This is a genomic window from Sphingomonas sp. M1A8_2b, assembly GCF_053345535.1.
Window position 1 is genome coordinate 1 of record NZ_JBKFAH010000002.1, and the last position, 57,671, is coordinate 57,671.

At 64.0% G+C, this 57,671-nt stretch carries 45 protein-coding genes and 2 pseudogenes (1 of these 47 running past the window's edge); 23 read left to right on the top strand and 24 right to left on the bottom strand.

Going from position 1 to position 57,671, the window contains the following annotated elements:
- The 13 genes and pseudogenes from ACLBWL_RS08425 to ACLBWL_RS08485 form a co-directional block, all read right to left on the bottom strand.
- A pseudogene (locus ACLBWL_RS08425) lies at positions 1–307 on the bottom strand (integrase); the annotation flags it as partial.
- Positions 308–484: 177 nt separating this feature from the next.
- The gene (locus tag ACLBWL_RS08430) at positions 485–1,528 is read right to left on the bottom strand and encodes an NAD(P)/FAD-dependent oxidoreductase (RefSeq protein WP_447792081.1); all 1,044 of its coding nucleotides are present in this window, start codon (positions 1,526–1,528) and stop codon (positions 485–487) included.
- Positions 1,501–2,106, bottom strand: coding sequence for a Crp/Fnr family transcriptional regulator (locus ACLBWL_RS08435; protein WP_447792083.1), 606 nt, complete (start codon positions 2,104–2,106; stop codon positions 1,501–1,503). Before ACLBWL_RS08435 ends, ACLBWL_RS08430 begins: the two co-directional genes overlap by 28 nt.
- 198 nt (positions 2,107–2,304) lie before the next feature.
- Positions 2,305–2,943, bottom strand: a complete 639-nt coding sequence (locus ACLBWL_RS08440; protein WP_447792085.1) for a YoaK family protein — start codon at positions 2,941–2,943, stop codon at positions 2,305–2,307.
- Positions 2,944–3,001: 58 nt separating this feature from the next.
- Complete coding sequence (locus tag ACLBWL_RS08445) at positions 3,002–4,381, bottom strand: alginate export family protein (RefSeq protein WP_447792087.1); 1,380 nt, start codon at positions 4,379–4,381, stop codon at positions 3,002–3,004.
- A complete protein-coding gene (locus tag ACLBWL_RS08450) occupies positions 4,374–4,793 on the bottom strand; it encodes a DoxX family protein (protein WP_447792089.1) in 420 nt (139 codons plus the stop codon). Before ACLBWL_RS08450 ends, ACLBWL_RS08445 begins: the two co-directional genes overlap by 8 nt.
- 4 nt (positions 4,794–4,797) lie before the next feature.
- On the bottom strand, positions 4,798–5,694 hold the full coding sequence (locus tag ACLBWL_RS08455) for a glyoxalase (RefSeq protein ID WP_447792091.1): 897 nt from the start codon (positions 5,692–5,694) through the stop codon (positions 4,798–4,800).
- A gap of 20 nt (positions 5,695–5,714) precedes the next feature.
- On the bottom strand, positions 5,715–7,559 hold the full coding sequence (locus ACLBWL_RS08460; protein WP_447793447.1) for an amidohydrolase: 1,845 nt from the start codon (positions 7,557–7,559) through the stop codon (positions 5,715–5,717).
- A 77-nt stretch (positions 7,560–7,636) separates the two neighbouring features.
- The gene (locus ACLBWL_RS08465) at positions 7,637–7,888 is read right to left on the bottom strand and encodes a XapX domain-containing protein (protein WP_447792093.1); all 252 of its coding nucleotides are present in this window, start codon (positions 7,886–7,888) and stop codon (positions 7,637–7,639) included.
- Positions 7,889–7,892: 4 nt separating this feature from the next.
- Positions 7,893–8,552 carry a hydrolase gene (locus ACLBWL_RS08470; RefSeq protein WP_447792095.1) on the bottom strand — a complete coding sequence of 220 codons (660 nt, stop codon included), beginning with the start codon at positions 8,550–8,552 and terminating at the stop codon, positions 7,893–7,895.
- Between the two features lie 27 nt (positions 8,553–8,579).
- Positions 8,580–9,116 (bottom strand): helix-turn-helix domain-containing protein, encoded by a 537-nt coding sequence (locus tag ACLBWL_RS08475; protein WP_447792097.1) that lies wholly within the window; start codon positions 9,114–9,116, stop codon positions 8,580–8,582.
- 117 nt (positions 9,117–9,233) lie between these two features.
- Entirely contained in the window at positions 9,234–9,836 is a 603-nt protein-coding gene (locus ACLBWL_RS08480) for a response regulator (protein WP_447792098.1), read from the bottom strand.
- Positions 9,837–9,940: 104 nt separating this feature from the next.
- Positions 9,941–10,534, bottom strand: coding sequence for a M17 family peptidase N-terminal domain-containing protein (locus ACLBWL_RS08485; protein WP_447792100.1), 594 nt, complete (start codon positions 10,532–10,534; stop codon positions 9,941–9,943).
- Positions 10,535–10,775: 241 nt separating this feature from the next.
- On the opposite strand from ACLBWL_RS08485, the gene ACLBWL_RS08490 reads away from it, so the two are divergent.
- Positions 10,776–13,769, top strand: a complete 2,994-nt coding sequence (locus ACLBWL_RS08490; RefSeq protein ID WP_447792102.1) for a sensor histidine kinase — start codon at positions 10,776–10,778, stop codon at positions 13,767–13,769.
- A 6-nt stretch (positions 13,770–13,775) separates the two neighbouring features.
- Here ACLBWL_RS08490 and ACLBWL_RS08495 read toward each other — a convergent pair whose 3' ends face one another.
- Together ACLBWL_RS08495 and ACLBWL_RS08500 are read right to left on the bottom strand one after the other, a co-directional pair.
- On the bottom strand, positions 13,776–14,618 hold the full coding sequence (locus ACLBWL_RS08495; RefSeq protein WP_447793449.1) for an alpha/beta fold hydrolase: 843 nt from the start codon (positions 14,616–14,618) through the stop codon (positions 13,776–13,778).
- Between the two features lie 166 nt (positions 14,619–14,784).
- The gene (locus ACLBWL_RS08500; protein WP_447792104.1) at positions 14,785–15,567 is read right to left on the bottom strand and encodes an alpha/beta fold hydrolase; all 783 of its coding nucleotides are present in this window, start codon (positions 15,565–15,567) and stop codon (positions 14,785–14,787) included.
- Positions 15,568–15,827: 260 nt separating this feature from the next.
- On the opposite strand from ACLBWL_RS08500, the gene ACLBWL_RS08505 reads away from it, so the two are divergent.
- The 3 genes from ACLBWL_RS08505 to ACLBWL_RS08515 all read left to right on the top strand — a co-directional run bounded on the left by ACLBWL_RS08505 (position 15,828) and on the right by ACLBWL_RS08515 (position 17,749).
- Positions 15,828–16,241, top strand: coding sequence for an SDR family NAD(P)-dependent oxidoreductase (locus tag ACLBWL_RS08505; RefSeq protein WP_447792106.1), 414 nt, complete (start codon positions 15,828–15,830; stop codon positions 16,239–16,241).
- 322 nt (positions 16,242–16,563) lie between these two features.
- Entirely contained in the window at positions 16,564–16,905 is a 342-nt protein-coding gene (locus ACLBWL_RS08510; protein ID WP_447792108.1) for a hypothetical protein, read from the top strand.
- Positions 16,906–17,299: 394 nt separating this feature from the next.
- Positions 17,300–17,749 (top strand): hypothetical protein, encoded by a 450-nt coding sequence (locus tag ACLBWL_RS08515; RefSeq protein ID WP_447792110.1) that lies wholly within the window; start codon positions 17,300–17,302, stop codon positions 17,747–17,749.
- 185 nt (positions 17,750–17,934) lie between these two features.
- Here the strand turns inward: ACLBWL_RS08515 and ACLBWL_RS08520 are convergent, their stop codons facing one another.
- Positions 17,935–18,669, bottom strand: a complete 735-nt coding sequence (locus tag ACLBWL_RS08520) for an SDR family oxidoreductase (RefSeq protein ID WP_447792112.1) — start codon at positions 18,667–18,669, stop codon at positions 17,935–17,937.
- Between the two features lie 97 nt (positions 18,670–18,766).
- On the opposite strand from ACLBWL_RS08520, the gene ACLBWL_RS08525 reads away from it, so the two are divergent.
- Positions 18,767–19,660, top strand: a complete 894-nt coding sequence (locus ACLBWL_RS08525; RefSeq protein WP_447792114.1) for a LysR family transcriptional regulator — start codon at positions 18,767–18,769, stop codon at positions 19,658–19,660.
- 285 nt (positions 19,661–19,945) lie between these two features.
- Here ACLBWL_RS08525 and ACLBWL_RS08530 read toward each other — a convergent pair whose 3' ends face one another.
- Positions 19,946–20,635, bottom strand: coding sequence for a hypothetical protein (locus ACLBWL_RS08530; protein WP_447792116.1), 690 nt, complete (start codon positions 20,633–20,635; stop codon positions 19,946–19,948).
- Positions 20,636–21,219: 584 nt separating this feature from the next.
- Here ACLBWL_RS08530 and ACLBWL_RS08535 point away from each other — a divergent pair.
- Complete coding sequence (locus ACLBWL_RS08535; RefSeq protein WP_447792117.1) at positions 21,220–21,366, top strand: hypothetical protein; 147 nt, start codon at positions 21,220–21,222, stop codon at positions 21,364–21,366.
- The gene (locus tag ACLBWL_RS08540; RefSeq protein WP_447792119.1) at positions 21,363–21,833 is read left to right on the top strand and encodes a hypothetical protein; all 471 of its coding nucleotides are present in this window, start codon (positions 21,363–21,365) and stop codon (positions 21,831–21,833) included. Before ACLBWL_RS08535 ends, ACLBWL_RS08540 begins: the two co-directional genes overlap by 4 nt.
- A gap of 886 nt (positions 21,834–22,719) precedes the next feature.
- On the opposite strand, the gene ACLBWL_RS08545 is transcribed toward ACLBWL_RS08540, so the two are convergent.
- Entirely contained in the window at positions 22,720–22,866 is a 147-nt protein-coding gene (locus tag ACLBWL_RS08545; RefSeq protein ID WP_447792121.1) for a hypothetical protein, read from the bottom strand.
- 126 nt (positions 22,867–22,992) lie between these two features.
- Between ACLBWL_RS08545 and ACLBWL_RS08550 the strand changes: the two genes are divergently transcribed.
- Together ACLBWL_RS08550 and ACLBWL_RS08555 are read left to right on the top strand one after the other, a co-directional pair.
- Complete coding sequence (locus ACLBWL_RS08550) at positions 22,993–23,385, top strand: hypothetical protein (RefSeq protein ID WP_447792123.1); 393 nt, start codon at positions 22,993–22,995, stop codon at positions 23,383–23,385.
- A 66-nt stretch (positions 23,386–23,451) separates the two neighbouring features.
- On the top strand, positions 23,452–27,189 hold the full coding sequence (locus ACLBWL_RS08555) for a family 43 glycosylhydrolase (protein WP_447792125.1): 3,738 nt from the start codon (positions 23,452–23,454) through the stop codon (positions 27,187–27,189).
- A gap of 186 nt (positions 27,190–27,375) precedes the next feature.
- Here ACLBWL_RS08555 and ACLBWL_RS08560 read toward each other — a convergent pair whose 3' ends face one another.
- Positions 27,376–27,861 (bottom strand): aldo/keto reductase, encoded by a 486-nt coding sequence (locus tag ACLBWL_RS08560; protein WP_447792126.1) that lies wholly within the window; start codon positions 27,859–27,861, stop codon positions 27,376–27,378.
- A gap of 94 nt (positions 27,862–27,955) precedes the next feature.
- On the opposite strand from ACLBWL_RS08560, the gene ACLBWL_RS08565 reads away from it, so the two are divergent.
- The 5 genes from ACLBWL_RS08565 to ACLBWL_RS08585 all read left to right on the top strand — a co-directional run bounded on the left by ACLBWL_RS08565 (position 27,956) and on the right by ACLBWL_RS08585 (position 41,752).
- Complete coding sequence (locus ACLBWL_RS08565) at positions 27,956–28,843, top strand: LysR family transcriptional regulator (RefSeq protein WP_121884518.1); 888 nt, start codon at positions 27,956–27,958, stop codon at positions 28,841–28,843.
- 452 nt (positions 28,844–29,295) lie between these two features.
- Positions 29,296–30,990: a ShlB/FhaC/HecB family hemolysin secretion/activation protein gene (locus ACLBWL_RS08570; RefSeq protein ID WP_447792128.1), complete on the top strand. Its 1,695-nt coding sequence runs from the start codon at positions 29,296–29,298 to the stop codon at positions 30,988–30,990.
- Between the two features lie 2 nt (positions 30,991–30,992).
- Positions 30,993–40,661, top strand: coding sequence for a two-partner secretion domain-containing protein (locus tag ACLBWL_RS08575; RefSeq protein ID WP_447792130.1), 9,669 nt, complete (start codon positions 30,993–30,995; stop codon positions 40,659–40,661).
- 1 nt (position 40,662) lies between these two features.
- Positions 40,663–41,466 carry a hypothetical protein gene (locus ACLBWL_RS08580; protein ID WP_447792132.1) on the top strand — a complete coding sequence of 268 codons (804 nt, stop codon included), beginning with the start codon at positions 40,663–40,665 and terminating at the stop codon, positions 41,464–41,466.
- Between the two features lie 139 nt (positions 41,467–41,605).
- Positions 41,606–41,752, top strand: coding sequence for a hypothetical protein (locus ACLBWL_RS08585; protein ID WP_447792134.1), 147 nt, complete (start codon positions 41,606–41,608; stop codon positions 41,750–41,752).
- Between the two features lie 100 nt (positions 41,753–41,852).
- On the opposite strand, the pseudogene ACLBWL_RS08590 reads toward ACLBWL_RS08585, so the two are convergent.
- A pseudogene (locus ACLBWL_RS08590) lies at positions 41,853–42,260 on the bottom strand (IS481 family transposase); the annotation flags it as partial.
- Between the two features lie 127 nt (positions 42,261–42,387).
- On the opposite strand from ACLBWL_RS08590, the gene ACLBWL_RS08595 reads away from it, so the two are divergent.
- Entirely contained in the window at positions 42,388–42,705 is a 318-nt protein-coding gene (locus tag ACLBWL_RS08595; protein ID WP_447792136.1) for a hypothetical protein, read from the top strand.
- A 143-nt stretch (positions 42,706–42,848) separates the two neighbouring features.
- Here ACLBWL_RS08595 and ACLBWL_RS08600 read toward each other — a convergent pair whose 3' ends face one another.
- Both ACLBWL_RS08600 and ACLBWL_RS08605 read right to left on the bottom strand, forming a co-directional pair.
- Positions 42,849–43,631, bottom strand: a complete 783-nt coding sequence (locus tag ACLBWL_RS08600) for a hypothetical protein (RefSeq protein WP_447792138.1) — start codon at positions 43,629–43,631, stop codon at positions 42,849–42,851.
- Positions 43,632–44,000: 369 nt separating this feature from the next.
- Entirely contained in the window at positions 44,001–44,216 is a 216-nt protein-coding gene (locus ACLBWL_RS08605; RefSeq protein ID WP_447792140.1) for a hypothetical protein, read from the bottom strand.
- Positions 44,217–44,531: 315 nt separating this feature from the next.
- Here ACLBWL_RS08605 and ACLBWL_RS08610 point away from each other — a divergent pair, with 315 nt between their 5' ends.
- The 8 genes from ACLBWL_RS08610 to ACLBWL_RS08645 all read left to right on the top strand — a co-directional run bounded on the left by ACLBWL_RS08610 (position 44,532) and on the right by ACLBWL_RS08645 (position 55,411).
- Positions 44,532–45,725 (top strand): hypothetical protein, encoded by a 1,194-nt coding sequence (locus tag ACLBWL_RS08610; RefSeq protein ID WP_447792142.1) that lies wholly within the window; start codon positions 44,532–44,534, stop codon positions 45,723–45,725.
- 12 nt (positions 45,726–45,737) lie between these two features.
- Entirely contained in the window at positions 45,738–46,367 is a 630-nt protein-coding gene (locus tag ACLBWL_RS08615) for a hypothetical protein (protein WP_447792144.1), read from the top strand.
- 489 nt (positions 46,368–46,856) lie between these two features.
- Positions 46,857–48,857, top strand: coding sequence for a hypothetical protein (locus ACLBWL_RS08620; protein ID WP_447792146.1), 2,001 nt, complete (start codon positions 46,857–46,859; stop codon positions 48,855–48,857).
- Positions 48,858–49,180: 323 nt separating this feature from the next.
- Complete coding sequence (locus tag ACLBWL_RS08625) at positions 49,181–49,696, top strand: amidohydrolase family protein (protein WP_447792148.1); 516 nt, start codon at positions 49,181–49,183, stop codon at positions 49,694–49,696.
- Positions 49,693–50,838 (top strand): hypothetical protein, encoded by a 1,146-nt coding sequence (locus ACLBWL_RS08630; protein WP_447792150.1) that lies wholly within the window; start codon positions 49,693–49,695, stop codon positions 50,836–50,838. Before ACLBWL_RS08625 ends, ACLBWL_RS08630 begins: the two co-directional genes overlap by 4 nt.
- 903 nt (positions 50,839–51,741) lie before the next feature.
- Complete coding sequence (locus tag ACLBWL_RS08635; RefSeq protein ID WP_447792152.1) at positions 51,742–52,551, top strand: hypothetical protein; 810 nt, start codon at positions 51,742–51,744, stop codon at positions 52,549–52,551.
- Positions 52,552–52,705: 154 nt separating this feature from the next.
- Complete coding sequence (locus ACLBWL_RS08640; protein ID WP_447792154.1) at positions 52,706–53,575, top strand: hypothetical protein; 870 nt, start codon at positions 52,706–52,708, stop codon at positions 53,573–53,575.
- Positions 53,576–54,370: 795 nt separating this feature from the next.
- On the top strand, positions 54,371–55,411 hold the full coding sequence (locus tag ACLBWL_RS08645; protein ID WP_447792156.1) for a cupin-like domain-containing protein: 1,041 nt from the start codon (positions 54,371–54,373) through the stop codon (positions 55,409–55,411).
- A 15-nt stretch (positions 55,412–55,426) separates the two neighbouring features.
- On the opposite strand, the gene ACLBWL_RS08650 is transcribed toward ACLBWL_RS08645, so the two are convergent.
- Both ACLBWL_RS08650 and ACLBWL_RS08655 read right to left on the bottom strand, forming a co-directional pair.
- Complete coding sequence (locus tag ACLBWL_RS08650; RefSeq protein WP_447792157.1) at positions 55,427–56,446, bottom strand: cupin-like domain-containing protein; 1,020 nt, start codon at positions 56,444–56,446, stop codon at positions 55,427–55,429.
- 52 nt (positions 56,447–56,498) lie between these two features.
- Positions 56,499–57,671, bottom strand: the 3' portion of a protein-coding gene (locus ACLBWL_RS08655) for a tryptophan halogenase family protein (protein ID WP_447792159.1). 453 nt of this gene lie beyond the right edge of the window; only the last 1,173 of its 1,626 coding nucleotides appear in the window; the start codon falls outside the window, past its right edge; its stop codon occupies positions 56,499–56,501.

Consider the following 57,671-nt stretch of genomic DNA (forward strand, 5'->3'; position numbering starts at 1 on the left):
GCGCCGTGTCCATTATCTCGAACTGAACCGGTCGTTTGGTTTTCTGCTGAACCACGACGGCGCGGTCACGGACGCGCCCGCCGGAAACTACATCGCCGATCCGCACCCTGACCACGTCACAGCCGCGCAGCTTGCTATCGATGGCGAAGTCGAACAGCGCTCGGTCGCGCAGTCGCCTATGCTGATCGAGCCAGAAGCGAATGGCCCAGACCTGTTGCTGTTTCAGCGCCCGCTTCGCACCGATCAGCCGGCCTTCGTTCCAAGGCCGAAGTTCGTGAAAGGCGGGGTCCATTGACGAGTGACCCATCGATCATCTCCATTGGCCCAGATCGGTCAATCGAGTGTATGCAGGCGCAGTAAACCGGCGGTTTGGAAATGTGGTTGATCAGCCGTCGATGATGCTGAACGAGCTGTCGGTTTCGGGCGGCGGCTCGCAGTCTGTGTGCAGCCGGAAGTGGTTCAGAACCGCGGAGGCTGCTCCCGATCAAGAACGATCCAAGCGGTGCACATGCTGCCACACGTTGGAGATGACGACCGATCCTTCTCCGACCGAGGACGCCACACGTTTCACCGATCCGGCGCGGACGTCGCCGACGGCGAAGATGCCTGCGCAGGACGTGGCGAAAGGCGACAACGCGCCAGCCGCTTCGCCGGTGAGCACGAAGCCCTTGTCGTCGAGAGCGACCAGTTCGGAGAGCCAGCCCGTATTCGGTGCCGCGCCGACCATCACGAAGACGGCGCAGCTTGCCACGGTTCGATCGCCGTCTCCATTACGGATCGTCACCGCCTCGAGACTGTCCCCGCCATGCAATTCGACGGCATGGGCACCGTATTCGATGGTGATCGCGGGGTCTGCCTCAAGTCTGCTCGATAGATAATGGGACATGGACGAGGCCAGAGTCTCACCGCGCACCAGCAGGCGAACGTGCCGCGCCGTCCGGCTTAGGAACATCGCCGCCTGCCCGGCAGAATTACCACCGCCGATGACCAACACCTCCGTATCCCTGCAGAAGCGTGCCTCATTCTCGGTCGCTGCATAATAGACGCCGGTGCCCTCGAACTCGGCGAGGCGCGCGATCGGCAGGCGTCTGTACTGGACCCCGGTGGCTACCACCACGGAAGCGGCGCGAACGCGCCGGCCGTTGGCGAAGGTCGCACAGAAGGTGCCGTCGTCAAGCTTATCGAGGGTCTCGATGCGACGGGGCATAACGAAGCGCGTTCCGAATTTCATTGCCTGCACCTCGCCGCGCCACACGAGATCAGCACCTGAGATGCCGGTGGGGAAGCCCATATAATTCTCTATCCGGCTGGACGTGCCTGCCTGGCCACCGATCGCGGTCTCGTCGACCACCAGCGCGCGCAACCCTTCGGCTCCCGCATAGACGCCGGCTGACACGCCGGCGGGGCCGGCTCCGACGATGAGCACGTCGAAAGCCTCGTCTTCGGGAACGTCCTGATCGAGTCCGAGCAGCCGTGCTACCTTTTCCGGCGTTGGATCGCTCACCACCAGGTCGCGGCCGAACACCACGACGGGCTCTTGTGGCGCAGTTCCGCAACTGCTGGCGACGTGGGCGGCCTCAGCGCTGCCGAGCGGGTAGAAACGGTAGGCAGGCGGTTGCGCGCGGCGAACTCGGCGACCTTTCTGACGGCCTTGTCCTCCTCTTCGCCAACCAGCACCAGCATGCCGTCGCCCGCATCCAACTGCCGCCGACGGCGTGCCGCCAAGACGGTGATGACTATGTCCGACATCTCCGGTATGGCCGCCATCAGACGAAGCATATCGGATCGCGGGACTTCAACGACGGTCGTATCGCTCGCTGCTCGCATCGGTAGCGACCATGTGCCGCCCGACAGGAGCGATATCTCGCTCATGAATTGGGTGGGCCGCAGCGTTGAAGGCACCAGTCGATCGCCCGTGAACGGGTTGACGACCTCGATCTCCCCTCCTTCTAAATAAAAAAAGCGGTCGGCCGGAGCGCCGATCTCGGCCAGCATCGTTCCCTTACGATAGGTTTTGCGTGTCCCCGCGGCCCGGATCGCGGCAATATGCGCAGGCTGCAGCGGAACCCTCTGCATTTCCCGCAGATCACGGCCGATCGTTTCCATGAGCGCTGTCCCCTCTACGCAGCAACACTAGCCCGGCGAACGCTTTGACGGCAATCGCCAGGCGAACGGCCCCGGTCGGCATCTGATAGGCGTCCGCCATCGCGATCGCCAAATGAACAGATGTCCGCCTCTGGGAGCCGCCAATAGGGCCGCGAGCGACCGGATATGGGGCCCCTTGACCAAGTCGGCGCCATGCGACTAACTGAAGCGAAAAGTGTACGCGAGCGTGGCGGACAGCACCAGTGCGCCCGCGAGGGCCAGCGGGGCAAACAGGCCGATGTGCGACAGCAGATATGCGCCGATCGCGGCGCCGGCTAAGACCGCTGTGACCGCTCCTGTCCGTCGCTGCCAGTTCGGGTCATTTCCTCCCGCAATGCGGGAATCGGCACCGAGCCCGGTCAGCGTCAGTGTGAGCACGGTGGTTGTCAGATCGGCGACCTTCAACTGACGGATGGTCGCGTTGCGATAGCCCATGGCGAGGCCAGTCAGCGCAATGATCGCGAACAGCCGGGGCTCTGGCGATTGCGTCGCGACGTCGAAGCCGATCGCGACGGCGGCGGCGAGCCAGAGTAAGATCGTCTCGATGATCGCCGAGGTGATCAGCCAGAGCCGCTCCGTTGTGTGCGTGGCGCGTTGGCCGATCCGTCCGGCGATGGTGGCACCGATCATGAAGCTGGCGAGCGCCACCACGAACGGTGCGACCTTGAATCCCGGCGCGCCCGACGCAGCGAAACCGAGGAACACGATGTTGCCGGTCATGTTCGCGGTGAACACCTTGCCGAGGCCGAGCACGCTGGCTGCATCGACAAGACCGGTCGTGGCGGACAGCAGCAGCATCAAGGGCACGCGGGGATCGCGGGGTGGGGGTGGATCGGTTGCCATCGGGGGGAGTCCTTCAGAAACGGAAATTGGCTTCGGTGCCGAACATCGCGATCGTTCGCGCCATGCCCGTGTCGCTGATGAACCGGCCCGCCGCGAAGGCGGAGAGTGAGGTCGAGAGTTCGAGGTCTGGCGTCGCCTGCCAGGCCAGCGTCGCTTCCGCTTCCTTGCCGATGAAGCGCGCGCGGGAGGTGCCGGCCGCGCGGATCAGCGTGCCGGGGATGTCGTACACGCCGTCGCTGCGGGAATAGCGCCAATAGGCCATTGCCGCGAGGCTGGCGGACACGGTCTTACCGAGTGCCGCCGCGACGCGCGGGTTGACGCTGATGATGTTGTAGGGGCCGACCGGGGACAGTTCGCCGAAATACTTGCCCTTGGGGAACAGCGCGTTGAACGTGCCGAGCCGGTTGTTGCGCGGATGCGAATCGCCGCTGACGATGTTGACGCGCAGCACCGCATCGGGTGCGAGTTTTGCGTTCGGGAAACGATGGCCGAGTTCGGTGCCGAGCGTCCAGGCCGCGATCGATCCGCCAGCGAAGCGGCCGAACTGCGCGACGCCCTCGACGTTCCAATGCCAGTCGGCCGCCGTGCCAAACGTGCGTGCGCCTATGCTGTGGCGACGTTCACGACCGGTGCGCGTGCCGAACCGCGCGGCGCTGTTGCTATAGCCGAGGTAATACAAGTCGAGACCGGGCCGCGTCGCATACACGCCCCAAAGCGATTTTGTTCGCGACGGGCGATCGTCGAGCGTGCCGAGACCGGGCTGAACCGGCCTGACCGCGAGCAGGCTGACGGTGGCGCCTTTGACGGTTGCGAGCGCGCGAAACCCGTCGAACGCGAGCGGGACGTTAGGGCCGTAACGTGTGCCGACCAGCCGCTCGGTGCCGAGCGACAGCATCTGGCGACCGGCGCGGACGGTGACGCCGGTGCCGTCGAACGGTCCTGTTTCGGCATCGCCCAGCCGTACGTCGATGAACCCCTGGAGCAGGTCGACGCGGGTCTGGTCGATCGGTCCCGCGGACGGCGCGACCCCGACGGCATAGGCGGCGATCGGCTGGACGAAACCGCGGAGGCGGCCGACATGGAGATGGGCATAGGGCATCGCCCGCATCCACAGATAGCCGTCGTCGGGCGCATCGCCGCCGCCCCACAAATTCGCGCGATACGCCTCGTTGCGCAGGCGGACTTCCATTCCGGTGGTAAGATAGTCGTCGCCACCGAACGTGATGTATTTGAACGGCTCGGTCCAGCGGCTGGTGCGCGTGGCCGGATCGGCGAGCGTCGACCAGTCCTCGTCGTAGCGCGTGGTGGTGAGCGTCGGCGGCTGCCACGCCTCACGCTCCTGCGCCGCCGCCGGGGTGGCGGTCAGCACGAGGAACAGACTCCATTTAAGCACGTCGCGCCCGGTCGAGCAGTGCGACGAGCACAAAGCCGCCGATCAGCCCGAGATGCTCGAAGAACGCGTTGGTCGCCATGAACCGGGCGGGACCGGCGGGCATTACCCAGAACGCATTCGCAGTGATCGCCGCTAGCAGCGTGAAGGCGCCCAGCATTCCCGCGCCCAGCCAGACGAACCTGCCCGTCAGGATCAGGATCGGACCGATCAGCTCGACCGCGATCGTCAGCGCCGCCCAGACCGCAGCCGGATGCAGCCCGAAATGCGCCTGCTCCACGACCGCCGCCGGCCAGTCGTCGAGCTTGACGATCCCGCCGAGGAGATAGGCGCTGACCAGCGCGAGGCGGGCAAGTGGAGCTGTCCAGCGCCAGTCGAGGATCGCGTCGACGAAACGGGGGGCGGGGGTCTGCATCGGCCTAGCGCGCCGCGCCGCCGTGGATCTCGGCGATATAGCCGCCGGGGAAGCGCACGATCGCAGCCTGCCGATCGCTATCGGTCTGCGCTGGGACGAGGACCTCCGCACCGACGGCGGTCGCCTTGACTAGGGTCGCGCCGAGGTCGGCGACCTCGTAGCCGGTGGTGTCGCGGCCATAGGGCCAGGGGAGCTGGCCGTCCGAGACGATGACGACCATCTTGCCGTAGCCCGATGTGATGCGGATGCGGCGATAGGTCTTGCCGGGCTGGCCAATCGCGGCGCCCGGTGCGGCCTTGTGGTCGGACACGATCCGGCCTTTCGAGAAGCCGAGCCAGCTCTTCACGAACGCATCGGCGGCGTCCGCAGTGAGATAGATGCGGTTCTCCGGCACCGTCGCGAGCGCGGCATAATGCGGTGTGGCGGTATGCCAATAGAGCTGCATGGTCACGCCGCCCGGCCACTGCACCAGCGCATCGCGGCCGATCGGATCGGGAAATGTCGTCACCAGCCGGGTCGCTCCATGCCCCACTGCGGCAGCTACGGCGGCATCCAGATCGCGCACCAGATAGCCGGTGCGCTCCTGCCCGAACGGGTAGGGAATGGGTGTCTTGAAGCCGAACACCGACACCGTACCGGCGGGCGTCAGGATCAGTTGCGACATCGTCTGGCTGTTCGTCGGCGTGACCTGGAACACGCCCTGCTTGCTGGTCGTACCGCCGAACGTCGCGACGAAGCTCGCGACGAACCGGTCGAAATCCTCCGACGCGACATAGACATGCGTGGTGTCGTATTGCGCGCCGACCGCGTACCCGGCAGCGGGCGCGTCCCGGGCGAGCGATGGTATCGACGGCGCCGCACCGATCAGCGCGGCGGCGAACAGCATGGCGAAACGCTTCATCGTCTTTCTCCCCTTCATGATCAGACCGCCCAGCAGCCGCAGCCGAACGCACCCCAGAAGCTCTGCACGTCGGCGACCGGCAGCTCGCGGCCGAGGGCTGCGGCATGGTCGTGGCCGTGAACCGAGCACCCGCTCGCGCAACCGCACGCGGCGGCGAGCTTGGCGGAGGCCTCGGGCGTGCGGTGGTAGCCGCCGAACGTCGCGACCGGGGACCAATCCGGCATCGGTTTGGGCAGCGATGGCGCGAGCGGGGCATAGTCGCCCTCGCCGAACACCACTTTGCCGCCGAGCAACGTCAGGACCGAGCGGAGATGCGGGATGTCGCTTTCGGGGACGGTCAGATAATCGCCCGACAGCACCGCGAGATCGGCGAGCTGCCCCGCCTTAATCCGCCCCTTCTTGCCGACCTCGTTCGAGAACCAGGTGTTCTCGTGAGTCCACATCGCCAGCGCCTTCTCGCGGCTGACGCGGTTGGGGCCCGGATACAGGCTGAGCCCGCCGACGGTCCGCCCGGTCACCAGCCAGTTGAGCGACACCCACGGATTGTAGCTCGCGACGCGCGTCGCATCGGTACCCGCGCCGACGTGAATCCCGGCCGCGAGCATCTTGGCGATCGGCGGCGTGCGCTCGGCTGCCTTGGCGCCGTGGCGTTCGACGAAAAACTCGCCCTGATATGCCATGCGATGCTGCACCGCTATGCCGCCACCGAGCGCTGCGATCCGGTCGATGTTGCGATCGCTGATCGTCTCGGCGTGATCGAAGAACCAGTTGATTCCGTCGAACGGAATATCCTTGGCGACTTTCTCGTACACGTCGAGCGCGCGGCCGATCGTCTGGTCGTAGGTCGCGTGCAGCCGCCACGGCCATTTATGCTCCGCAAGCAACCGGATGACGGGTTCGAGATCGCCTTCCATGCTTGGCGGCATGTCGGGGCGCTCGACGCGAAAATCCTCGAAGTCGGCGGCAGAATAGACCAGCATCTCGCCCGCGCCGTTGTGGCGATAGGTGTCGTCGCCCTGGCCTGGCGTGACCTGCTTCACCCAGCCCTTGAAGTCGGCGAGTTCCTCCTTCGGCTTCTGTGTGAAGAGGTTGTAGCTGATGCGCAGCGTAAGCTGGTCGTCGGCATGCAGCTTCTCGATGATCTCGTAATCGTCGGGATAGTTCTGGAACCCGCCGCCTGCATCGATCACGCCGGTGACGCCGAGCGAATTCATCTCGCGCATGAAGTGGCGGGTGGAGTTCAGCTGGTATTCGGGCGGGAGCTTGGGCCCCTTGGCGAGCGTCGAATACAGGATAGTCGCGTTGGGATGCGCGAGCAGCAGCCCGGTCGGGTTGCCCGCGGCATCGCGGACGATCTCGCCGCCCGGCGGGTTCGGCGTGTCCTTGCCGTAGCCGACAACGCGCAACGCCGCCGCATTAAGCAGCGCGCGGTCGTACAGGTGCAGGATGAACACCGGCGTATCGGGCGCGACCGCGTTCAGTTCGGCGATCGTCGGCAGGCGCTTTTCGGCGAACTGGTGCTCGGTGAAGCCACCGACGACGCGCACCCATTGCGGGGCGGGGGTGTTGTCGACCTGCCGCTTGAGCATCGCCATCGCGTCGGCGAGGCTCGGCACGCCGTCCCAGCGGAGTTCGAGGTTATAGTTCAGGCCGCCGCGGATGATGTGCATGTGGCTGTCGATCAGGCCGGGAATGATCCGCCGTCCGCCCGCGTCGATCACGGTCGCGTGCGGCGCGGCGGCGCGCACCTCCTGCTCGGAACCCACCGCGAGGAACGTGCCGTCGCGGATCGCCACGGCCTCCGCCTCGGGGTTCTCGCGGTCGAGCGTCGTCACCTTCGCGTTGACGAGGATCAGGTCGGACATGGTCGGTCTCCGGTTGCCGGCTAGCAGCGGGGCCAGCGTCGACGCTGCCCCGCCGAGGATGGTCGTGCGGCGGTCAATCACGCCGCATCGTCGTGATCGTGGCCGGGCAGCATCCCGAACACGTGGTCGGTGCAGGCCGCCCGGATCGCGGCGGCCTTGTCACGGCTCGCCCACAGGCTTTTCGCGAGCGGCACCGCCTGCTCGCCGAGCAATATCCCGGCGAGCCCGATCAGCGCGATCGTCGGCGGGGCCGGCGACCGGACCTTCAGCAGCGCATAGATCACGCCGACGAACAGGCCGGCGGCGAGCGAGATCAGGTACGGCCGCACGCGATCAATGCCCGCCTTCGAATGCGCCGAACATCGTCTTCGCGTAGGTGATGCCGAGCCCGTACGCGCCCGCATATTTCCGCGCGACGCCGGTGACCGCATCGTAGGTTTCGGTCCGCGCCCAGTCGCGCTGCAACTCGAGCAGATACTGGACCGACGTCATCGGCACCGCGCCCAGCTGGATCATCCGCTGCACCGCGCGCTCATGCGCCTCGACCGAGACATCGCCGCACGCATCGCTGATGAAATAGGCCTCGAAGCCCTGGTCGATCGCGGACGCGACGGGGCCGACGATGCAGACGCCGGTCCACAGCCCCGCGAACACGATCCGGGTCTTGCCGATGCGGTTGACCTCCTCGATCACCGAAGCGTCTTCCCAGGTATTCATCGAGGAGCGGTCGAGCAGCGGCTCGCCGGGCAACGCGTCGGTGATCTCGCTGAACATCGGCCCTGAAAAGCTGTCGACCGCGACCGTCGTCAGGATCGTCGGCACGTCGAACACCGCCGCGGCATGGCTGATGAGCGCGGCATTGTTGCGCAGCAATTCGGTCGCGATCGACTTCGTCGCGAACGCCATCTGCGATTGGAAATCGATCAGCACGAGCGTGTGATCGGTCGGCGAGATCAGCGATGCGCCGGGCGCAGCGGTGGCGGTGATGGTCATGATAGTCTCCCGTTGGAAAAAGGTCGGTCAGCGCGCCTGCCAAGTGCGGCGCCAGATCAGCGGGGTCGTACCGACCACGCGGCGGAACAGCCGGGTCAGGTGCGCCTGGTCGGTGAGCCCGCAGGCGTAGGCGATGTGGCTGAGCGTATCGTCGGTGTGCAGCATCAGCGTCTGCGCGCGGCGGATGCGCTGGCGGATCAGGAACGCGTGCGGCGTCTCGCCCGTTGTCACCTTGAACGCGCGACAGAAATGCCCGGTGCTGAGCCGGGCGACATCGGCAAGCGCAGCCACGCCGATCGTCGAGCCGAGATACGCATCGATATGCTGGACGACGTTGCGCAACTGCCACGCGGCAAGCCCGCCCTTGACCGTCTTGGCCTTCGCAAGCGCGCCGCTGGTGGTCGCGGCGTCGTCGGCGAATAAAGCTGCGAGCCGCTCCAGATAATGCCGCGCGACCTGCGGATTGTGATCGAGCGTGCTGACCGCGTTCGCGACCAGGCTGGCCGCCACCGTCGGCACGAACCCGCGCGGCAGTGCGGTCGCGGGAGGAAGAGTTTGCAGCATCGCCTGAGTCTCCGTCGCAGTCTGTACGAAGGAGCATAAGCGAGGCGGATCGATCGCCTGCGCCCCGGCCGGGGTGGCATGTGCCCCCTCTTTAGGGGCGGGTGAGGTTGCCCCGAATCAGAGCGTTATGATCCCGCGCTTGGCGGCGATCGTCACCGCGTGCGTGCGATCCGACGCGCCGAGTTTCGCGAAGATCAGCTTCATATGGCCTTTCACCGTCTCCTCCGAGACAGCCAGTTTGGCGGCGATCTGCTTGTTCGAATTGCCCGACGCCGCGAGCGACAGCACTCCAATCTCACGCTCGGTCAGCGCATCCTCGATGACGTGGAAGGCGATGCTCGACGCCACCTGCGCGCTCAGATGCTTGCCGCCCGCGTGGACCGAGCGGATCGTGTCGAGCAGTTCCTTGCGCAGCGTGTTCTTCAGCAGATAGCCCGCCGCCCCCGCGCGCAAAGCCCGCAACGCCTGCGCATCGCCCGAATAGGTGGTCAACACGACGATCCGCGCGTGCGGCCAGTTGCTCCGCATCGCCGCGATCGTGTCGACGCCGCCGATCCCCGGCATCTGCAGATCCATGAGGACGATGTCGGGCAGGTGCGTCGGGTACAGCGCCAGCGCCTGTTCGCCGGACTCGGCCTCCGCGACGACCGCCAGATCCTCCTGCGTCTCGATCACCGCCTTCACGCCTTCGCGGAGGAAAGGATGATCGTCGACGATCATGATCCGGATCCGGGGGGAAGGCGGCAAGGGTGACTCTTGGGCAGGCGGGGGAGAGAGTGTGGACCCTGCGCCGCGACTGGTGGAGATGGCAAGCGGCGGCTGCATCAGCGCGCGGCAAGCCGGTCGAAGCCGGCGCGGAAAACCTCGACCACCGTCTCGAACCGCCCCGCGCCGACGCAGAACACCCAGCGCGACAGCGTGCCGGTTGCGCTGTCAGGCAGCGCATCGAACAGCCCAGCGAGCATCGCGTCGGGCGTGCCGGCCAGGCCGTCCGGATCGAGGCCGCTATCGAGCAGGCTCGGCGCGAACGCCGCCGAGACCGCCTCGATCCGGATCGCCTCGCGCGCCGCGCTTGCCACCGCCTGCCGCATTGCCGCGGGCGCCCAGGCCGCGGGATCGCCGAGTCCGATCGCGAGCACGGTGTTCGCGTGGATCGGTCGCGCGGGGGCGGACAAGGTCAGCACGTCGCCGCTCTCCGCGCGGAAGAGTCCGTCGGCGCGCAACCGGGTGATCGCGCCGCCCAGGGCCGCGTCGAGATTGCCCAATCCGCCGCCGGGGCGTGTCCGGCCGATCTCATGCGTGAAGACGCCGGCGCTGGCGACCATCGCCTCGACGCTCACTGCATCACGCGGCGCGACGTCGATGCGGACTCCCCGCCACACGCCTATCGTCGCCGCGTCGTCGCTCCGACCGTCCATCGGCGGCATCCTGTTCTCCCGTCGATCCGGTGCGGACCTATGTCATTGATATCACGAGGGTGGTGCAGGATCATGGACAGGGCTGACCCGATTTGGACAATCGTGACATTTGCGTCCGTGCGTCTCGGTCAGTACAACGACCAAACATCGCATGACCTGAGGCGGTGCAATCAAGCCTTGCATTTGTTCGTTCCGCTAGCGCAACGTTGATCATCATCAGCTCTGCTTGGGTATCTTCCGCGTGATCGCGCAAACCATCCTTCTACGCTTCGCGCGCGGCAGAGCGATTGCCCGTAACCTGTGGCGCATCCTGTTCGGCATCCTGTGCTGCTTCATGGTGACTGGCAGCGCCGCCGCGCTCGATCCGACGCGGAGCATCGCGCAGATGCGACATTCGCGCTGGACGCTGGGCGACGGCGCGCCCGGCAACATCCGCGCGATCGCGCAAGGCCGCGACGGCTATCTCTGGCTCGGCACCGCGACCGGTGTCTACCGGTTCGACGGGATCGTCTTCGAGCGAATCGTGCCGGTCGATCAGGATCCCCGTCGCTCGCCCCAGGTCACGGCATTGCTTGCGGCGCGCAACGGCGACATCTGGGTCGGCTACGATTTCGGCGGCGTCGCGGTGTTTCGCGGTGGCGTCCTCAAAGGCGCGAACCCGGCGCCGGCCGTTGGTGGCGTCAATCGTATCGTCGAAGGGCGCGACGGCGCGATCTGGGTCGCGGTGGAATCGAAGGGCCAACTCCTCCTCAGCCGAGTGTCGCAAGGGCTCTGGTCGCGGTTCGGCCCCGGGCAGGGCGTGCCGGACACGGCCGCCGCCGATATCGTGAGCACGTCCGACGGCATCTATCTATCGACGCATCCGACCATGCTGCGGCTGAAGCCCGGCGACACGCGGTTTACGGACGCCGGCATACCCGCCGACAGCTACACCGCGCTCGCAGAAAGTCCCGGCGGGCGCCTCTGGCTATGGGCCAGCGGGCAGGTCCGGCCGGTGACGAATACGGGGCCCCGGTATCGCACCGGACCCGTCACAACGCCCTATGTGTTTCCCAGGCCCGCGTTCGATCATGACGGCAATCTCTGGCTGCTGGGTCAGGATGCAGGGCTGGGACGGCTGTCGGCCGGATTACTTGGACGGCCCGATCACCTCGGCGCCGTCGAGATGTTTACTGAGCGGCAGGGCCTGACGGCATCACTGACGCTGTCGATGCTGGAGGACCGCGAGGGCAATATCTGGGTCGGGACTGAGTCCGGCCTCGACCGCTTCTCGCCGAGCAACATCGTCCAGCCGGTGCGGAACGAGGCACTCGTTTCGGGTTTCGCGGGACGTCCCGGCGGGAGCATCTTCATCGCCGGGCTGTCGGGCGTGTACCGGATCGGCGGCGACGGCAAACCCGTGCTGATCTTCCCGAAGGCGGACATCGGCGTGCTGTGCGGGGATGGTCGTCGCGAGCTGGTTGTCAGCATGCAGGGCAAATGGATGCTCGACATCGACCGATCGGGAAAGCTCGCCAAGGCCACGCCGATCCGCGGCCCGTTGTCCACGACCTGTGCGATCGACGCGAAGGGCGACTTCTGGACCGGGATGGACCGGGTCTACCGCGTCGTCGGCGATAGTTTGGAGCACATCGGGGGCGCTGCGGGTACGACCGGCCCCACCGTGACCCGCATCCGCAGCGATGGCGCGGGCGGGGTCGTGTTCGCGCGCGTGGGGAAGGGCTATTCGCGTCTGAGCGGCGGCGTCGAGACCTCGCTGTGGCGGAGCGCGGATCATGTCATCGGCAGCACGCGGACGATGGTGCCCAGCCGCGGCGGCCTGCTGATCGTCGCCAACCAGGGGCTGGCGCGCTATTACGGTCGCCGGCTGGAATCGCTGACCGACCGATCCTACCCATTTCTGGCGGGCCTGACCGGACTGCTCCAGACGCCCGACGGCTCGACCTGGGTGATCGGGGCGAGCGGGATCGTCCGGATGGCGACCGCCGGGCTCGACGCGGCGTTCGCGCATCCCGGTACGTCGATCCCGTTCGAGCGGTTTGGCTATCAGGAGGATTTCCGCGGCCGCTCGAATTTGGTCGAGGCCAACGACATCGCGCAGGATGCCGCGGGGCGGCTGTGGTTCGCGACCAACAAGGGGTTGGCAATGATCGACCCGCATCATCTGTCGCGAAACCGATTGCCGCCGACCGTCCAGATCCGCTCGCTCGATGCCGGCGGTGCGGCGCAAACCCCCGGTAACCAGCCGATCGCGTTTGCCGCCGGCACCGATCATGTCCGGATCGCCTACACCGCGCTCAGCCTCACCAACGCGACCGCCAACCGCTTCCGCTACCGGATCGAGGGGGTCGATCGCGACTGGATCGACGCCGGTGATGCGCGCGAGGCGCTGTACACCAACCTCGGCCCGGGTTCGTATCGGTTCCAGGTGATCGCCGCCAACAATGACGGGGTCTGGAACCGCGAGGGCGCCGCGCTGACGTTCACGATCGCACCGCACTTCTACCAGACGTATGCGTTCATGGCGCTGTGCGTCGCGGTCGTGCTGCTCCTGATATGGCTGCTCTATCGCCGTCGCGTTCGCGCTATCGCCGAGCGTACGCGGGGGCGGTTCGAGGTGCAGCTGGCGGAGCGCGAGCGGATCGCCCGCGAGTTGCACGACACGCTGCTGCAAGGGTTCCAGGGGCTGATGCTGCGCTTCCAGTCGGTGGTCGAACTGCTGCCGCGTGGCGATCGCGCGCGCACAAGCCTCGAGACCGTATTGGAGCGCGCCGACGACGTCCTGCTCGACGGCCGCGACCGGGTCCGATCGTTGCGCGAAAACATGGAGCCGGTAGCGTTGCCCGCGCTGCTGACCGCGATCGCCGAGGACATCGTCGCGCCGCCGCTGACCTGGAGCGTCGAGACGGACGGCGTCCAGCAACCGGTGTGCGCGCCGGTCGCGGACGAGATCGCGCAGATCGTCCGCGAAGCGCTTGCCAACGCCGTGCGTCACGCCGGCGCGAACCGCCTGGTCGTCGCGATCCGATCGACTGCCGACAAGCTCGTCGTCAGCGTGTCGGACGACGGTATCGGCTTGCCGTCGGACGTCCGCGAGGCGGGGCACCGACCCGGCCATTACGGGCTGGTCGGCATGCGCGAACGCGCCGTTTCGATGGGTGGGACGCTGGCGATGCACGCCGACACCGGGACCGAGGTAAAAGTCACGATCCCGGCGCGCGTCGCCTATCGCTGAGCGCGATCAGCCCTTCACGAATGCGAGCAGGTCCGGGTTGATGACGTCGGCGTGCGTCGTCAGCATGCCGTGCGGATAGCCCTTGTATACCTTCAGCGTGGCGTCCTTCAGCAGCTTGGCCTGCAGCACCGCGGCGTTTTCGTACGGCACGATCTGGTCGTCGTCGCCCTGCAGGACGAGCGTCGGCACGGTGATCGCCTTCAGGTCCGCAGTCTGGTCGGTTTCCGAGAACGCCTTGATGCCCTCGTAATGCGCTAGCGCGCTGCCCATCATGCCCTGGCGCCACCAATTCTGGACGATGCCCGGCGAGACCTTCTCGCTCGGCCGGTTGAAGCCGTAGAACGGTCCCGACGCGACATCGAGAAAGAACTGCGCACGGTTCTCGGCCAGCGCCTTGCGGAACCCGTCGAACACCGACATCGGCAGCCCGCCCGGATTGCTCGCGGTCTTGAGCATCATCGGCGGCACAGCGCTGACGAGTACGGCCTTGGCGACGCGACCCTGGGGCTGGCCGAACTTGGCGATATAGCGCGCAACTTCGCCGCCGCCGGTCGAGTGACCGATATGGACCGCATTGCGCAGGTCGAGATGCTCGGCGACCGCGGAGGCATCGGCGGCGTAATGGTCCATGTCGTTGCCGGTATCGGAGTGCGACGAACGGCCATGCCCGCGGCGGTCATGCGCGACGACGCGGTAGCCGTTAGCGAGGAAGAACAGCATCTGCGTGTCCCAATCGTCCGACGACAGCGGCCAGCCATGATGGAACACGATCGGCTGGGCGGCCTTCGGACCCCAGTCCTTGTAGAAGATGTCGACGCCGTCCTTGGTCTTGATGAATCCGCTGCTCATTCTCGGTACTCCGTCTGGGAGGGGAAGGGGGGAGGCGAACGCGGCGGTCGGCAGCAGGCTCGCCGCAGTGGCAGTCGCGGCGCCGATGACGACGGCTCGCCGGGAGATTTCGCGCATCAAGTCTGGCATCGGAATATCCTGGTTATCTCCGGTCATGGCACCGCAGCTATTGCGCGGCGGCGGCCTCTTCGATCAGCGCGGCGACGGCCTTCGGGTTCGACGTCATCACGACATGCGAGGCGCCCGCGACGACGACGGTCTTCTTCGACCCCGCGCGTTTCGCCATGAACGCCTGCACGCCGGGCGGGACGTTCAGGTCCGCGCTGCCGTAGATGAACCAGGACGGGATCGTCTTCCACGACGGCGTCGCCGCCTTCTCGTTCAGTGCGGCCTCGGCGACCGGGCGCTGCGTCGCGGCCATCAGCGCGGCCTGTGCGGCTGGCACGTCCGCGGCGAACTGGTGCGCGAACTTGTCGCGCTGGATGTAGAGATCTTTGGTCCCGTCGGGCAGCACGACCGGTGGCGCCAGCGCGGCGCCCAGCGTGGCGCCGGGAAACTTGCCGGTCAGCTCTATCGCACTCTCGCCGGTATCCGGCGCGAACGCCGCGACATAGACCAGCGCCTTGACGTTGCCGGCGTGCGCCGCCGCTTCGGTGATGACGGGCCCGCCATAGGAATGCCCGACCAGCACCACCGGCGTCGTAACCGCGTTGACCACGCCGGCGACCGACGCGGCATCGCTCGCCACGCCGCGCAACGGGTTCGACGCGGCGATCACGGTATAGCCGTCCGCGCGGAGCTGCTCGATTACCCCGTTCCACGACCCGGACTCCGCAAATGCGCCATGGACGAGCACGATCGTCGGCCGCGGCTTGTGCTGGGCGTCGGCCCCGGCCAGCGGGGCCAGCATCGTCGTGACCGTCGCAAGGCAGGCGATCCAGATTTTCATGTACGTAGCTCCCAGTGACAGGCGTCCGTTCGTCAATGCGCGCCGATCCTTGACCATTATTGTCGAACCGAAACGAAATTTGCGGATAACCGACATATTCTGCCGCGGGTGACGGCCGCCGCCGGGGCATCCGAAAATCGCGCTGCTATGCTGGCCCCGATACTTACGGGACGGAGCGAGCATGAGCGGACGTCGAATGGGGCCGGGACGGCTGGAGGCTTTCACCGACGTGCGCGGCTCGCACGTGATTATTTCCCGGCATGCTGGCGCGCGACTGGGGGCGGATCATCTTCATCTCGAGTGAATCGGCCGTGCTGATACCGTCCGATATGATTCACTACGGTATGACCAAGACTGCGCAGCTCGCCATTTCGCGCGGTCTCGCGGCGCTGACTAAAGGCACCAGCGTCACGGTCAATACGGTGATGCCGGGCACCACGCAGTCCGAGGGTATCGTGAGCTTCCTGAAGAGCGTGGCAAGCGATGCCTCACAATCGGACGCCCAGATCGAACGCGAATTCTTCAGCCGGGACCGCCGGACCTCGCTAATCCAGCGGATTATCGAGCCGGGGGAGGTCGCCAGCATGGTCGCCTATGTTGCAAGCACGCTGGCTGCGGCGACCAACGGCGCCGCGTTGCGCGTCGATGGCGGGATCACGCCATCGATCGTGTAGCGAAGACCTGGCCCATCTAACTTAGTTCCGCGCGCATCAGAGTAGTTTCTTGTTTGCAGAATATGAACGAATGGCACAAGTTGGGCGCTGCCTGAGTACGTGCGAACGTCCGGGTTTGGGTCCTATCAGCCCCTCGCTGCCGGACAGTTCCGCCCATTAATGGACGCTCAGGCTAACAACACGGGGCGCCGAAAAAGGCCATTCGTTCAGCATGATCGTTCCCGGCTCTCCATGTGCGAGGGGAAATCGCGAAGGAACAGCCGTAAAAAACGATATTGTGCCGCCAGTAATATGGTATGTTGATCCGTAGAGGAGCCGATCTATGGATATGCTGTTCGTTTCGACGTTCTTTGTTGCGGTACTCATTGTATTAGCTCACCGAGCGAACGCGCGCTTCCGAAGCGAAAAGTACCTTCCCATGCAGTGGGGCATTAACGGAGCAGTAAACTGGTCGGCGCCCCGCCATGTTGCGCTTGCCTTCTTGCCAATTTTAGCGACTGGCGTACTTGGCTTTCAGGTTTTCATGTCATTGAATGTTCCGGCCCGGTCCGGTCAGGAAGGTCTGCCATTTCCTGTATTGGTCGGCACCGGCGCAACGTTTGTTGCGGTTCAGCTTCTTCATTTCTGGTTGATCGGTAGGACTCTCCGGCGGAAAGTCGAGTAGTTCTTACGCGTTGGAACGAACGGCTCTCCAATCAGCCATCGTCTTCCAGAAGCATCGTGGTGCTGCGCCACGTCGACTATCGCCACCCGCCTTACCGTAAGCGGACAGGCCGTTATCCTGCCCGATCACGACATTCGCGAGCGGATAGCCGGGCTCCAAATCGGACATTCGCAAAGATGAACCAGCGTCCGAAGTTGGGAAGCGGGGGAAGGGGCGTGAGCGTCCGCTTCTGGGTCGTCCAGCCGCCAGTTGCTTGTGCAATTAGGGCAGCACGGCTGGTTTGGCGGAGCCTCCGTATCGACGGAGCGGATGGCTGGCGCGATCAGCGAATCTATCGCATTGCGCGGTTGACATGACAGGTTACTCCACAGCGGGCATCGCGCCACTGCTCGCGATGGCGACAGCGGCGCTGGCTGCGCCGCTCGCGGTCCATACGCCTGCTCCCGGAAGCCCGGAACGCACCGCGATCGTCAAGACGCTCCACGCTGGCGACGATAGCGCGCAATCGCGTTTCACCTTCCGCGCGTTTCGCGTCCTTTCGGCGGGCCCGGGTGCGATTGCCTATGTTCGCGGCGCAGGCCCGGTCGGCACCTTCCAGGCCATCCTAAAGCGCGACGGCCGGGCTGGATGGCGCAAAATATGGGGCGATGGCGATGGCGGCAGCAGCAGCTGCGAAGTCGGCGCGCGGCATTATGCCTGGGCCTTGCAACTTCTGCGTACCTACACGGCCAACCCCGATACGATTTTTCCGGGCATCGTGGCGCGGACCGGGGAATTGCGACGCATGGCGAAAGCGAGGCCCGACGTGCAATGCGTCGGTGATTTAGACGGCGGCCCCAGCTGATCGCGGGACATTGGCCCTGTTTAGCCCAACTTGCCCATGTTGCCGGCGTGGGGATCTGCTAACAGGAACAACGCGTTAGGAACCCGTACCAGCCTTGGCTTGGAGGCAGGGCACGCAAGAAAAACGAGCGCCCGATGTCGGCCATGAAACGAGCGCCTGTAGCTGCGGACGCGCCTGAAACCTGATCAGACGAAACCGCCATTGGCGCGGATCGTCTGACCATTGACCCAGCCACCATCGAGGCTGGCTAGAAATGCCACGACCGACGCTATGTCGTCCGGCTGGCCAAGCCGCTTCAGCGGATTGGCGTCGATCATCGATTGCACCACGGCCTCCGACTTGCCGTTCATGAACAGGGCCGTTGCCGTCGGCCCAGGCGCGACCGCGTTCACGGTAATGCCACGCATGCCCAGTTCCTTGGCGAGGATACTCGTCATGGCCTCGACCGCAGCCTTCGTCGCGGTGTAGACGCCGTACCGGGGAAGTAGCACGCCGACGACGCTGGTCGAGAAGCTGATGATCCGACCTCCATCGCGCAAGCGACGCGCACCTTCTCGCATCCCGCGGAAGACGCCAGCGATATTGACGGCAAGCTGGTGATCGAAATCGGCGTCGCTGACGTCGGCAATCGGCGCGAAGATGGCCACACCCGCATTGTTGACCAGGATATCGAGCCCGCCGAATGTGCGTTCCGCAGCGTCGAACAGCGATGGTATCCCGCCCGGCGTGCTGACATCTGCCTGTACCGCGATCGCTTCGCCGCCTGACGCGGCGATCTCGGTCACAACGTCCTGAGCATCCTCGTGACCGCGCGCGTAGTTTACGATCACGGCCATGCCGTCGGCCGCAAGGCGCTTCGCGATGGCAGCGCCGATGCCCTTCGATCCCCCGGTAACCAGTGCAACTTTACGTTCCGTCATGATCCGTCTCCTTCTGAGACGGGTATGTAGACGTTCGTGGGGCCGGGATAATCGGTCAGGTCTTGCCAAGTCCATTCGGATATGGCGAACAATGGGCATGGATCGCCTCGAAGCCATGCGGCTGCTCGTACGGGTCGTCGAACGTCGCAGTTTCACGGCGGCGGCAACCGATCTCGATATGTCGCGCTCGACTGCGACGGAGGGCATCAAGCAGCTGGAAGCCCAGTTGGGCGTGCGCCTGCTGGAACGCACGACACGGATCGTGAGCCCGACGCTCGATGGCGACGCCTATTATCGTCGCTGCATCGCGATACTGGCCGATATCGAAGAGGCGGAGGGCGCGTTTCAGGATGCCGAGCCGCGTGGGCTGCTTCGGATCGACGTCCATGCGATGATCGCGCGGCGGTTCTTGATCCCGCACATTCCCGCGTTCCTTGACCGTTACCCGCGGATCGATCTTCATATCGGCGAAGGGGATCGCCTCGTCGATCTCGTGCGCGAAGGCGTGGATTGCGTCATCCGTGCAGGCGAGCCAACTGAAAGCGGCTTGATCATGCGTCGTGTTGCCACGCTGAACGAGATGACGTGCGCGAGTCCGGCATATCTCGCGCGCCACGGCGTCCCAGCGACACCCGCCGATCTCCAAGGTCATCGAATGATCGGCTATCTGTCATCGCGAACCGGCGAGATCATCCCCCTGGAGTTTACGGTCGAGGGCCGGCTCGACTACGTCACCTTGCCCAGCCGCGTTACGGTCGGCGGTGCCGATGCGATGGGGGAGCTTGCCCGGCTGGGCATGGGGCTTATCCAGGCCCCGCGTTATCGCTTCGTCGACGATTTTGCCGCTGGCACGTTGACCGAGGTGCTGGCCGACTATCCACCTTCGCCGACGCCGCTCGTGGCGCTCTATCCGCAGAACCGACAGCTCTCACCGCGTGTCCGGGTTTTTCTTGATTGGGCTATAGGCATTTTCGCATCGGTCGATCTTTAAGAATAGGTGCCACCACGGTTCTGCGCGGTATCCGATGTCGCGATTGATCGGCGCCAATTAACACGAATGGGCGGCAAGCTGTTGGAGGCTATATGCGCCCTGTTTAAGTGCAAATGTTAACGAGTGTCGGAAGTTGGGAGGCGGGGAAGGCGGCGTAAATGACCGGAACTGGGTCCTCGCGGCTGAGCAGTAGTCAGGATGTTGAAGTCTGATCTGCCGCCGATGCGAGGGCTTTTTGCTTGAGAGCGGAGGACGTTGCCTCGGGCACGCGCGGATCGCAGGTGATCAGCCCTCGAGCACGATCCCGAACCGGTTAATCACATTGCCGTTCCCGCGCCAACTGAGGACCAGGCGCGCATCGCGTTGCGGTCCGTGGAAGTCGATGAGGCCGGGTCTATGCCGCCGGCGGTTCCGCGCTAGGGCCGCCGATTGATCTCGTGGGGCCGTCAGGAGCGTGTCGAAGGCGACGGTTCCGAACTCGACTCGGATGCCGATAAGCGCATCTAGGGCCACGTTCGACAGCGGTGCCGCTCGAATGCCTCTGCGGAGCAATTCCCCCGGCTGCTGAGCGACGTAGAGGCCCGCCCCCGGAGCGAGGTTCTGGTCTAGGAGGGCGTTGCGTAGCGCTTGATCGTCCATTGTGCGACGGCCTAGCAGGCGATCGCGCCCGTGCGTGGCGATCCTACCGTAATAGAGCCCTGCGAGGAGCTTGATGAACCATAGCTCCAGTGCGTCCCCGCTGATCAGGTGGTAGGCGATCCTGCCCGGACTGCGCTGATTGAACACGTACTGGGGACCTTCAACCAGGGCGCGAAAGGCTCGGAATGCCAAAGTGTCCAGCGGTTCGAGAGCGCTGTTGTGACGCGTGCAGAGTATCTTAGCGACCAGGGCGGAACTGCTGACCTGGAGCTGTTCGCCATCGGCTTGCCAAGGCAATCCCCTGACGGAGAGACCGTCGAACTCGTCGAGTATCACGCGCGAGATATAGTGTTCTCGACTGATCTTGTTGGAACAGTCGAAGCTGCTTTTCAGGTAGCATCGGTCTTCCGCGTGTCCCGTCAAGGGTGAAGGCGGGCGGGTGCTCGGAACTGCGAGGTGTGGTAGTCGCCTCACCGCGACCTTGCAGCATCCGTCAAAGGCGGCGCCGCTGCCGCACGGGCAGCGATCGGCATCACCCCAAGGATTTTGGTACGCTTCCGGGGAGAGCCTGACCATTGAGTTGCCTATTTGGGAGCGTGCAGCTGGTGCGGCGTACCAGCTTGGCAGGGGAGGCGCGAGCCGACATGAATGAATGGCAGGAGTTGGGAAGCCGGATTGTGATTGCGAATGTCGCCTTGTGGGTCTGCCGGAAGCTGTGGGCAGGTGCCTTCGCCCACGATCCCATTGTGAGTCTTAACGCCTCCGATCGGTGCGGCAGTAAGTGGCGGCAAATGTTGGCATGACTGGTATCACCCGGTAAGCAACCGTTGATCCTTACGCTGGCGTCGCTTCCACTGCACGGCATAGCGCTAACATATCTGTTTGCGTACGGCGCGCTCAGTTCCGCCGAGGAGAGGACGATGCGTAACCTATGGGCGATAGCGATAACCGCCAAGCTGACCGGGTTCGACCGCAAGTTCCAATGTTTGATCGACAAGGCTTATGAATACGAACCGATCTCCAGTAAGATTGCGAAGGTCGGCAAGACGGCGGCGGGCGGCAAGTGATCGAGCCGGCTGGGTCGGCGATCGATCGCCTTGTTCCGGAGTTGCAGGCTGGCGGGTTCAAACGCGTGAAATCGTCGAACTATCAGGAGGAATTCACGCGAGGCGATTTGACGATCGCCTATTCCTGCGGGCGGTACGGAGAGGAGTTCATGTGCTTTGTCACCGACGCCGATCAGTTCCGGTTTCAGATGAGCTCTTACTTGGAGATCGTCGATCCTCCCGCTGCGGCACAATCCCAAGCCCTCGGACGTGAGAGCGATGTCGATCAGCTGGACTTCCACCATACCAATTATGCCGCGATCTCGCATGGTTATTATCTGACGATGCAGGCGCTGCTTTCTCGTTTCCTGAAAAACTGGCCCAGGGGAAAAAGCACCGTCGACGGTGAGGCGAAAGAGCGGATGACGCAACGCGACCAGGAGGTACTCGCGTCCTTCGGTCTGTCGAGAGAACAAACCTACCTCTAGCCGCGGGGCTCACCCGGCAGTCAGCGCTGTCATGCGGCAATGGCAAATCAGCCCTCTACAACGGTTATCGCGGGCATTAATGCATGCCCGAATTTGGTAAACGGGGAAGGACGCGAATGTCCGGCTATGGATCTGGCTGGAAGCCGGAGGGCAGGGCGTGTCCGCCCAAAGTTGGTCGTTGGAGGCGGCCTTTGTGCTTCCCGATTGCCGCCGTTCGTTCGTCAAGGCATCATAGCGACATGGCCTTCCACACCAAACTGACGCTTATTGTCATGACAGTGATTCTTGCCGGTTGCGGCCCGGTGACGGCCGTAAGGAACGATACGAAGGCAAGTGTTTACATTGACTTTGTATTACCACAGGTTCCGCGTCCACCATCGCCGCAAAAGTTAGTTCCCGGCGATGTCTACAGCGGCCCGTGGTCGCCAAAACAGGCAGGCACTCTTTATCTGGGAGGTAGCCCGGACCGTCTTCGACAGTTCCCCGTCGCGACGCTCTGTAACATCGAAAAGCGAAGTTGCGATCTGCACGTTTCGCAGCTGACAGCCTCGTCCGGGAACGGCAGCTAACCTCCCCATTTCGCTTTCGCCCAATAGCAGACGGACGATCGCTGTGACATACTACAGACTCTGTGTTTCGAGGTGCCGCCATGATTCATATAATTCTTTTTGCGCTTTCAGCGATAACTTCGACCGTTCCCGTAGAGCTTCAAGGAACCTATGCTGATGCGCTTGGATCATGTAAGTCAGGAAACTCCATTTATATCTGTGAAAACAATATTGAATGGAGTGGCAGGACCGATCGCGTAGTCTTCGCCGAGCGGCTGACCCCATCTTCTGCACATTTGTTTATCGAGAGGTCGAATGCGGGTCGGGGCAGCGTTGAGTTACACTTCGAGATACAAGGTGACCACAGCGAGCACATGATCGTAATCGACCACCTCAGCGACGCCGACGACATCGCCGCACGCGGAAGACCAACCCCAGACAAGTCCGTGATCGGCTTCTATCAGCGCTGCGAGAGCGGTAAACACCGATAGGCTGTTCGTCCGCTTTCCTTCCCATTCCGGCCATCCCGCTTTACGCCCAATAGCGGACGTGCGCGGGCCTCAGTTCAGTTCCCGATTGCGGACGTTGGCCGGACGGTGCAGCCTTGCGGTATGCAGCATGGTTCAATCGTCGCATTCTTATCGGGCACACTCTCTCCGGAAAGCCTCGCCGCAGAGATTGGGCCGGAGGTCGTGCGCTTTAGAGCGGCCTTATTGGCAACTGCGGAGGGTCGTATTCAGGTCACTGATGGACCGCTCTTTGTGGTCACAAAGGAAGGTGCGCGGCGCTTGCTTGAGGCGGTAGCGGACGAGCGACTGCCCTTTGATGCAGCGAATTACCTCGCGGACTGCATCGTCATGAACGACGACTTCGATTATGCAAACGAAGCTGTAAGAGACGCGGTTTTCTTTATTGAGGACGATTCTGGGCGGTTTGCCACGGGCGAAGATAATTGGCGACCCACACGGGCGGAGACGTTGGCCGCGTTGGCGCTCCTCGATTGAACGGCAGCTTTTTCTGGTCCGCCGCCGAAAGCCGCTGGTCCGCTTTCCTTCCCATTCACGACATCCATGACGGACGATCATGCGCAAAGCGCAGTCAGCGCGGGGATGAACAAATGTCTGAAGTTGGGGAGCGGGGAAGGGGGCACGAATGTCCGCTTGTGGGTCCTGTCAGCCTCGCTTTGCCGTGCAGGCCCGCCAAAAGAAGACATTCCCCGGTCCTACTGCGCTCGACAACTCGAGATATTCACCCACTTCAACCGAGCCGTCTCTTGCCGCAATAGGCAGGGGGAGCGACGCTCCTCACTTCGGCCTGTAGTGAAGCAGGGTAAGGCACGGGCGCGCCACTCCACGGCAAGGACGATCCTTCCCAAATATCCTTGCGGCTGGTTAATTGTCCGACATATTCTGGTCTTTAAGGGAACCTGCAAACTCGCCGGCCCCGTGGTGATTGGATGGACCCAAATGAATCTGGCACTTCGCTTCTTGCTGCTCATGATTGCGGGTGCCCCCCTCATTGGGTGGCACTCTTCGGACCTTGCGGTAATCTCCGACACCGACCGCGGGCAGGGCGCGGACGATATCCGCAAGGGCTTCGTCACTCGCAGGGCGCCCGCCACGCTGCTGCCGCTGTCGGCTTATGTCTTCGTCTACTTCACGGGCAATACGATCGACGGCGAGAAGCTGCGCTTCGCGATCTCCGATGGCAACAATGCCTTGCGATGGAAGACGTTGAACGAGGCCCAGCCGATCCTGGAATCGACCGAGGGCACGCGAGGTCTCCGCGATCCGTTCATCATGCGCTCGGCAGAAGGTGACCGTTTCTTCCTGCTCGCTACCGATCTTTCGACCGGTCGCACCGGCTGGGGCGGGGCGACCGACCACGGCAGCCGCCATCTGGAAATTTGGGAATCGACCGACCTGATCCACTGGGGCAAGCAGCGCCACGTTCGCGTGAACGTGCCTGCCGCGGGCATGACCTGGGCACCAGAGGCCACCTATGATCCTACCATTGGCGCCTACGTCGTCTATTGGACGTCGACGCTCTACAAGGATGCCGCGCACAAGCGCGAGGACGGCGACGGGCCGCAGATCCTGACTGCGACGACCCGGGATTTCAGAACCTTCACCGCCCCGAAGCCGTGGTTGAAAGCGGCGGACGTTCCGGGAGCGGTAAAGGCCAAGGGTATGATTGACGCCACCGTCATGAAAGTTGATGAGCAATATTATCGCTTCACCAAAGTCAGTGACGCCAGCGGGTGCAAGTCGAGCGATATCCTGGCTCAGGTCTCCCCGTCGCTGCGCGCGCCCGCTGCCTCGGGCGCGTGGAAGATCGTCGATCGCTGCGTTGGCCGGCGCTCCGGCACACCGGAGGTGGAGGGGCCGAGCGCGTTTGTCGCCAATCCGGGCGACACCAGCGGATTCAAGTACTTCCTGTGGGTCGATGACTATGGCGGCGTCGGCTACATCCCGCTGGCGACGAATGATCTCAGCGGCAAGATCGCCTGGACTTACCCGCGCGCGTTCAGCCTGCCAGCATCGCCGCGGCACGGCACGGTCATGGCGATCACTGCGTCGGAACGTGACAGGCTCGTCGCGTACTGGAACCGCCGCGCGCCCGCGCCCGCGCCCGTCGCCGATAGCTGGGTTGTTCCTCCAGTGCTGGCATCGGGTACGCGCTTGCCTGTCCCAGATGGCCATCTGGTCACATGGCGCGTCGGCGGCCGCGCGCTGCCCGGCGGCGTTCTCGTCAACCGTGACGCGACGGCGCGCATCGTCCATCTCGACGGAACGCCGAAGCGTCTGGACGGAACGACGCTCGCCAAGCACTTCACCGTCCGCCTGCTCGGCACCGCGTCGGGCCGCCTCAAGTCCTATGCGCGCGCGCCGACGACCGTGCACGACGCGAACCAGCCCACCGTGGCGCGGAGCGTTCACCTAGCGCTCACCGGCACTGACGGCGGCACCGTCCTGCTGAACGACGATTACGGCGTCCTGTTCGCGCGCGGCAATTATGTTGGGGTGGATCGCGTCGCGCTACGCGGGGTTGCCGACCCGTCATTGTTCTACTTCGCCGACGGGGCGCTCGGCGTTATTGCGACGCGTGTCGACATGGCCGGCACGCCAGATCCCGATCCCACCGCGACGATCGTCTTCCGCAGCGGTTTGAAGCACCCGGGCGACTTCGTCGAACTGGGCTCTCTTGACCTGCACACCGCCGATGGCGTCGCAAAGCCGCACGCGCGCTACGATTCCGCCGCCCGCCGCTACGTCCTATCGTGGACCGATCGCTCCGGGCAGCCGCGCTGGACGACAGCCGCCGATCTAACGCGCACCGAGTGGCGCGACGCGCCCTTCGAGCCCGGCGGTCGTCGTCAGCAGATCGTCTCGGCCGGCAACGTCGGCAACGCCCGCGAAGGCCGCATCGTTACCACCGATGACGATACGCTCCCGATCGATGCCACCCTAGCCACCGTGCTCACCCAACGCTTTGGTCGCACCGTCAACACCACCGCCGCGGTAGCGCCGCAGGTAATCGCCGCTCGCCAAGCCGCGGGGCTACGCGATGCACGTGCGACGCTAGGGTACTCCGACGGCTCCACTGCCTCCCGCGCCGTCGACTGGGACGCTGCCGACCTTGCGCGCCTTACACATCCAGGCCGCTACGTCGTCCACGGCACCGTCCGTCAGCGCAGCTATCCGGCGATCTTCGCCTATAATCGCGCCGATCCCGATATCTATCGCTGGGAGCGCAACGGCCGCGTCCGCTACCTCTTCGTCGCGACCGACGACACGAACAACGACAATGTCGGCTCCGCGCACCTGCCCATCCGGGTCGCCAGCACGATCATCGACCTCGCCGATGACAATGGCGGCCGGGCGCGCGAGGTCGACTTGCTCAACCGCCGCACCCGCCGCGACCGCACCGCGGAGGGCCGCGTCATCGCCGGCTGCTATTGGGCGCCAGAGCTGCACGAGATTGGCGGCAAGCTCTCGATCCTGTTTGCGCCCTGCTTCAACCCGAGGGACAACGCATCGAACGAAGGCGGCGCGTGGTTCACCGTCGAATCCCATATCATGCAATTGCGCGACGATGGCGACCCCGCCAATCCTGCCGACTGGTCGAGACCCGCGGCGATCCGCAAGGCCGACGGCGCCCCGCTCGGCCGCGCCGAGATGCCGAGCAACATCAGTCTCGACATGTCCTATGTCGAAGTCGCTGGTCAGAGTTATTACCTGTGGTCGCAACGTTATCTACCGACCGCTGGAGCGCTGGGCGACCCGCTGACGTGGATCGCCAAGGTCGACCCAAAGCATCCGACGCGCCTTGCCAGTCAGCCGGCCCCGATCATCGCGCCCGAGACCTCGGTCGAAGAGAACCTTGCCGAAGGCGCGTTTGCGCTCCAGCACGACGGTCGGCTGACGCTCGTCTATTCCAGTTCCGGGGTGAGCCCGACCTATGTCGTCAACGGCGTCTCCGCGCCGCTGGACGCCGATCTGACCACAATGTCTTCATGGCGCAAGTGGCCGGCACCGCTCCAGAAAAGCATGCCGATGCCCGCAGGAGTCACCGATTATCGCCGCTACGAACAGGGACCGGGCCACGGTGCCTTCACCACTGACGAGGACGGCAATGACCTCTACGTCTATCACAGTTGGGGCAATGGCGTCGGCGGTGACGGCCGAGATGCGCGCGTGCGCCGCACGCACTGGAGCGTGGACGGCCGACCGCTGCTCGACATGACTGCCAACGAGGAAGTCGCCCCCGTTAATCGTCGCGTCACGATGAACGTCACAATCCGCTGACGCTTGCTGATGAATACAATGCGGCGCTAACCGCCGATGGCGAACTATCTTGCAGAACCGAATGCAGCTTGTCCGTTACCCTCCCCATTCAAACGTAATCAGCAGCGGATGAGGTATATGCAATCAAGGTGAACGAATGGCGGAAGTCGGGAGGCGGGGAAGGGCACCTGAACGTCCAGTCGTGGGTCACTCCAGCCCGCGGTTGTGAGAGGCGCGAAGGAGGCTGCCCGCTGCGACGAGCGCGGTCATCGTCCGCAGCAGTTCCTCGGCGGGCGTGACGCCGTCCCAGACATGCACCCAGTACAGGTCGATGAAGTCCGTCCGAAGTCGGCGCAGCGAGCCTTCGACGGAGGCGAATATGTGGCGCGCGCCATTGCCGCCCGCGTGATAGCCGCGGCCGGTCGCAAATCCCGATTTCGTCGCGATCACCAGCCGGTCGCGCGACGATTGCGCGGTGACGAAACTGCCGACCATCTCTTCCGATCGCCCGCCTGCGTAGACGTCGGCGGTGTCGATGAAATTGCCGCCCAGATCGGTGTAGCGGTCGAACACCGCGCGGCTGCCGCTCTCGTCCAGCCCCCATCGCGGCGTGCCGAAGGTCATCGTGCCGAGCGCTAGCGGGCTAACGAGAAGGCCGGAGCGGCCGAGCGGGCGATATGTGTCGAGGTTCATGGTGGCATCCTGCAGTGTGTCGCCCCAGATGGACGCCGGACGGCGCGAGGATTAGATCATCTGCGGCGCATGGGTTGCTGAAGGATGTTCAGGAATGGATCGTGATCTCTGGTCCGGTCTCGCGGTGTTCGAAACGATCGTCGAGGCTGGCAGCTTCGCGCGAGCGGCGACGCGGCTTGGATTGTCGGCCTCTGCGCTCAGCCATGCGATGCGATCGCTGGAGACGAAACTGGGTGTGCGGCTGCTCGACCGTACCACCCGCTCGCTGGCGCCGACGCCTGCGGGCGAGGAACTGCTGGTGCGGTTGAGACCGGCGATAGCCTCGGTCGCGGGCGCGCTGGCCGACCTGGACAACGCCCGCGAACGACCGGCGGGGCGTATTCGGGTCAGCGCGCATCGGGTCGCGGCGATCTACGTTATCCTGCCGCGGCTGGCGGACTTTGCACGTGCCTATCCCGACATCGCCGTCGAACTGGTCGTCGACGACGGACTAGTCGACATCGTCGCCGACCGTTCCGATTGCGGGGTCCGGCACGCGCAGACGCTGCAGGCCGACATGATATCTGTCCGGATCAGCGCGCCGGTGCCTCTCGTCTTCGTTGCCGCTCCGGCCTACCTCGCCGATCATCCGGCTCCGCTCGATCCCGACGATCTCGTGGCGCATCGTTGCCTGTGTTACCGATACACGTCGTCCGGCGTCGTCCACCGTTGGGAATTCGAGCGGGACGGCCGGACGTCGGAACGGTCGGTCCGCGGCGACTTCATCACCAACGACATCGATGTGATGCGCGACGCCGCCGTGGCAGGGCTAGGGGTGGCGTGCCTGCCGCTGCCGCACGCCGCGCTGCAACTGGCCCACGGTACGCTGGTCGAAGTGCTGGCCGGTTGGGCACCGACGTTACCCCCGAACCACCTCTACTATCCCAGCCGACGTCAACCGACTGCGGCCTTCCAGGCCTTCGTGACGGCGATGCGCGTGTGATCGCCAGCGTGCTTTGGCGAGGATGAAAGCGGTGATGTTCAACATGTACGTTGGGCGCTCGGTGGGGGACGTTGGCATCAACCTTGGAAGGCGCAGGCGCTTATGAATGAGTGTCTGAAGTTGGAAAGCGTGGAAGGGCGCGCGGATGGCCGGCTATGGGTCATTGCGCAGTTTTTGACAGATCGGAGCGGGACTGGGCGGGCTCGACTAGTAACAGGAAGGCTATTGCCGGGGTATCTCTAACCGCTTTCCACGAGTCAACCGAGGTATTCTGGCATATCAAAACGAGTAGGAGAATGGTTCATTATGAAGCCTAGTTCGGTTATTACAGCCTCAGCCGCAAATGTCATTAACTATCTACAACCTAAAGTTTCTCTCCCGAGCCAAACATCGGTCTTGTAAATTTGTGAACTTCGAATGTAATATAATTCAAGACAGTAGGCGGGGCGTAAATGACTACAGGATCAGCCAAGCGAGCGAACGGCAGATCTTGTCCCCGGCCCGCCATATGGGGCGCGGCATTCACCGGCGTCATTCTGCTATCCACCGCCGCAACGGCACAGGTTTCATCGCCCGCCGATCAGGAACAGGCGCGTATCCGCGCACAGCAGCAGGCAGCGGAACGCGCGGCGCGGGAGGCGGCGCCGGTCGCGACGATCGAGCGCGCCGCACCTGCGCCGCTGGGGCCTTTCCCGGTGGAGGCCAGCTGCTTCACGGTGCGCGATATCGTTGTCGAGAATGCCGGACGCGGCAAGCTGCGATGGGTGTCGGGGTTCGTCGCGCAGTATCGCGGGCGGTGCGTCGGGACCGCTGGTCTCGATTACATCATCCGCAGCCTGCAGGGCGCGTTCATCGAGCGTGGTCTGGTGACGACGCGCGCGGGCCTGCCCGAACAGGATCTGGCCAGCGGCACGCTGCGCATCGTCGTGGTGCCAGGCGTCGTCGAGGATATCCGGGTCAACAAGACAGGCAGAACCAAGGCATGGGGCCGTGCGACGCCGGTCGGACGCGGCGATCTGCTCCATCTGCGTGCGCTCGAACAGGGGCTGGAGCAGATGCGCAGCGTTCCCGGTCGAGCCGTCGCGGTCGACATCGTGCCGGGGGACGCGCCGGGCCAGTCGGTTCTCGACGTCACGGTAGATCAGGCGCGGCCGATCGCCGGATCGCTGTCGATCAACAACTTCGCCGGCGAACGGGTCGGCCGCTACCAAGGCTCGGCGCAGATCGCCGAACTGGGGCAGCTGGGCTTTTCGGAGGTTATCAGCGCCTATTACAACCGCCGAACGGATTCGCCGGGCGTGCCCGCCGACAGCCGCGGCATCGGTGGCTCGATTTCCGTGCCCGCCGGGTGGTGGACGTTCAACGCGAGCGGCTCTGCCAACCGCTATAGCCAGACCGTCGTTGGCGAAGTCAGCAGCTTCGGCACGCGTGGCACACTCGACCGGGTCGCGATCGGCGCCGAGCGGGTTCTCTACCGCAATCAGACGGCGAAGGATTCGATCAGTTTCGGGCTGGCGCGGCGATGGGGTCGTAACTTCATCAACGACGTCGAGATCGGCATCCAGCGGCAGGATCTCACCGATCTCGAAGTGCGGCTGATCGACCGCCGCACATTCGGCGCTGCGCGCTTCGACGGATCGGTGGGCGTCCGGTTCGGCCTTGGCATCCTCGGCGCGCAGAAGCAGCCGGACGATCGGCCCGATGCGCTGCCGAGCGCTCGCTACAGGATCGTCAGCGCCGACTTCGGACTGTTCGTGCCTTTGGGCCAAGGCTTCATCGACGGGTATCGTGCCGAGTTTCATGGGCAGGTCAGCGACCGAAACCTGTTCGGCTCCGACCTCATCCAGATTGGTGGTCCGTACACGATCCGCGGCCTGGATACCGATACGGCGGAACTGGGGCGTGACGGCTTCTATCTCCGCCAGGAACTGGGCGCCAAAATCACCGATGGGTTCCGTCCGTATGTCCTGTTCGACATGGGCGAGGTCCGCAAGGGGACCGGCGCGCGCGGCGGCGCTGGCCTCGGGCTGAGGGCGCGGCGTGGACCTTTCTTCGTCGACGTCTTCGGGGCGCGTCCGGTGTTCGGCCGCCAGATCCCCAATCGCAACCGCGTTCGGTTCGGCCTTTCCGCCGGTGTAGGATTTTGAGCATGACCAAGCTGACCTTCGCCGTGCTGCGTCGCCGGATGCGTTCGGCCAGCGCGCTGTCGCCGCTGGGCGGCGGCGCGGGGCTCGCGGCGCTGCTGCTGGTCGCGACGGTGCCGGCCCGCGGGCAGGATGGCGCACCGCCGGCGGCCAATCCGGTCGTCCCGGTGCCCGGCGGTGCGACGCATCTCGATTACGGCGCGAACGGCGTGCCAGTGGTCAAGATCGCGACGCCGGACGCCAGAGGGACGAGCTACAACCGCTATCAGGCGTTCAACGTCGATGCGCGCGGCGTGGTGCTGAACAACAGCGACAAGATCGTCCAGAGCCGGCTCGCAGGCTATATCGACGGCAACTCGCAGCTGAAGGCGTCGGGCGGGGCGTCGCTGATCATCAACGAGGTAGTCGCCGCCAATCCGTCGAGCCTGCGCGGCTATATTGAGGTTGCCGGCAAAACGGCCGACCTGGTGCTCGCCAATCCCTACGGCATCGCGTGCAACGGTTGCGGCTTCGTCAACGCGCCGCGCGTGACGCTGGCGGCGGCACAACCCCTGGTAGACGGCGCCGGCGCGCTCAGCGGATTCCGGACGGCGACCGGCACGATCGACGTGTCCGGCAGCGGGCTCGACGCGACGAACGCGCGGCTCGACCTGTTCGCGCGCGCCGTCTCGATCAACGCCGGCCTCTATGCGGATACCGTGACCGCGAGTCTGGGCGCAGGCGACATCACGCGCGACGGCGACATCGTCGTGGTCGGGCAGCGCACTGCAGCGCAGCCGAACCAGCCCGCCTTCGCGCTCGACGTGGCGGCGCTCGGCGGGATGTATGCGCGGTCGATCAAGCTGATCGGCACCGAGCGCGGGCTTGGCGTCAACGTCGCGGGCGATCTCGCGGGCCTCGAACAGGGCGTGACGCTGTCGTTCGACGGCAGGATATCGGTGCCCGGCGCGATCACGGCGAAGACCACCGTCGCGATCGAGACCGCCGGTGTGCTCGACGTCGCCGGCCAGATCTACGGCGAAGGCACGACGACTCTCAAAGGCGCCAGCCTGACAGGCAACGGCCTGATCGGCAGCGGCGGCGATCTCACGGTCACGGCCGGCGCGCTAAGCAGCAGCGGCACGCTCGCCGCCGGTCTGACCCGCGACGGCCGCATTACGCAAGCCGGGACGTTGCGGCTCGATGTCGGCGGCACGGCGGCGCTGACGGGACGGGTGCTGGCGCGCGATGCCGTGTCGCTGACGGCCGGCAGCATCGTCAATCACGGGCTCGCCAGCGGCGGGACGCTAACGTTGCGGACCACGACGCTCGACAACAGCGGCGGCATGATCGACGCGCGGACGGCGCTAGACGCGCAGGCTGGCGCGGTCGGTAATATCGGCGGTGTTATCCAGTCCGGCGGCGCGCTGGCACTGACCGGCAGCAGCCTGGCGAACGATCGTGGCGCGGTGCTGGCGCTCGGCAGCGATACACTGACGCTGGGCTTCACCGGCGTGATCAGTGCCAGCGGTGGGCAGATCGGCGGCAACGGCGATGTGTCGGTCAGGGCGGGCGCTCTCGGCATCGACGGCGTGGCGGGCAGCATTACGGCGAGCAAGGCGCTCGGTCTGAATGTCGACGGCGATTTTGCGATCACCGGCAAGGGGCTGGTTGCGGGCGGCGGTGCGACGACGGCCAATGTCGGCGGCGCGCTCGGCGTTACCGAAGGCGGCTTGCAGGGCGGCAGTGCACTGATCGTGCGCGCAGGTTCGGTCACGATCGGCAGCGGTGGCCAAATCAGCGGTGGCAGCGTGACCGCCGACACGATCGGTGCGGCGACGAACGCCGGCCTGATCGCGAGCGCAGGACGGGTCGACCTGACCGCAGCCACGCTGACGAACACCGGCACGATTTCGGGCAATGGCGGCACGAGCCTGAAGGCCGCAGGGCTGGTCGCGCAGGACGGTCTGGTCGCGTCCGACGGCGCTATCGACATCAATGCAGGAGCTTTCACCTCGCGCGGCGGCACGGTCGAAGCGGGTAGTGCGCTTGACGTCACGGCAGGATCGGTGACGCTCGATCGCGCCAGCCTGACCGCGCTCGGATCGGGCGCACTGACGCTGGCGAGCCGGGGCGCGTTGACCGCAGTGGGGTCGCGCCTCGGCGGCAATGGCGCCGTCACTATCGGCGCCACGACGCTGGCTTTCACCGACAGTCGGATCACCGCGCTAGGTGCGCTCGCGCTCGATGCTACGGCGGGTGATCTTGCATTCGGCAGTGGTGCGACGATCGAGAATGGCGGCGACCTGACGCTGACCGCGACGGGCACGCTGAGCCACGCCGCCGACATCGTCGGTCGCGGACAGAATCTGACGCTAGGCGCTGCGAAGATCGACAACCACGGCGGTGCTATCCTGCATCTCGGCACCGGCACGCTCGCGCTGTCGGGCAACGATGCGATCGACAACAGCGGCGGTCGGATCGCGACCAATGGCGCGCTGTCACTGATCGCCGGCACGTTCTCCAATACCGGTGGGACGCTCACCTCGGCGAGCGGGGCCGGGCTGACGATCGCCAGCGATCTGGCCAATGAGAATGGCCTGATCGCCGCAGGCGGCGGCTTCACGCTTCGGGCCGGTGCGACCCGCAACGTCGGAGGATCGATCGAGGCCGCCGGCCCGCTGGACGTGCGTCTTGCCGCGCTCGACGGCGGCACGCTCGTCGCGACCGGTTCAGCTGGAACGCTGGCGCTCGACGTCCGCGATGCGATCAGCGGTTCGGTCCTGGTCGGCGCCACCACGGATGCGATGGTCACCGCGAGTTCGCTCAACCTTGCCAGCGGTTCACGCCTGACGGCGGGCGGCACGCTGAGGGTCGACGCACGCGACGGCGACATTGCGCTTGCGGGGGGCACGCTGGATTCCGCAAAGCTCTCGCTGACCGCAGTGCGCGCTATTGTCACGGGCAATGGCGGGCTGATCCAGTCCACCGGGGCGACGACGATCGCGGCGGGCTCGCTGACCACGACCGGCGGCCGTGTCGTAGCGGGTGGCAAGCTCGACGTAAACGCGAGCGCGCTGGATAATCGCAACGGCTTGCTGGCATCCGGCAGCGATGGTGCAACCTTCACGGCCACTACGCTGACCAACGATCGCGGCACGCTCGGCGGTGACGGATCGGTCGTCTTGACGGCGACGAGCGTCGACAATGGCGCCGGCACACTCGCGGCTGCCGGCGATCTGACGCTGTCCACCGCAAGCCTGATCAACGCCACCGGCGGGCAGATCTGGGCGGACCGCAACGCGCGGGTGACCGCAACGGGGACGCTCGTCAACCGCGGGAGCATCGCCGCGTCACGTGACCTGACCGTAAAGGCCGGTGCGCTCGACGGCGGCAACGGAGCTGGTGCGGGCACGCTCGCCGGGGGTAGGCTGCTCGACATCACCTCGGGCGGTGGCACGTTCGGTCGGCTGGTCGCACCGACCGCGCTGACGCTTGGCATAGCAGGCGATCTGACCAACGCCGCCGGCGAGACGATCGCGACGCCGGGGGTACTGACGCTCAACATCGGCGGCAGCTTCACCAACGCGGGCACGCTGCACGGCGGCACCGCGATCGGAATCGCCACGGGGGGATCGATCGCGAACCAGGCCAGCGGCACGATCGTCGCGCCGACGCTGACGTTGACGGCCGGAACGACGCTGGAGAACCAAGGGCTTATCAACGGCAGTGTGGTGACCATGAGCGCCGCACAGATCGCCAACGGTGGCGCGATCTTCGGTGACACCGTCGCGCTGTCCGGCACGGGCGGCATCGTCAACGCGGGCGACAGCGCGGTGATCGCGACGCGGGGCGGACTCCTGGCGCTCGCGAGCGGCGGCGACATCGTCAACCGCGACGGCGGGCTGCTCTACAGTCTCGGCAATCTGGTCGTCACCGGCGTCGGCGGCACTGGTCGGGCAGGCTCGCTCCAGAACCTGTCCTCGGACATTCAGGCACAGGGCAGCATCGCGGTCGCCGCTACCCGCCTGCTCAACGATCGCAGCGTGTTCACGACCGAGGAGGCGCTGCTCTCCACGCGGCACGTGGAGGACGAGGATCGGCGCGACCGCGAGCACCGCACGGTCACCGAGTTCGACGAGACGATCAACGACACGCGCGTCACGGCTGACAGCGGTGCGGCTCGTATCATCGGCGGGAACATCGGCATCGACGCCGCCAGCGTCGTCAACCACCTTTCCACGATAAGCGCATCGGGCAATCTGAACGTCGGCGCCGCAACGGTGACGAACACGGCCTTCACCGGCTACAACACCACGACGCAGATCGGCACGATCAAGGATGAGAAGCGCAACTGCTTCCTGTTCTTCTGCGGCGACTGGGACACGCGCTCGACGACCCCGTTCACGAGCGTCGACGCGTTCCCGACCTTCACCATTCCCTCGACCATCACAGCGGCGGGCACGCTGACGATCGACGCGGTAAGCATTGACAATCTCGTCCTGGTTCCGGGTGGTGGCACCGCCGACATTTTCGCCGCGAGCGCGCGGCCCGGTGCCGTGACGGCTGGTGGTGCCGTTGCCGTCGTGACCCCGGGCGCGGTCGTCGCGCCGGGCAGCGCGCCTGGCGTGATCGCCGGCACAGCGATCGATCCGACCTTTGGGTTCGCGGTGAAGCCGCCCACCGACCGCGCGAGCGGCGGTGCAGGCAACGCGACGCTCGATCTGGGCGGACTGTTCCAGTTCGCGGGCGCGACTTCGCAGGTGCTGGTCCAGGCGGACCCCCGGTTCACCAATTACGACACCTTCCTGTCGAGCGACTATTTCCTCGACAAGCTGGGCTATGATCCGTCGCGCGTGCAGCGCCGGCTCGGCGACGGGCTCTACGAGCAGCAACTGATCGCGAACCAGCTCGTCGCGCTGGTCGGCGCGCAGCGGCTGGTTGGCTATGGCGACAACCAGGGCCAGTATCGCGCGCTGCTCGATGCGGGCGCCACGTTCGCAAAGACCTACAATCTGGCGCTCGGCGTATCCCTCTCGCCGACGCAGATGGCGACGTTGACCAGCGACATCGTGCTGCTCGTCGAAACCACCGTGCAGACGCCGTCAGGACCGCAGAGGGTGCTTGCGCCACGCGTCTACCTGACCAAGGCGGCCGCCGGCGATCTGACCAGTGGCGGCGCGATCATCGCCGGACGCGATATCCAGCTGCGTGCGTCGGACTCGCTGACCAACTCCGGCGTAGTCCGGGCGAGCGCCAGCGGAACGCTGGTCGGCGGCACGATCGTCAACAGCGGTCGGCTCGATCTCGGCAGCCGTGGCATCGTCTCCGCGACCGGCGACCTGATCGACCGGGGCGGTGCGATCACCGGCGGCGACCTGACGCTGGCGGCGGGTCGCGATCTGACGCTGGCCCCGGTCGCGACGACGCGCACCGTGGCCACGCGCTATTATGCCGGACGCGCGGACCAGCAGGTCTCGCTGACGACCACCACGACCAATCGCGGCAGCGATATCGCGGCGACCGGGAACCTCGATCTGCTGGCTGGGCGTACGCTGTCCGTCACCGGCGCGAGCGCGGCGGCAGGGGGCAATCTGGTCGCCTCGGCGGGTCAGAACATCGCGATCGGCAGCGCGACCGACAGGGGCACGGCGTTCGCGATCGGCCGCGAGGGCAAGACGCAGTTCAAGCAGACCCAGACCGAACGCGGCAATGTCCTTTCGGATCTGAATGCGGGCGGCGACGTCACGCTTGCGACGCCTGGAGCGTTGACGGTGAACGGCGGCACGATCACGGCTGGCCGGGCGCTTACGGTGGACGCGGGCAGTATCGGCGTGACCGGCGTCGTCGACAGCACTCAGCTCCAGCGCGATACGCGGAAGAAGACCGGCGGCTTCCTGTCCTCCACCAAGACCACAACCACCTACGACGGCACCGACCAGAGCGTCGTCGCCTCGACGCTTTTGGGCGACACGGTCGCGCTGCGCAGCACGGGCGACACGCGGATCGCTGGCTCCAACGTGGTCGCCGACAACGGCGTATCGATCGCCGCGGGCGGCGCGATCGACGTCGGCACGCTGACCGCGACCGACACCGAGCAACAGTCGACGCGGGTCAAGAAGAGCGGACTGTCGATCGGCAGCGGCGGGCTGTTCCTCGGCGTCGCCAAGAACCGCAACGACGTAAACACCACCAGCATCACGAACACAGGCTCGCTGATCGGAACGACCGCCGGCAACGTGACGATCGATGCGGGCCGCGAGCTAACCGTAACCGGATCGACCGTCGTCAGCCCCGGCACGACGACGCTCGCCGGCCAGAGCGTCACGGTCCAGAACGCCACCGACACGCTAGTCACCAAGAACAATGCGAAATCGTCTTCGGTCGGCCTGACGATCGGCGTATCGAGCCCGCTGGTAGACGGCCCGCTCACGGTCGAGCGAATGGGCACGATCGCTTCGGCGACACCCAACTCGCGCGTCGCAACAGTTGCTGGCATGGCCGGCGGGCTTGCCATCAAGAACACGGCCGATGCCGCCAAGGACGTTGCCGGCACCATCTCCAGCGGCACTGGCAGCCTAGGGGTGACCGCATCGGCAAGTCTGGGCATCTCGTCGAGCCGCTCATCGACCGCAGAGCGCGACGAGACGACGGTGGCGAGCAGTATCGCTGGTAACGACGTGAATCTCGTCGCGCGCGGTGCCGGCGCGCAGTCGACCGTGACCGTCGTAGGTTCGGACGTCACCGCCGCCCGCGATCTGGCGATCGCCGCCGACGGCGCGATCACCGCGCGCAGCGCGGTCGAGCGCGACGCCGTATCGGGGTCGAACAAGTCGTCGGGGGCCTCGATCGGCGTCTCGGTCGGACCATCGCTGAAGGGCGGCAATTTCGACGTGGGGGTGCCATCGCTGAACCTGGGATTTAAGAGTGCCAGCGGCAGTTTTTCCGGCGAACAGGTTGCCAATCGCGAGGCGACACTGACTGCCGGCGGCACCGCGCGCGTCACCACCCCGGGTGCGTTGGCGCTCGACGGGGCGACGCTTGCTGGTGACCGCGTGCTGGTCGATGCGGGAAGCCTCGCGATCACCAGCCGTCAGGACATCGCAACCTATGCCGAGCGGAACAAGAGCGCCGGCGTCAGCGTCTCGATAACGCCTACGGGCCAGGTCTCGGGTTCGCTCAACCTCGGTTCGGGCAAGCAAGCCGGCGTTTTCGCCAGCGTGCGCGAGCAGGCGGGAATCTTCGCCGGCAACGGCGGTTACGACTTGCGCATCAAGGGCGCGACCGATCTGACCGGCGCGGTGATCGCGAGCACCGCGCAAGCGGACCGCAACATCCTGACGACGGGCAGCCTGACCGCGACCGACATCGCCAACCGCGAAAGCTACCGCGCGTCGCAGACCAATCTTGGCATCGGGATCGGTGCGAACCTCAGCAAGGACCGCACTGGGAGCATCAACACCAGCGGCGACGGCACCAAGCTGCCGGGGATCAGCACCCCGCTGGGTACTCTTGGCGTGGCTCCGCCGATCGCGATGAGTGCCGACGGCAGCCAGTCCTCGGTAACGCGCAGCGCGATCGCCCCGGGCGTCATCGCAATCACCGGCGGTGAACCCGCAAGCGTGGCGGCAGCGGCTGCGATCAGCCGCGACACGGTCGGCGCAAACGCTGGCGCGCTGACGGCAGAGTATACCAACGCCAAGCGCGCCGAGATCGCGCAAGGATTCGAAGCGACACGCCAACTGACGACCGAGGTGGGCACGTTCTTCGCCAACCGAGCGGCCGATCAAAGGAGAGCCGAGCAGGACGCGGCCGCAGCAGGGATCAAGCGTGACCCGGCGACGGGCGAAGCTCTTCGCGATGGCCAGGGGCGGCTCATCGCTCTTAACAACGTTGCGCAAGGCTATGTCGACAAGGCCGGAAACTTGCAGCGCGACTTCGGTGCAGGCAGTGCGACGCGCCTGGTGGCGACCGCACTCAGCGGTGCTGCGGGCAGCAACGTGACTGGCTCGCTCGGCGGACTGGTCCAGGCAAGCGCGGTCAACGCGTTGCAGGGGCTGGCGGTCAGTCAGGTAAAGCAGATCGCGGACAGCCTCTACATTAACGGCCGGCCGACCGCGGGCAGTGAGGGCGTGCGTTCCGCGTTGCAGGCCGTGGTCGGGTGTCCGGGCGGTAGCGCAGGAGGATCAGGCGGCTGTGGCGCTGCGGCTACCGGCGCGGCGGCAAGCGTGGTTGCCAACTATCTGCTGACGCGATTTGTGGATCCGTCGCCGCAGATCGACCCGGCGACCGGGCGTCCTTCGTCGCGCTCGCTCGAGGACCAGCAGGCGCGTACAGATCTGGTCGCGACCATTGCGACAGTGATCGCGTCACAGGCGGGGCTTGATCCGCAATCCGCAGCGACTGCCGCGACGCTCGAGTCCCAAAACAACGACCTCGTCGCGCGCAAGGGCGTCTTAGACAATCAGCGGATTTCCTGCACTGCCAACGAGTCGCTGTGTGCGAACGCCATTCCGTTCGAGCAGTGGGCTACGCAGCCCGCGGGGTCACCCGATCGGAAGGAATATGACGAGGTCCGCGCAGTCCTTGGGTTGCAGGGTACGCCCCAGCAAATCGCCGATGTTCTCAAGGCGGTCTATTGGGGCGCCGTGCCCTATTCCGACGCGCTCGTATACATCAAGCGCGGCGACAACTGGGAGGAGGCTTCCCGCGCCTGGAGCGCGAACAAGGCGCTAGGCGAGGGCGGCGTCTTCAGCCCCGAGCATACCGAGAACTGGGCAAGCTACACCGTCGCAGCGAACGACACGCTGCAGACGATCCTGGCGCGAACGCCGGGCGCGTCGCTCAGCGATATCATGGTGCTCAACCGCACGATCGATCCCAATCAGCTGGCCGTCGGAGAGCAGCTTCGCGTGCCGAGCCAGCGCTACGTCGACGACAACGCGCGCGCGAAGCTCGAGTATGTCCGCCTCAGTCATTATCTCCAAACCTCGGGCGGGAAGATGCCCGATGGCTGGGCCCCTGCGTTCGAGGGCGAAGACAAGCAGGTCGCTAAGCTCAATGCCCCACAGGCGGAATTTGCCAACGCATGGATCCAGGCGAACAAGCGCGAACAGGCAGCGGCGATCGCAGTCGTAACGCGTTCGGCAACCGCAGCAGCCGCCTCGTCGTCTACTCCGGATGCCGCGCGGACGACCAACGGCGTAGCGCTCGATGCCCGGCTGCCCGACCCGGTGGCGGGGCTGGACTATACGCCCAAGACGTTGAACAGCCCGAATAGCAACATCGCCAATTCGCATGTCAACGGATACACCGAAGAACTCAAGCTCGCCAATCGTGTCGCCGCCCTACCGGGAGAGACGGTGTTGCGGTATGGCGATATGGTTGGAACGCGTGGTGCCGACATCGTTTCGGTGAACGCTGATGGCACAGTGGCATTATGGGATAACAAATACAGGACTGCGGTATCGATGATCGGTCCATCGCCCACGTTTACGCCGAACTCTGCTCGCTTGAACAATGCCATTGATCAAGCGACGGTGGCGATCAACTCGTCCGATCTTTCCCCGGCGTTGAGGGTCAAGGCGCTAAGCAATCTGCAGTCAGGTAATTTTGTCACCAATACTCCTGGATCGGGTGGCCTTAGGAATTCGGTTCAAGTCAGATATTGCTCAGGTAAGGTGTGCGGAAAGTAGAATGGCAAGGTTGGACTTGGCGAGAGACCGGGCGCGGGCGCTTGAAAACATAGAGGTCTACCGGGCGCTGCAGCCTGAGCAGGGGCAGCCGCGCGGCAACTTTGGCATCGGTAGAGTGGGGTTCTTCATCTCGTGCGCGCTGGTGGGTTACGCCGATCAGGCGCGGCCTCTCCTTGTCGAAGGGCGTAGCTGGATCGACGATGCGTTGACGCACGGGGAAGATTTCGGGGACGGTTCGGGTCTGCACCTCGCGCATCTCCACCAGGCCAAGGCTCTGGCGGATTGGCTGGAAGACGGAACGCTCGGAGGTCCCAGCTGGGACGCCGCCCGGACAAGCTTTGAGACCGCATGGAGGATGCGTACCCCAGCATGGTCGCGGCAGGAAATCGTGACCGATGGCCTGGACGATTACATGGCGTTCGCGATTCTTGGCGATGGCGAGCCAGGCCTTGACGTTGAGGGGTACGAGGCGGCCTTGTCGATGTATGAGTCGTTCATGGGCTCCGATCCCGTCGTGCTGGGCAAGCGACCAAAGCCCCGCGAGCTGGGCTATGCCATATGCGCGCATTATGCTCGCCAAGACTACGAGCCGGAGCAACTCGTCTCGGCGGGACACCGGATGCTGCGCGGCTATCTGGCGGAGGAATGGTTGGGCATGGGGCAATACATTCGCGCGGCCACTTGGTTGATGGCGCTGAACTGGCATGGTGCGACATACTTGCGGCAGCCTGCCGAACAGCCGATTGCCCTCGACGCGCTGCTGGCTGCGTATGATGACATGAACGGGGTCGTTCAGCCTGAATAGGAGAACGACGCCGGTTGACGGAACTCATAGGAGGTCTTTCAGACTAATGCGCCGGTCGTTGGGGGCTGACGGGTAGGGGGAAGAATTCCTGGCGATCATCAGAGAGCAGGACGGCTCGACGCATGCCGAACGCCAGAGCATGTTGGAACCTTCCGTCAGTGTACGATACTCGCCGGCAGCCGTCGTCGACTGCGCCGGCAGTCCGGCGGGCGGACCGGGCAGTCGTAGTGCGGCGGCACTGTGCGCCTCGGTGAGCGTGGTGCTCAACAACCGCTCGACGCGGTAGCCGAACTGCAGCTCGGAGACCGCGATTGTGAAGGCAGGATCGACCCGATCGATCTACGCTACCAGCAGGCGCGCGCTGCCCTGGTCGGGACGCTTGTCACCGCGATGCCCACGTGGAAGAAACCGATAGGGTAGCGCTTGAAGCGCTGTCGCTTCGGCTTGTCCCCCCTCAATGTCCGGCAGACGGGATATGCCATGACGCTGCAGGCAGCGGTGCAACGCTGAGCGTGTCAGATGCGGCATCGACGGCTGCAACGCATAGAGGCAATCGTCGAGCGGCAGGAGTGTGTGGCGCGGGAATGCGACGACCGCTGCCTCCTCGGCTTCGGTCAAGGTCGTGGAGTGAGGGGCCTTCGGCCCGGTCTTCAAATCCTCGACCGCCACTTCGCCACGGTCTTCGGGCTGATCCCAAGCTCCCGGCTCAGCGTCGAGAGCGAAGCTTGCGATCGCTGTATTGCTGCTCGGACGGCGTGCGTGGTCGTGGCGCTCCCGTGACGTACTTGTCCCATATAGCTTCCTTCCATTCCAACGAAAGGATCGCACCATCAAACCGTGGGATCAAACACCTAAACAGGCCGGGGCGGCTGGCCTCCACGTCTGGTACGATACCGCCGCCATTGAGGGGGGGGGGACAGCTTGCGGCAAAAGATTGATGCTGGGCTTGCTGGCTCGTACTTTGGTGTAGCAGTTCTCTCACCTGATTTCTTCGCGAAATCTTGGCCAAACTACGAGCTGGACGGACTACTGGAGAAGGCGACCAGCGGTACCGGCCGCCTACTACCGATTTGGCACAAGTTGACCAAGGATGAGGTGGTGCAACGATCGCCATCGCTGGCGGGAAGTATGGCGCTCAACACTAGCCTTATGTCGACCGCCGAGATTGTTGCAGAATTGGTGAAGATGCGCGATCGATATAAGTCAAACGTCGACACCGTCGCATCGCCGGGGGACTAAGGCTGCGGGGTCAGAGTTTCTAAATCGTCGATAATGCGACGTTCGTCACCGGTGCATAAACGATGAACGAGCGTCCGCTTGTGGGGAGCGAACAAGTGCCCGGCAATGTCGGCTTGTGGGTCAGGGGCGATGGATAGAAGCGGCTATAGCGCGCCGGCCTTCGCAATAGCTGCGCTATAGCGCATGATCAGGCGATTGCACTTCGCGATATCGAAGTCGAGCTCAGGGTCGTTTAAAGCATCGTCGAATGCCTTTAGAAAATATTCTCGGGTACGCGGGCTTTCGGACTTACCAAACTCCGCGATCAGTGCGTCCGAGCGCGCCTTGCCGATCCTCTTACGGCACGCGCCGGCCACCATCATCATGTCGCCGCGGGACTGGATCGCCGGTGTCTGCCAACTCGCCAGCCCCCCAGCTTCCAGCATGCTGTCCGCCATGTCGGTCATAGCGCGACCAAGATCGAAACCGGACGGCGCGATGATAACCTGCGAGAAGATCGGGTCACGCGTCGCATCCAGACACGTCCGCCCATAACCGCGTAGTATCGAGCCGACTTGACGAAGCTGCGCGTCGGTCTTCGCGTTGGCCGACGCGGTCTCAAGGTCTACCTTTAGAACGTTTGATTGCCGCTGAATCGACGCTAGCTTCAGCCGCTCGATCGCCGCCGGAGCGGCTGACCACTTTGACGTCTCTAACTTAAACGCACCCTCGACTTTGTTGGGCAAAGCGGGATCAACTGTCATCCCGAGGCTGCCGCAAATCGGCGCCGTCACTACGAACCGCGACACTTCGTCGATCCGGTCCTGCTGGGTCTGACTTTGCGCGAATGCCGGCGTGGGCGCAGCAATAACCGCGAGTATTGCGATGCGGATCCTCAGTTTCATTCGATCGCTCAGCCCCCCTTCGATACCAGCGTCGACCGGCACACTCCAGTCAGACCCACGCGGCCTGAAGCGACGCCGAAAGTCACAGCGAGACGTGAGCCAATGTTTGAAGTCGGGCGGGAGATAGCCTTACGATCGGCCGGTTCTGGGTCCAGCGCCCCTCCCAATCGGGCGGCAGCTCTCGACCAGACCCAGCCGTTCGCACCTTAGCCGATTTATGTCCGGTCCCGCCGGAAGTTGCCCGTCGGCGCTCATCGGAGCGGGTCGTTAGGCATGGCGCCAAAGTTCGTCGTCCAGCGTGGAGCGCACTGGGCCAGAAGCGGAAAGTTCAGCGCAACAGACCGGGAAGATCATACAGCAGCTTCAAAGCGTCGGACCCACCCACGTCTCTGAACAAGTGGAGGATTTTGACTAGGGCGGCACGGCGCGTGTCGTCCTTAAAGATCGAACGATGACGGGCGCCGCCAAGCTCTCGTGATGATGGCCTTCGCGCGCGACCGAACTGGTCGGCAGCGCGTGCAGCGCGTCGAAAACGTCGGGGGAATGGCCCACGATCAGGAATTCATAGAGTTCGACCAAGTGAGGGTGCGTCGACGGTTCATGCGACGCGGCCAGCAGCGCCAACATGGGGCGGAGGTCGTCGGGAAACCGCCGCATGGTATCGGCGAAACTAACACCCACGGCCGCTTCGCGATTGTCGTCATGTGCGCCCGAGCCGAAATAAAGCTAGTTCATCAGATGTGCGATGATCATTGAAAGTGCCTAGACTAAACACCTAGGTTGATTTTCCTTTGAAGGCTCGATCCGTAGTCGCTTGGTCGACAAGGTATTTATATGTACCTAATTTTTTTGGGCGCGATATTGCGGGTATAGCTTTACTTGTAGGTCATCTTGGTTCAGCTCTCCCTTGTCGTTCTAAATGCTGTTGTGGGGGAGCGTCGCATGCGAGTACTTCGAACAATTGGCGTTGGCTTCGTTTCGCTATTTATCTGTTTGTCCAGTGTTTCCGCAGCGTATGTGGACCTGGTATGTCGCGCGGTCGCCATCGCCGGCATGGGACCCCGCATCGAAAATATTCATCAGATGCTGGGTGAGAACGTAACGGACGTGAGTAAGATAAAGATCTACATCTCCCGCGATGGAGACCGCCTGTTCGCGCAGTCAAATTACCTGTCCGCTAAAAGTGACAAACCCGGCGAACGTTGGGAATATCCGACGAAGATTTTAGTACCCGTGGGTCACATGAAGGATCTCAGTGCGCTGCTGATGAATATCGTTTTCGATAGCCAGCCGAATTTTAAGCAGCGGGCCAAGCTCAACGCCGCCATGTCGAAAGTCGAATTCTACGTTGATCCTGCCGCGTTGGACATCCACGGCCGAGCGCCGATCGACCTGACTGAAGCGCACATTTTGCGTCTTGCCACCGACACGCAAACGCTTGCGTCTCGCGACCTCAAATTGGAGATTTTGAATGAGCCTCCGCCGGCCCTCATCGAGACACTGGACGGTTGCTGCCTCAAAGGACGCCCGCCAGGAGAGCGGCTCACAATCTTAAACCGTCTCGACGCTTATAAGATCAGCAAAAACAAGACGAAGCTACTCAACATGGTGATCGACTCGACCACCCGCGACACGATCGCCGATTCTGAGGCGCTGTCAGCTATGGCGGTTGAGCATAAGGCAAATTCGGCTAAGGAATGGGACGCGGCGCTGGGCAACGCGCTTGCTCAGGCGAAGGGGCAGACGCTGATCGCGCTCACGCATGTGGCGCAAGGAAAGGTCGTCATCGAGGATGCGAAAGGGGTGGCGCAATATTCGATCCCACTGGACGAATTTCATGCGCGTGCCCGCCTCGCTGATGTTCAACTAATCTTGATCGGCTGCGAAACCATTAAATCCGCGAAGGCATCTTTGATCCCTGTCGCGATCGTGGGAAAATACAATACGGCCGATGCGGCGCGTCGGCTCGCAACGGCGATGGAGACAGCGACCACCGCCAAGAGCCTCCTTTCCGCAATGGCGCACGAGAAGCTCGAGATCGTCGTCCAGAAAGGCAATTGGGACAAAGGCGCTATCGGTGCGGGCGTGTTCAAGCGCCTTCCCGACCGCTTGGTACGCGTTTTCGACTTTGGATGATGGGGGTGCGCCATGGGTAACACAGCAGGGCTGCCCCGCATCAACGAGGTGGCCGCCTATCTAAACAAATTCGCACCTACGACCGCGGGCGAACTGAAAGCGAAGGGAGAGACTTACTCCGCACTGCTCACGCCGGGCGTGATCGGAGGCGAAGAAACGGCGCAGGCGCCGAATGCTGAACGCGAAGGCCTGAAAGCGCGCGCGCAGGTGACCGTCGCGGCGCTCGACCACGCGGTTCACCAGTGCGGGCCGACGGCCACGGCGGTCCTTGCGCGTCTTCACAAAGCCCGCAGCCTGCAGTTTGCGGCGGCCGCGCTAAGCACGATCACGGCGTCAGGCGTGATCGCCAGCGCCTTCGTCAGCGCTACAACGACGATCATCGCTGGCGTTATCACTCTCGCCGCGAGCGTCGTGGGCCTATTCTCGGACATCGTCGTGCTTGGCGGTCAGGGGCAGTACGACAAGCTCCGCGACGCCGCCCAAACGCTGATCAAGGACGAGGGAATCGCTGCTGTCAGTCGCTCGACCTTGGCCGCGATCGCCCAGACCGATTTTAACCCGGACGATCTAAAGGACCTGCTCCAGCAAGGTAACGGGCTGTTCGCTGAAATTCTTCAGGCGCTTTCGGACGCTCGGCTATGAAAGTCGTTGCCCCAATCCTGCTTCTATTTGCCCTGAGCGGCCTAACGAGTTGCTCCCGCGTCCCAGAAAACAGAGAGGCGAATAAAATTATAGTCAATGACGATACAATGACCGACAATATCGACGCCGTCGCCGACGCGCTCGATTTGCACGAACAAGAGCCGGGTGCCGTCAACGCTGAAATGATAGGCGAATAGCCGTAGCCGAATGACGCAGGTCGGTAGGATGCTGAATCGATCGCGTTTCCTGGCTCGTCAAGTCAGACGACATACGCCGCGAACGATTTTGTGCAGCGCGAGGCAGGCTAATGTATAAGTTTCATGAGACGTCTGTGTTCGACCGGCAGCAGTCGACCAGAGCCCGTCGTTGAAATCAGCCAAGGCCATCGTCTGCTTTTGACAAAAGCTGCCGATGGTACGCGAGCGAGGTAGGCTGACCGATCGCCAATTTCCTGTGGCGAACATCCGCATTTCACCGCACAAGCGCTAGATGTTCCGCGCAAGTCTCTCCGGTCAAATCAGGCAGACCAAGCTGCACAAATGGAAGCCTCTCCTTCCCGTGTTTGAGGCGGTGATGAACGCCGTCCAGTCGATCCAGGATCGGGGTGTAGAAGGCTCGATCATCGTCAACATCGTCGAGGCTCCCTCACTCAAGATCGACGACGTCGAACGCATCGACCGTTTCGTTATCTATGACGACGGCGTGGGGTTCACCGACGAGAACATGGACTCGTTCAACACTGCGTATTCCGAATACAAGTTCACGAAGGGCGGGAAGGGAGTCGGGCGCTTCCTTTGGCTGAAGGCGTTCGAGAAGGTCGAAATCGACAGCGTCTTCGAGTCAGAGGGCGAAGGTCGGCTCCGGCGCAAGTTCGTCTTTGACACCACATACGACCCCGATCAGGTCGAGGCAGAGCCAGCAAGCGATGCGAAGGTCGCGACCACCATCGAGCTGTCGGGATTCCAGGAACCCTACAGGAGCGAGCTGACGCTCGACCTCGATCACATCGCGCTGCGCATGAGCGAGCATTTCATCCTAATGCTGATGCAGCCGCGTTGCCCGCAGATAGAATTGCGCTCAGGAAAGCAGCGGCTGTCGCTAAACACCTTCTTCGAGGAAGGCTTTAGCCAGCATGCCACGCGCTCGACGTTCAACATCAAGGAGCAGGACTTCACCGTCCATGGTTTCAGGCTCACCCTGCCACGCACCGCTCGGCATCGGCTGATATACTGCGCCGACGAACGCGCCGTGCTGTCGGAGAACCTAGACGACCTTGTTCCCAATCTTTCGGGGCGCCTGACGGACGGCAACGGCGACACGTTCGTCTATCTCGCCGTAGTCACTGGCGGCTTCCTGAACGAGCACGTTAACCAGGAGCGTACCGCCTTCGACATCGACGACGACACCGACGCCGAGGCTTCACAGGGCACTATGCTTGTGCCGAATCTAAAGCGGGCGGAAATTCGGAACGCCTGTATCGACTTCGTGCGCAACGATTTGTCGGAAGTGCTCGCCGACATTAATTCGAGCAAGCTGGAGCGCATCCGCAGCTACGTCGCCACCGACGCACCGCACTATCGTGTCCTGCTCAAGCGCGCCGACGAGTTCATCGACCGCATTCCGCCGAGCGGGACCAAGAACGATCTGGAACTGGCGCTGCATCGCGAACTCCACCAGCGAGAGGTCGAGCTGAAGAAGGAGGGCAGCCGGATCATCGTCGAGGCGGCCAAGCTCGACGACTATGAGGGCTACCGGGAGCGTTTGTCGCATTTCCTCGAAAACAACAACGAACTTGGCGTCGCGGCGCTTGCCCAGTATGTCGCGCACCGCAAGATCATCCTCGAGCTTTTCGAGAAGGCGCTGATTTCAAACAGCGACGGTCGGTATCCGTTGGAAAAGATCCTCCACCAGATCATCTTCCCGATGAGGTCGAGCACCGACGATACGCTCTATTCGCAGCAGAACCTCTGGTTGCTGGACGAGCGTCTGAATTCATATGGTGTCATTCACTCCGACCGCCAACTGCGTTCGATCAACGGGCTTGAATCCGATTCAGCGCTGCGTCCCGACTTGATCGCCTTCGACCAAGAATATCTGCTCGGCGACGGCCCGCAGCCTCTGAACAGCCTGACCGTCGTCGAGTTCAAGCGGCCGATGCGCGACGACTACACCGACGAGATTAATCCGCTGAACCAAGTGTTCGCGGTGATCGACAAAGTGCGCTCCGGCACGAAGCTAGACGCGAGTGGACGTCCAATCGCGATCGCCAGCCCGAACATTCCGACCACCTGCTACGTGGTCTGCGACCTTACTCCAAAGCTCAAACAGGTGCTGAAGGAGCGAGATGCAACAATGCTCCCGGACGGTCAGGGCTTCTACGGCTACAGTCGGAACTACAACGCCTATTACGAGGTGCTCGACTACGGGAAAGTGCTACGCGACGCGCAGCGACGGAACGGAGCCTTGTTCGATAAGCTCAAGCTTATCTGACAGGGGGGCGCGTCGAACAATCACTGAAAGTCGGCTCCTGACGAGACGCGCCGTTCGGCACGCACTTACGAACGACAGCTTTGTCCCAAACCAAGCTGTTCCGATCGGCGCTCTTGCGACATGAACGAGCGGCCGAAGTTGAGAAGCCGAAGAGAGCCCGCGAGCGTCCGGGAATGGGTCACTCCAGCCCGCGGTTGTGAGAGGCGCGAAGGAGGCTGGCCGCTTTTACAGGTCGCGCTCCGAAAGTGGTACGACTGAAAAGCCAGCGGACCTAACTCGCGTCATGCCAGTTCCCGTCTCGTCACTGTCCGGAGAGCAAATCCATGCGCCTGATCGCAATCGAAGAACACATCCTCCCGCAGGAGGTGCGCGACGGATGGAGCGCTGCGCCGCTGCCGCTTGATCCGGTGTCGGCCTTTGCGGATGGCGGGGACAACGGAGCCCGCCTTGCCGATCTCGGCACGGGCCGCCTCGCGCTGATGGACGAGCAAGGCGTCGACGTGCAGGTCCTGTCACTCACTACGCCCGGGCTCCATAATCTGGCTCCCGGCGTCGCGGTCGAATTCGCGTACCGGGTAAACGACCGGATCGCCGAGACCTGCGCCCGCCATCCTGATCGCTTCCAGGGGTTCGCGGCGCTGCCGACGCCAGATTCCGAGGCCGCGCCGCGCGAACTCGAGCGCGCTGTCCGTGACCTTGGCCTGAAGGGCGCGTTGCTGTGCGGTCGGACGCGCGACCGGCACCTCGATCATTCCTCCTTTCGCCCGATGCTGGCTATTACCGTCGTCACCAATGAAAAGGGTCATGTCGTGACGGTCATCCCGGGGCGACAGCGATGAGCGTTGCGGGCGCTGCAATCCTGTCGGAAATGGAGTTCGCCCTACGCCGTTTCATCCCCGATGAGGCAGCCGTCACGACCGAACTGCTGCTGCTGCGCCTGAGGGACGCCCTGGAGCCGGGCGACGAGCAATGGTTCGATCAATTCGACAGCCATGTCATGACGCTCGACGGCGCCAGTACCTATCAGCCGCAAGGCAACACGGAGCGATTTGCTTTCGACCACGCGCTGCAAGCTGCGTTGCTCGCGCTGCATGAGCTTGTTCGCCGGCGGCGCGAGGGTGAGGTGACGAAGCCGCCTTCGAATACCGACGAAGGCAATCGTACCGACGTTGCCGGGCGGGGGCCGTCCGAACGCGACCGGCTCCTCCACGCTGTGCAGGACACCCTGTTCATACTTACCCGGACGGCTCGTGCACCCGCCCGTTTACTCAACGACGTCGAGGATCGTTCGGACTGGAAGGATCTGGTTCTATGGTTCGTCGAGGCGCTAATCGGGGAAGGTCTCGCGACGATCGAGGGTGGAGATCGCACGTCGACATCCCACCTCAAGCATCTTCGCGACCATCCATACGATAGGGGTGGCGATGATCAGGCGTGGGAAACGCTGCTCGTGTCGCTCACCGGACTCGGTGTCCTGTTTACAACCGAGATGGGGATCGTCACTCTGGGCCAGCCGCTCAGCACCTCATTTACCGCGAAAGCGGAGGGGTGGGGTATCGGTGAGTGGACGGCGCCGGCGCACCATGTCGATGCCGCGCCGTCCCACGGCACGTCGTCGGACGTTTCGGCTGCGATTGCGGATGGGCGGTGGACCATCAACACCCGAGTGCTTCTCGATGACGGCGGACAGTTGGTAGTCTTTCTGTCGGACAATGCGAACGACCCGACGGTATCGGCGATTGTCGGACGCGAGGTATTCCGCTTCGACGTACGTGGCGCGCCTATGTGGCAGATCGCAGCTGAGGCCGGGACGACCGATTCCAGAACGCATCCTTTCGATCACGCGACCGTGACCAGCGAGCCTTTCGTCAGCGTGTTCGAGGCGGACGGAAACTATTACGCCAGCCGATGGAACGGCGACACATTCATGATTGATATGTCTAGCGGAAAGGCATCGTACTCGGGTTGGGCTCGGACGTGATGACGGTCGCGGTATATCTGGTGTGACATTATAATCCGGCTTCTTGCGCGCTGATCGCGGCCGCGTCTCAAGAATACCTAAGCGACGTTGCCGCAACTGGCGATTGTCGACCCTTAGTCGCGACAGATGCGACCAAATTGGACATTGGCACGCTAAATTTCGGCGCGAACCAGATAGCGCATGCCATCTTCTTGATGATACGGAACAGACCACGCCGCCTTAATCAACGGCCGCAGGAGCCATTGGCCCGGCGCGACTTCTCATCCCCCCCCTCCCATCCGGTAAAAGCCGCAGGATTGCGGCCCCTTTGCTGTCACGCCGTATCTGAACGAACGGCTGGTTTCGGGAGACGCTTCAGTCGCTTCGAACGTCCACTTGTGGGTCGTTTCGATATATGAGCCGAGACCGCCGATAACGGCGGACCGGAATATGATACCAATTGATATGATATTCTGGTCTGCCGTTGAGTGCGCCGGACACGGGCGAATGCAATGTAAACGAACGTTCGCTTGCGGGAGGCCGCATCAATCCCACGAACGGCTGACTATGCGTCAGCGCCGGCGTCACGCTGGCGGCAGTAGTCGACCAACTCAAGCCGTTCCGGTGTAAGCCCAGAAATGTCGGCTTACTTCAGGAGCGGTCATCGTAGAGCCAAACAGCGGTTCAGCAGGTTGCGGCTCGCGGGCCGGCATGACCTAGTACTAGGCGTTCAAATCGCAGAGCTTATTGAGGACTATGAGGGCAGACTTGGAAGTTGACATACGTAGCCCCGTGAGAGCACTCCGGGCACGAAGCCTGCTAGCACCCATGACCGAAGCACAGGTGCGGTTGCTCTATTCTTTAAGGCGGTAGGCGATTGATATATGAAACCACCATTCTCTCTTCTGGATAACCATTCCGCCAATGACGGACGCAGCCCAACCCCCATTGTTCTCGTTTATCATGAGGCCAAGCTTCCAACTTAGCAGCCCGGACCGGCTGCTAAGCGAGGATGAGTATGAACGCATTGCGCTGACAATTGAAGATTTTCGCTATGTGACACGGGAGATGACCGAGGAACTCGACCACGTTCCGGCGGAAATCAGGGCCCGGGGCACGATCCTGCGCCGCCTGCTCTCCGAGCGCGACCTGTTCAACGTGGGGCAGATCATGCCACCGCCCTCGGGCTTGCGCGTGCGAGCCCGAATGCTGGACTTTGACCCGAACCATCCCAGCCTAATTTTGAGCTGTGGGAACTATCCTTGGGCTGACGATCGGCTTGACGGCGTCTCGTCAGAATTTTCGATCAAAGGCGTCGCCCCGATTCAAGGCGCTCCTTGGATATATCGGGATGACGCCGACGTCTCGCTGTCCGAATACCTTGAGGGCGTTTCCTTCGCGATCCTCGGCATACCGGTGCGCCGCCGCGAGATCATTAAATATATTGGCGACAAAAAATCCGCACATGTCTCCGGCAAACGTAAGCATATCGCAGAGCAAGCCATCGATCGTGTCTGGTCCCAGCTCTATATCACCATCAGGCGTGACGATGGCCAAAGCGTCCGGCTCAATCAGGTCTATCTTGAAGTTCTGGCTATTATCGACGCTCTCTCGGCGAGCCTATCGATCGAGAGCTACATCGGCAATCTCGAGCGCTGGATAGGAACGGCGCAGATCGTGTTTCCCAATGCCAAGATCACCCATGACATTCAGCTCCCGATGAAGCCTCGGTAAAATGGTGAGGAGCAGCAGCCGACCAGGGCCGGTCGTTCAGATCGTTCACCGCAAGCGCCTGCTCCTGGCGGAAGCTGCCAATGGAGAGCGATTTGGCCTTCAATACCCTTGTTTGGACCACCTCTGCCCCGCTCGTCCATGTTATTGGATATAAATGATCGACCTGCGTGACAGCATCGCCACCATCCGAGCACAACTCGAAGAAGGTTCCCCGCGCAACCTGACCTATGCTGCGCTGGAGTGCCGGCTCGCCTTGGAGCGGATCTGTTATGAACGGCTGCGCGCCATGCATGACTATATCTCTCACGACGAGATCCGCTGGCAACCGGCTCGCGTGATCAAGATACTTACCGAGGGTGTCGACCCCCATGTGGCGGACACCTACACTTTATCGATGAGCCGCCATCCATTGCCTAATGGCCTCGAGCCGACACGGGAAGACTACGAGGCGCAGGAATATATCGAGATCGGCACCCATGTCGGCTTCAAGGCGAATTACGTCCAGAAGCTCTGGAACGCCCTCTCCAACGTGGCGCTGCATGCCAACTTGCCGGTCAACAAGGCGGATCATGTCAAGCCATATGGGAACGCCACCAAAATCAGAAGGCAGGTCGAAGTGGCGCTAGCCGAGATCGAGCGCATCGCAACCGGCACGATGATCTCCACGGGGCTTGGTAAAGAGGTCAAGTTCGGGTGCCCGTGCGGCGCGACCAACAAGCGCCGGATGCGATGCCTTCCTGAGGGCAAGATCGTCAGCTGCATTAATCCGGAATGCGCCGAGACATGGGATGTCGAAATCAGCGACGGCGAATATGAGTTCGCCAGACGGGGGCACTCCCTGGAATGCCTGTGCGGAACGACGCACTTTGTGACCTCCGCCTCGATCGAGAAAATCGCCAGGCACGAGTGGGGCACCATTCCTTGCGACTGTGGCGGCAAGTTGCTGCTCTGTTGGTCCCTGAACTATGCGAAAATGCCACCCGGGTCCGAAGGGGCTGCGCCGGGCGAAGCCGCGGACGGGTAAGGGCCGCGCGGAGTATATGACAGCTTCCAAGCACCCCACCCCCCAGGGCAGATTGAATGGCCGATCTTAGAGCGCTAACCGACTGGCAGGTAATGGCATAATCCGGCGTTCGGTAGCGCCACCGCGAATGGCGGCTTCGTCCCAGTTTTCGCCATTCCCGCGGCGCGGCAGGTCGGTCGCGAACCGATGAATGAATATCGGAAGTTGGGAACGCGGAAAAGCGCCGGGAACGGCGACTTATGCGTCAGAGCAGTTGATCGAACCGGACTTCCAGCATCGGTGATCATGCGGCGACAAAACTGGTGGTCGCTCGGTTCCAGCCCTCAAGCTTGGGATGGTAGAGGCGGGAAGTCACGGGCTCGCGAACAACCAATCGGAAGCCGGAAGGCATGTCCCGGCTTTATCGGCTACCAAGTTGTCCGGCCGCGCGGACACGATTGCGGATTGTGCCAATCCGTTGTAGCAATGCCCTGTGCAGGCGGTTCCTGCATGCCAGCAAAATCAGTCACTTACGGCGCGCTGTCGCCAGGCTGGGAACCCTGCCGCCCCGGCCAATCGTCAGTCAAGGGCTTGATCGCACTGGCCAACCCGGCCCAGCCGCTGCGGTGTGTACAGCCGACTTTGCCGGTGGCGTATCCTGGGAGATCGTCACGGGCTTATTATCTGACAGCGCAGCGTAGATTCTTTGGGGCCGGCCGATGTTGGCAGCCAACTGTCGTGCCGAGGAAAAAGTGGTCTGCGAGCGCACGCCAATGGGCTGTTGCCCGGCGCTCGGGCTCGCTATCGTCATTGGCGATGTGCTCCACTCCATCACCCGCCACTGATCGTCGTGTCGTCGAGCGATCCGCCGTCGATTCGGCCACCTTCGCCAGCGAGATCGTCACGGGTTTCCAGCCGGTCGTGCTGCGCGGGCAGGTGCGTCACTGGCAGGCGGTCGCGGCGGGGCGTGGCGGCGACCGGGTGATGGCGGAATATCTCGCCGCGTTCGAGCCCGCGACCAGTGGCAAGCCGCTCGACGTGATGATCGCGCCGCCCGAGGTCGAGGGCCGCTTCTTCTACGCCGACGATACGCTGACGCGCTTCAACTTCCACCGCCAGCCGGTCCCGATCGGCGCGCTGGTGGCCGAGCTGCTGCGGTTCGCCGAGACCGACGCGGAACGGCCGCACACGCTGTACGCCAACGCGGCGACGGCCCCCGAGCACCTCCCCGGCTGGGAAGACGCCAACCCGCTCGATCTCGGTATCGATGCCCCCGCGCGGCTGTGGATCGGCAATGCGACGCGGATCGCGACGCATTACGACACGTCGATCAACATCGCGTGCGTGGTCGCCGGGCGTCGTCGCTTCACGCTGTTCCCGCCCGAGCAATTGCCCAATCTGTATGTCGGGCCGCTCGATCATACGATGGCCGGACCGCCGTCGAGCATGGTCGATCCCGATGCGCCCGATCTCACGCGCTACCCGCTGTTCGCCGAGGCGTTGGTGCAGGCGCAGGTCGCCGAACTCGAACCCGGCGACGCGATCTTCATTCCGCCGACCTGGTGGCATCATGTCCGCGCGTTCGGTCGGCTCAACGTGCTGGTCAATTATTGGTGGGAGCACCGCTCGGGCGCCGCGTTCCTGGCGCTGGTCCATGCGATCGGCGCGGTGCGCGATCTGCCGGTCGCGGAAAGACAGACGTGGCGCAGCTGGTACGACCACCTCGTCTTCGCCCCCCAGGCCGCCCAGGCCGCCGATCACCTCCCGCTTCCCGCGCGCGGCATTCTCGGACCGGACAGCATCGAGCGGACCGGCAGGATCCGTCAGTTCCTGATCACCATGCTGCAACGGTCCTGATACGACGCCGGCGCATCACCGTTCGAAGCTCTGTCGCAACGTCGCCCGCATCCGCTCAAACCCGTCCCGGTCCGCCGCGCCGAGCACGCCGCGGACGTGCGGCGGCAGGTGCGCGGCGGGTTCGCCCTCGGGCTGGAACACGAGGTGATCGAACATCGTCCGCCACACGCGACGCTGATCCTCGGGCAGGGTACGCAGCGAAAACAGCGCGAGCAGCAGCGCGTCATACGGGCTCGCCATGTCCTGCGGCGCCGGATCCCACCAATAATTGCAGAGCATGTTGACCGGCGCGAGCGATGCCACCGCGTGCCACCAGTGGAACGGAATATAGAGCGCGTCGCCGGGCTCGAGAACCGCTTCCCAGGCGTGGTCCATCGCCTCGGCGAACCGCGGGTATCGCGCCAGATCGGGGGCATCGGGATCGACCATGCTGACCGGCGTGCCGGCCGGCGTCAGTTCGTAAGGGCCCATGTACAGGTTCGCGACCTGATCGGGCGGAAACAGCGTGAAGCGGCGGCGACCGGCGATGACGACCGCGATGTTCTCCATCAGATCGTAATGCGTCGCCACCCGGATCGCATTGCCGAGCCAGAGCCGCGGCGTGATCTGCGCATCGACCAGGTCGATGCCCTGTTCGTCGACGAAGCCGGGGAGCAGATCGCGGGCGGGGATCGACTGCACCGCCATCGCGTACGGATGCGCCACCGCGCGATCGCGCAACAGCCGGTCGAGGAACGGATCAAGCGGCGAGCGTCCGCGCGCGAAGTTGAGCGCGGTCATGTCGGGCTGGTAGAAAAAGCGGCCTTCGATCTCGGGCGGACCGACGATCGCACCGACCGGCTCGGGATGGCTGAAGCGCTTGAGATAGTCGACCAGCGCCTCGTCGGAGGTTCGGGCGGCACGCACCGCCGGCCAATCGGCGGCCAGCCCACGCAGGACAACGGGGTGCACAGCGGGGCGAATCTCGGCGTCGAACCGTGCGCGATCGATGCCGTGCAGTTCGACGATCGGGGCAGGGGTGGCGAGGCGCGTCACGCGTCGGTCGCGACCGCGGTTCGCGCCGGAACCGCGTGCGGGCGATCCCGCCTCACAACGGCGATCTCCCGCCGCCGACATCGAACGGCGACTCCGCAGTAAAGGCGAACAACGGAATATCCTCGGTCGCCTTGGGAGCGGCCGGCGCAGGGTCAGCGTGCGCGGCGAGCGGCGATAGCGCGGTGCGCCGCAGGAAGTCGCCATGCGTCGGCAGGCGCTGCGCGGTATCGAGATAGCCGCGCCGCATCTGATCGAGCGCCATCGCCACCTTCTGCTCGTCGAGCGCATCGGCGGCGGGTTCCCATCCTTGCGGATGGATCCCCTGGCCGAGACAGACCGCGACCCAGCTCGGGTTGCTGAACAGGTCGTAGCCTTCGCGGAACAGCCGCCCCTTGCCGGCGAACAGGTCGATCTTGCGTTGCAGGCTTTCGGGGACCTCCATCGTCCGCACCTGGTTCCAGAACGGCGAATCGTCGCGGCGCGTCGCCTTGTAATGGAGGATGATGAAGTCGCGGATGTCCTCGTACAGATCGTGCATCTGCCGGTTGAATTCGTCCCGTTCGCCGGGGTCGAAGCGCGTGTCGGGGAACAGCGCGATCAAGCGCTGGATCCCCGCCTGGACGAGATGGATGCTGGTCGATTCGAGCGGCTCGATGAACCCGCTCGACAGACCGAGCGCCACCACGTTGCGGTTCCAGCAGTCGCGGCGGCGACCGGCGGTGAAGCGAACCCGCCGCGGGTCGGCGAGCGGCTCTCCCTCAAGGCTCGCGAGCAACTGTGCCTCGGCCTCGTCGTCGCCAAGATATTCGCTGCAATAGACCAGGCCGTTACCCATCCGGTGCTGCAACGGGATGCGCCATTGCCAGCCTGCGCGATGCGCGGTCGACCGCGTGAAGGGATCGGGTTCGCGCGGGTTCGGCAGCGTGCAGGGGATCGCCACCGCGCGGTCGCAGGGCAGCCATTGCGCATAGCTCTCGTAGCCGGTGTGCAGCGTTTCTTCGATCAGCAGCCCCCGGAACCCCGAGCAATCGATGAACAGGTCGCCCTCGATCCGGCGTCCGTCCTCGAGCGTCACCGCCGCGACGTAGCCGTCGTGGGGACGCTGGTTGACCTCGGCGATCTTGCCTTCGATCCGGACGATGCCCGCGCGCTCGGCATAGTCGCGGAGATATTTTGCGTAGAGCGAGGCATCGAAATGGAACGCGTAGAACAGCTCGCGGACCGG

What these genes read in the sequence shown, in the direction of transcription:
- ACLBWL_RS08435 (WP_447792083.1), bottom strand. Translation starts at nt 2,106, where the DNA reads ATGGAAACGATCGGCCGTGATCTGCGGGAAATGCAGAGGGTTCCGCTG.
- ACLBWL_RS08440 (WP_447792085.1), bottom strand. Translation starts at nt 2,943, where the DNA reads ATGCTGCTGCTGTCCGCCACGACCGGTCTTGTCGATGCAGCCAGCGTG.
- ACLBWL_RS08450 (WP_447792089.1), bottom strand. Translation starts at nt 4,793, where the DNA reads ATGCAGACCCCCGCCCCCCGTTTCGTCGACGCGATCCTCGACTGGCGC.
- ACLBWL_RS08455 (WP_447792091.1), bottom strand. Translation starts at nt 5,694, where the DNA reads ATGAAGCGTTTCGCCATGCTGTTCGCCGCCGCGCTGATCGGTGCGGCG.
- ACLBWL_RS08460 (WP_447793447.1), bottom strand. Translation starts at nt 7,559, where the DNA reads ATGTCCGACCTGATCCTCGTCAACGCGAAGGTGACGACGCTCGACCGC.
- ACLBWL_RS08470 (WP_447792095.1), bottom strand. Translation starts at nt 8,552, where the DNA reads ATGACCATCACCGCCACCGCTGCGCCCGGCGCATCGCTGATCTCGCCG.
- ACLBWL_RS08475 (WP_447792097.1), bottom strand. Translation starts at nt 9,116, where the DNA reads ATGCTGCAAACTCTTCCTCCCGCGACCGCACTGCCGCGCGGGTTCGTG.
- ACLBWL_RS08480 (WP_447792098.1), bottom strand. Translation starts at nt 9,836, where the DNA reads ATGATCGTCGACGATCATCCTTTCCTCCGCGAAGGCGTGAAGGCGGTG.
- ACLBWL_RS08485 (WP_447792100.1), bottom strand. Translation starts at nt 10,534, where the DNA reads ATGGACGGTCGGAGCGACGACGCGGCGACGATAGGCGTGTGGCGGGGA.
- ACLBWL_RS08495 (WP_447793449.1), bottom strand. Translation starts at nt 14,618, where the DNA reads ATGAGCAGCGGATTCATCAAGACCAAGGACGGCGTCGACATCTTCTAC.
- ACLBWL_RS08500 (WP_447792104.1), bottom strand. Translation starts at nt 15,567, where the DNA reads ATGAAAATCTGGATCGCCTGCCTTGCGACGGTCACGACGATGCTGGCC.
- ACLBWL_RS08505 (WP_447792106.1), top strand. Translation starts at nt 15,828, where the DNA reads ATGCTGGCGCGCGACTGGGGGCGGATCATCTTCATCTCGAGTGAATCG.
- ACLBWL_RS08510 (WP_447792108.1), top strand. Translation starts at nt 16,564, where the DNA reads ATGGATATGCTGTTCGTTTCGACGTTCTTTGTTGCGGTACTCATTGTA.
- ACLBWL_RS08515 (WP_447792110.1), top strand. Translation starts at nt 17,300, where the DNA reads ATGGCGACAGCGGCGCTGGCTGCGCCGCTCGCGGTCCATACGCCTGCT.
- ACLBWL_RS08520 (WP_447792112.1), bottom strand. Translation starts at nt 18,669, where the DNA reads ATGACGGAACGTAAAGTTGCACTGGTTACCGGGGGATCGAAGGGCATC.
- ACLBWL_RS08525 (WP_447792114.1), top strand. Translation starts at nt 18,767, where the DNA reads ATGGATCGCCTCGAAGCCATGCGGCTGCTCGTACGGGTCGTCGAACGT.
- ACLBWL_RS08535 (WP_447792117.1), top strand. Translation starts at nt 21,220, where the DNA reads ATGCGTAACCTATGGGCGATAGCGATAACCGCCAAGCTGACCGGGTTC.
- ACLBWL_RS08550 (WP_447792123.1), top strand. Translation starts at nt 22,993, where the DNA reads ATGCAGCATGGTTCAATCGTCGCATTCTTATCGGGCACACTCTCTCCG.
- ACLBWL_RS08555 (WP_447792125.1), top strand. Translation starts at nt 23,452, where the DNA reads ATGACGGACGATCATGCGCAAAGCGCAGTCAGCGCGGGGATGAACAAA.
- ACLBWL_RS08560 (WP_447792126.1), bottom strand. Translation starts at nt 27,861, where the DNA reads ATGAACCTCGACACATATCGCCCGCTCGGCCGCTCCGGCCTTCTCGTT.
- ACLBWL_RS08565 (WP_121884518.1), top strand. Translation starts at nt 27,956, where the DNA reads ATGGATCGTGATCTCTGGTCCGGTCTCGCGGTGTTCGAAACGATCGTC.
- ACLBWL_RS08570 (WP_447792128.1), top strand. Translation starts at nt 29,296, where the DNA reads ATGACTACAGGATCAGCCAAGCGAGCGAACGGCAGATCTTGTCCCCGG.
- ACLBWL_RS08575 (WP_447792130.1), top strand. Translation starts at nt 30,993, where the DNA reads ATGACCAAGCTGACCTTCGCCGTGCTGCGTCGCCGGATGCGTTCGGCC.
- ACLBWL_RS08580 (WP_447792132.1), top strand. Translation starts at nt 40,663, where the DNA reads ATGGCAAGGTTGGACTTGGCGAGAGACCGGGCGCGGGCGCTTGAAAAC.
- ACLBWL_RS08585 (WP_447792134.1), top strand. Translation starts at nt 41,606, where the DNA reads ATGTTGGAACCTTCCGTCAGTGTACGATACTCGCCGGCAGCCGTCGTC.
- ACLBWL_RS08605 (WP_447792140.1), bottom strand. Translation starts at nt 44,216, where the DNA reads ATGTTGGCGCTGCTGGCCGCGTCGCATGAACCGTCGACGCACCCTCAC.
- ACLBWL_RS08610 (WP_447792142.1), top strand. Translation starts at nt 44,532, where the DNA reads ATGCGAGTACTTCGAACAATTGGCGTTGGCTTCGTTTCGCTATTTATC.
- ACLBWL_RS08615 (WP_447792144.1), top strand. Translation starts at nt 45,738, where the DNA reads ATGGGTAACACAGCAGGGCTGCCCCGCATCAACGAGGTGGCCGCCTAT.
- ACLBWL_RS08620 (WP_447792146.1), top strand. Translation starts at nt 46,857, where the DNA reads ATGTTCCGCGCAAGTCTCTCCGGTCAAATCAGGCAGACCAAGCTGCAC.
- ACLBWL_RS08625 (WP_447792148.1), top strand. Translation starts at nt 49,181, where the DNA reads ATGCGCCTGATCGCAATCGAAGAACACATCCTCCCGCAGGAGGTGCGC.
- ACLBWL_RS08630 (WP_447792150.1), top strand. Translation starts at nt 49,693, where the DNA reads ATGAGCGTTGCGGGCGCTGCAATCCTGTCGGAAATGGAGTTCGCCCTA.
- ACLBWL_RS08635 (WP_447792152.1), top strand. Translation starts at nt 51,742, where the DNA reads ATGACGGACGCAGCCCAACCCCCATTGTTCTCGTTTATCATGAGGCCA.
- ACLBWL_RS08640 (WP_447792154.1), top strand. Translation starts at nt 52,706, where the DNA reads ATGATCGACCTGCGTGACAGCATCGCCACCATCCGAGCACAACTCGAA.
- ACLBWL_RS08645 (WP_447792156.1), top strand. Translation starts at nt 54,371, where the DNA reads ATGTGCTCCACTCCATCACCCGCCACTGATCGTCGTGTCGTCGAGCGA.